The sequence below is a fragment of the Mesorhizobium sp. WSM3879 genome, assembly GCF_002294915.1.
Classification (GTDB): Bacteria; Pseudomonadota; Alphaproteobacteria; order Rhizobiales; family Rhizobiaceae; genus Mesorhizobium.
In genome coordinates, this window is sequence record NZ_NSFZ01000013.1 from 113,198 (window position 1) to 161,526 (window position 48,329).

41 protein-coding genes and 1 riboswitch (1 of these 42 cut by a window edge) are annotated in these 48,329 nt (G+C 64.2%); of the genes, 16 read left to right on the forward strand and 25 right to left on the reverse strand.

From position 1 onward, the window contains the following. Together CK218_RS24670 and CK218_RS24675 are read right to left on the reverse strand one after the other, a co-directional pair. A protein-coding gene (locus CK218_RS24670; RefSeq protein WP_095829220.1) for an ABC transporter substrate-binding protein crosses the window boundary here: on the reverse strand, window positions 1-573 show its 5' portion. Its footprint begins 195 nt before the window's first position; 573 of the gene's 768 nt are visible here — the first part of the coding sequence; it begins with the start codon at window positions 571-573; the stop codon falls past the left edge of the window. An 82-nt stretch (window positions 574-655) separates the two neighbouring features. After that, window positions 656-1,750, reverse strand: a complete 1,095-nt coding sequence (locus tag CK218_RS24675) for a 2'-deoxycytidine 5'-triphosphate deaminase (RefSeq protein ID WP_095829189.1) — start codon at window positions 1,748-1,750, stop codon at window positions 656-658. 135 nt (window positions 1,751-1,885) lie between these two features. Beyond that, a riboswitch (SAM riboswitch) is annotated at window positions 1,886-1,963 on the forward strand. Window positions 1,964-2,019: 56 nt separating this feature from the next. Between CK218_RS24675 and CK218_RS24680 the strand changes: the two genes are divergently transcribed. Then, window positions 2,020-3,210: an O-succinylhomoserine sulfhydrylase gene (locus tag CK218_RS24680; RefSeq protein WP_095829190.1), complete on the forward strand. Its 1,191-nt coding sequence runs from the start codon at window positions 2,020-2,022 to the stop codon at window positions 3,208-3,210. A gap of 41 nt (window positions 3,211-3,251) precedes the next feature. Here CK218_RS24680 and CK218_RS24685 read toward each other — a convergent pair whose 3' ends face one another. Further along, window positions 3,252-4,397 (reverse strand): ceramide glucosyltransferase, encoded by a 1,146-nt coding sequence (locus tag CK218_RS24685; RefSeq protein ID WP_095829191.1) that lies wholly within the window; start codon window positions 4,395-4,397, stop codon window positions 3,252-3,254. A gap of 218 nt (window positions 4,398-4,615) precedes the next feature. Between CK218_RS24685 and apaG the strand changes: the two genes are divergently transcribed. Next, window positions 4,616-5,008, forward strand: coding sequence for a Co2+/Mg2+ efflux protein ApaG (gene apaG / locus CK218_RS24690; RefSeq protein WP_066996767.1), 393 nt, complete (start codon window positions 4,616-4,618; stop codon window positions 5,006-5,008). Between the two features lie 52 nt (window positions 5,009-5,060). Here the strand turns inward: apaG and CK218_RS24695 are convergent, their stop codons facing one another. From CK218_RS24695 to CK218_RS24705, 3 genes are all read right to left on the reverse strand, one after another. Beyond that, window positions 5,061-6,092 (reverse strand): Hsp33 family molecular chaperone, encoded by a 1,032-nt coding sequence (locus CK218_RS24695; protein WP_095829192.1) that lies wholly within the window; start codon window positions 6,090-6,092, stop codon window positions 5,061-5,063. A 108-nt stretch (window positions 6,093-6,200) separates the two neighbouring features. Continuing rightward, window positions 6,201-7,112, reverse strand: coding sequence for an ornithine carbamoyltransferase (gene argF / locus CK218_RS24700; RefSeq protein ID WP_066996763.1), 912 nt, complete (start codon window positions 7,110-7,112; stop codon window positions 6,201-6,203). Window positions 7,113-7,127: 15 nt separating this feature from the next. Beyond that, window positions 7,128-8,327, reverse strand: coding sequence for an aspartate aminotransferase family protein (locus tag CK218_RS24705; protein ID WP_095829193.1), 1,200 nt, complete (start codon window positions 8,325-8,327; stop codon window positions 7,128-7,130). Between the two features lie 357 nt (window positions 8,328-8,684). Between CK218_RS24705 and CK218_RS24710 the strand changes: the two genes are divergently transcribed. Next, window positions 8,685-9,203, forward strand: coding sequence for a GcrA family cell cycle regulator (locus CK218_RS24710; RefSeq protein WP_066996757.1), 519 nt, complete (start codon window positions 8,685-8,687; stop codon window positions 9,201-9,203). A gap of 109 nt (window positions 9,204-9,312) precedes the next feature. On the opposite strand, the gene CK218_RS24715 is transcribed toward CK218_RS24710, so the two are convergent. From CK218_RS24715 to CK218_RS24725, 3 genes are all read right to left on the reverse strand, one after another. After that, a complete protein-coding gene (locus CK218_RS24715) occupies window positions 9,313-10,323 on the reverse strand; it encodes a magnesium and cobalt transport protein CorA (protein ID WP_066996754.1) in 1,011 nt (336 codons plus the stop codon). Between the two features lie 119 nt (window positions 10,324-10,442). Then, a complete protein-coding gene (gene phoU / locus CK218_RS24720; protein WP_095782918.1) occupies window positions 10,443-11,168 on the reverse strand; it encodes a phosphate signaling complex protein PhoU in 726 nt (241 codons plus the stop codon). A 108-nt stretch (window positions 11,169-11,276) separates the two neighbouring features. Next, window positions 11,277-12,542 (reverse strand): ATP-binding protein, encoded by a 1,266-nt coding sequence (locus CK218_RS24725; protein WP_095829194.1) that lies wholly within the window; start codon window positions 12,540-12,542, stop codon window positions 11,277-11,279. 185 nt (window positions 12,543-12,727) lie between these two features. On the opposite strand from CK218_RS24725, the gene ppk2 reads away from it, so the two are divergent. Next, window positions 12,728-13,633 carry a polyphosphate kinase 2 gene (gene ppk2, locus CK218_RS24730; RefSeq protein ID WP_095829195.1) on the forward strand — a complete coding sequence of 302 codons (906 nt, stop codon included), beginning with the start codon at window positions 12,728-12,730 and terminating at the stop codon, window positions 13,631-13,633. Between the two features lie 86 nt (window positions 13,634-13,719). On the opposite strand, the gene CK218_RS24735 is transcribed toward ppk2, so the two are convergent. The 3 genes from CK218_RS24735 to CK218_RS24745 form a co-directional block, all read right to left on the reverse strand. Continuing rightward, window positions 13,720-14,466 carry an enoyl-CoA hydratase-related protein gene (locus CK218_RS24735; protein ID WP_095829196.1) on the reverse strand — a complete coding sequence of 249 codons (747 nt, stop codon included), beginning with the start codon at window positions 14,464-14,466 and terminating at the stop codon, window positions 13,720-13,722. A gap of 10 nt (window positions 14,467-14,476) precedes the next feature. After that, window positions 14,477-15,115: an acyl-homoserine-lactone synthase gene (locus tag CK218_RS24740; protein ID WP_095829197.1), complete on the reverse strand. Its 639-nt coding sequence runs from the start codon at window positions 15,113-15,115 to the stop codon at window positions 14,477-14,479. 276 nt (window positions 15,116-15,391) lie between these two features. Continuing rightward, window positions 15,392-16,123 carry a LuxR family transcriptional regulator gene (locus tag CK218_RS24745; protein ID WP_066996863.1) on the reverse strand — a complete coding sequence of 244 codons (732 nt, stop codon included), beginning with the start codon at window positions 16,121-16,123 and terminating at the stop codon, window positions 15,392-15,394. Window positions 16,124-16,341: 218 nt separating this feature from the next. Here CK218_RS24745 and CK218_RS24750 point away from each other — a divergent pair, with 218 nt between their 5' ends. Next, window positions 16,342-17,214 (forward strand): transporter substrate-binding domain-containing protein, encoded by an 873-nt coding sequence (locus CK218_RS24750; protein ID WP_095799364.1) that lies wholly within the window; start codon window positions 16,342-16,344, stop codon window positions 17,212-17,214. Here the strand turns inward: CK218_RS24750 and CK218_RS24755 are convergent. Continuing rightward, the gene (locus CK218_RS24755; protein WP_095826065.1) at window positions 17,211-17,621 is read right to left on the reverse strand and encodes a tellurite resistance TerB family protein; all 411 of its coding nucleotides are present in this window, start codon (window positions 17,619-17,621) and stop codon (window positions 17,211-17,213) included. The genes CK218_RS24750 and CK218_RS24755 overlap by 4 nt on opposite strands. A 168-nt stretch (window positions 17,622-17,789) precedes the next feature. On the opposite strand from CK218_RS24755, the gene CK218_RS24760 reads away from it, so the two are divergent. Next, window positions 17,790-19,439, forward strand: coding sequence for a lysine--tRNA ligase (locus CK218_RS24760; RefSeq protein ID WP_095829198.1), 1,650 nt, complete (start codon window positions 17,790-17,792; stop codon window positions 19,437-19,439). On the opposite strand, the gene CK218_RS24765 is transcribed toward CK218_RS24760, so the two are convergent. After that, on the reverse strand, window positions 19,402-20,286 hold the full coding sequence (locus CK218_RS24765; protein WP_245435182.1) for a thermonuclease family protein: 885 nt from the start codon (window positions 20,284-20,286) through the stop codon (window positions 19,402-19,404). The two genes, CK218_RS24760 and CK218_RS24765, sit on opposite strands and share 38 nt — an antisense overlap. Before the next feature lie 10 nt (window positions 20,287-20,296). Next, a complete protein-coding gene (locus CK218_RS24770) occupies window positions 20,297-20,938 on the reverse strand; it encodes a helix-turn-helix transcriptional regulator (protein ID WP_095799361.1) in 642 nt (213 codons plus the stop codon). A 252-nt stretch (window positions 20,939-21,190) separates the two neighbouring features. Between CK218_RS24770 and CK218_RS24775 the strand changes: the two genes are divergently transcribed. Next, complete coding sequence (locus CK218_RS24775; protein ID WP_245435183.1) at window positions 21,191-21,784, forward strand: flavin reductase family protein; 594 nt, start codon at window positions 21,191-21,193, stop codon at window positions 21,782-21,784. A 12-nt stretch (window positions 21,785-21,796) separates the two neighbouring features. Here the strand turns inward: CK218_RS24775 and CK218_RS24780 are convergent, their stop codons facing one another. From CK218_RS24780 to CK218_RS24795, 4 genes are read right to left on the reverse strand one after another with little or no spacing between them, the layout of a single operon-like run. After that, window positions 21,797-22,339 carry a thioesterase family protein gene (locus CK218_RS24780; RefSeq protein ID WP_095829200.1) on the reverse strand — a complete coding sequence of 181 codons (543 nt, stop codon included), beginning with the start codon at window positions 22,337-22,339 and terminating at the stop codon, window positions 21,797-21,799. A gap of 9 nt (window positions 22,340-22,348) precedes the next feature. Continuing rightward, window positions 22,349-24,568, reverse strand: a complete 2,220-nt coding sequence (locus tag CK218_RS24785) for a 3-hydroxyacyl-CoA dehydrogenase NAD-binding domain-containing protein (RefSeq protein WP_095829201.1) — start codon at window positions 24,566-24,568, stop codon at window positions 22,349-22,351. A 14-nt stretch (window positions 24,569-24,582) separates the two neighbouring features. After that, window positions 24,583-25,791, reverse strand: a complete 1,209-nt coding sequence (locus tag CK218_RS24790; RefSeq protein ID WP_095829202.1) for an acetyl-CoA C-acetyltransferase — start codon at window positions 25,789-25,791, stop codon at window positions 24,583-24,585. Between the two features lie 33 nt (window positions 25,792-25,824). After that, on the reverse strand, window positions 25,825-26,994 hold the full coding sequence (locus CK218_RS24795) for an acyl-CoA dehydrogenase family protein (RefSeq protein ID WP_095829203.1): 1,170 nt from the start codon (window positions 26,992-26,994) through the stop codon (window positions 25,825-25,827). A gap of 130 nt (window positions 26,995-27,124) precedes the next feature. Between CK218_RS24795 and CK218_RS24800 the strand changes: the two genes are divergently transcribed. Beyond that, complete coding sequence (locus CK218_RS24800) at window positions 27,125-28,225, forward strand: ISAs1 family transposase (RefSeq protein WP_095829204.1); 1,101 nt, start codon at window positions 27,125-27,127, stop codon at window positions 28,223-28,225. Here CK218_RS24800 and CK218_RS24805 read toward each other — a convergent pair. From CK218_RS24805 to CK218_RS24815, 3 genes are all read right to left on the reverse strand, one after another. After that, window positions 28,213-28,638, reverse strand: coding sequence for an endonuclease domain-containing protein (locus tag CK218_RS24805; RefSeq protein ID WP_095829205.1), 426 nt, complete (start codon window positions 28,636-28,638; stop codon window positions 28,213-28,215). The genes CK218_RS24800 and CK218_RS24805 overlap by 13 nt on opposite strands. 117 nt (window positions 28,639-28,755) lie before the next feature. Further along, on the reverse strand, window positions 28,756-30,552 hold the full coding sequence (locus CK218_RS24810; protein ID WP_095826083.1) for an acyl-CoA dehydrogenase: 1,797 nt from the start codon (window positions 30,550-30,552) through the stop codon (window positions 28,756-28,758). 229 nt (window positions 30,553-30,781) lie between these two features. Beyond that, complete coding sequence (locus CK218_RS24815; RefSeq protein ID WP_082980529.1) at window positions 30,782-31,243, reverse strand: MerR family DNA-binding transcriptional regulator; 462 nt, start codon at window positions 31,241-31,243, stop codon at window positions 30,782-30,784. A 462-nt stretch (window positions 31,244-31,705) separates the two neighbouring features. Here CK218_RS24815 and CK218_RS24820 point away from each other — a divergent pair, with 462 nt between their 5' ends. The 4 genes from CK218_RS24820 to CK218_RS24835 all read left to right on the forward strand — a co-directional run bounded on the left by CK218_RS24820 (window position 31,706) and on the right by CK218_RS24835 (window position 39,027). Beyond that, window positions 31,706-35,881 carry a peptidoglycan-binding protein gene (locus CK218_RS24820; RefSeq protein WP_095829206.1) on the forward strand — a complete coding sequence of 1,392 codons (4,176 nt, stop codon included), beginning with the start codon at window positions 31,706-31,708 and terminating at the stop codon, window positions 35,879-35,881. An 81-nt stretch (window positions 35,882-35,962) separates the two neighbouring features. Next, entirely contained in the window at window positions 35,963-36,811 is an 849-nt protein-coding gene (locus CK218_RS24825) for a sulfite exporter TauE/SafE family protein (protein ID WP_278052572.1), read from the forward strand. Beyond that, window positions 36,811-37,599 (forward strand): TIGR02186 family protein, encoded by a 789-nt coding sequence (locus tag CK218_RS24830; protein WP_095829207.1) that lies wholly within the window; start codon window positions 36,811-36,813, stop codon window positions 37,597-37,599. The genes CK218_RS24825 and CK218_RS24830 overlap by 1 nt, the downstream gene beginning before the upstream one ends. A gap of 171 nt (window positions 37,600-37,770) precedes the next feature. Further along, window positions 37,771-39,027, forward strand: coding sequence for an Hsp70 family protein (locus CK218_RS24835; protein WP_095829208.1), 1,257 nt, complete (start codon window positions 37,771-37,773; stop codon window positions 39,025-39,027). A gap of 12 nt (window positions 39,028-39,039) precedes the next feature. Here the strand turns inward: CK218_RS24835 and CK218_RS24840 are convergent, their stop codons facing one another. Next, window positions 39,040-39,948 (reverse strand): LysR substrate-binding domain-containing protein, encoded by a 909-nt coding sequence (locus CK218_RS24840; RefSeq protein ID WP_095777474.1) that lies wholly within the window; start codon window positions 39,946-39,948, stop codon window positions 39,040-39,042. A 123-nt stretch (window positions 39,949-40,071) separates the two neighbouring features. On the opposite strand from CK218_RS24840, the gene CK218_RS30775 reads away from it, so the two are divergent. Genes CK218_RS30775 through CK218_RS24855 form a run of 4 tightly spaced genes read left to right on the forward strand, consistent with a single transcriptional unit; the run spans window position 40,072 to window position 44,836 of the window. Further along, window positions 40,072-40,227: a hypothetical protein gene (locus CK218_RS30775; RefSeq protein ID WP_179294591.1), complete on the forward strand. Its 156-nt coding sequence runs from the start codon at window positions 40,072-40,074 to the stop codon at window positions 40,225-40,227. Then, window positions 40,227-43,157 carry a molybdopterin oxidoreductase family protein gene (locus tag CK218_RS24845; RefSeq protein ID WP_095829209.1) on the forward strand — a complete coding sequence of 977 codons (2,931 nt, stop codon included), beginning with the start codon at window positions 40,227-40,229 and terminating at the stop codon, window positions 43,155-43,157. Before CK218_RS30775 ends, CK218_RS24845 begins: the two co-directional genes overlap by 1 nt. Beyond that, the gene (locus CK218_RS24850) at window positions 43,154-43,888 is read left to right on the forward strand and encodes a 4Fe-4S dicluster domain-containing protein (protein WP_095829210.1); all 735 of its coding nucleotides are present in this window, start codon (window positions 43,154-43,156) and stop codon (window positions 43,886-43,888) included. Before CK218_RS24845 ends, CK218_RS24850 begins: the two co-directional genes overlap by 4 nt. Before the next feature lie 12 nt (window positions 43,889-43,900). Beyond that, entirely contained in the window at window positions 43,901-44,836 is a 936-nt protein-coding gene (locus CK218_RS24855; protein WP_095829211.1) for a DmsC/YnfH family molybdoenzyme membrane anchor subunit, read from the forward strand. 7 nt (window positions 44,837-44,843) lie between these two features. Here the strand turns inward: CK218_RS24855 and pdeM are convergent, their stop codons facing one another. Both pdeM and CK218_RS24865 read right to left on the reverse strand, forming a co-directional pair. Further along, a complete protein-coding gene (pdeM, locus tag CK218_RS24860) occupies window positions 44,844-45,560 on the reverse strand; it encodes a ligase-associated DNA damage response endonuclease PdeM (protein ID WP_095782905.1) in 717 nt (238 codons plus the stop codon). Between the two features lie 16 nt (window positions 45,561-45,576). Then, complete coding sequence (locus tag CK218_RS24865; RefSeq protein ID WP_095829221.1) at window positions 45,577-48,108, reverse strand: ligase-associated DNA damage response DEXH box helicase; 2,532 nt, start codon at window positions 48,106-48,108, stop codon at window positions 45,577-45,579. Window positions 48,109-48,329 lie beyond the last annotated feature (221 nt).

Here is a 48,329-nt window from a genome sequence, read left to right on the forward strand (position 1 = left end):
GTCGACCAGCACGAACTTGTCCGAGATGACGGCGTCGAGACGGCCGTTGAGCAGATCGGTCACCGCCTCTTCCTGGGTCGGGTAGAGCTTCGCCTCGGCGCCGGCCTTGGCGTAGACGTCCTGGGCGTAGTTGGCCTGGGTGGTCGAGGCCTGGGCACCGACCGTCTTGCCGGCAAGCGAGGCCGGCTCGGTCGAGGCGATGTCGGCGTCCTTCAGGGCGACCAGCGCAAGCGGCGTCGTGTAGTATTTATGGGTGAAGGCGACCTGCTTCTTGCGTTCCTCGGTGATGCTCATCGAGGCGATGATGGCGTCGAATTTCTTGGCCTGCAGGGCCGGAATGATGCCATCCCAATCCTGGGTGACGATCTCGCATTCGACCTTCATCTGCGCGCAGAGCGCATTGGCGATGTCGATGTCGAAGCCTTCGACCTTGCCGTCCGGCGTGATGGTGTTGAAGGGCGGATAGGCGCCCTCGGTGCCGATCTTGATCTTTTCGGCCGCGTCTACCGAACCGACGCCGAGCGCCAGCATGGCGGCGGCCGCAGCCGACAGGATCCATCTGGATATCTGCATTTTCATCCCCTTGGGTTCAGTTGCTACATGGTCGGACGCAGCCAAGCACGGCGCGCCAGGCCGGGCAAGCACAGCTTGGCGATCAGCGCGCGGCGCGGAAATGCTTGGACAGTTTCAGGCCCTGCGCCTGGTAGTTCGAGCCGAGATCGGTGCCGTATAGCGCCAGCGGGCGCTTCAGCATATGCTCGTAGACGAGGCGACCGACGATCTGGCCGTGGTCGAGGATGAACGGCACCTCGTGGCTGCGCACTTCAAGCACCGCGCGACTGCCGCTGCCGCCGGCGGCGGAATGGCCGAAGCCCGGGTCGAAAAAGCCGGCATAGTGGACACGGAACTCGCCGACCAGCGGATCGAAAGGCGTCATCTCGGCGGCATAGAGCGGCGGCACGTGCACGGCTTCGCGAGAGACCAGGATGTAGAACTCGTCCGGGTCGAGCACGAGCTCGCCGGCCCCGCTCTTGTAGAGCGGTTCCCAGAAGTCGACCACATACTGAGCGGCGCGCTTGTCGACGTCGACGAGGCCGGTGTGGTGCTTGCCACGATAGCCGACCAGGCCGTCCTTGTCGCCGTCGAGATCGATAGAGAGCGCAATGCCGCCGCCGGAGATGTTGGGCGGCTCGGTCGCAACCAGCATCTCGGCGTGATGGAGGTCACGCAACTCATTCTCCGACAGCACGGCGTTGCCGGTGCGGAAGCGGATCTGCGACAGGCGCGAGCCGGCGCGCACGACGATCGGGAAGGTGCGCGGGCTGACCTCGAGGTAGAGCGGGCCATGATAGCCGGCGACGATCTTATCGAATTCATGGCCGCGGTCGGTCATGACACGCGTGAAAATGTCGAGCCGTCCGGTCGAGCTCTTCGGGTTGGCCGAAGCCGAGACTTCCGCCGGCAGCGCCAGGCTTTCCTGCAGCGGCACGATGTAGACGCAGCCCGTCTCCAGCACCGCACCCTCGGCGAGGTTGATCTCATGCAGCTTCAGCCGGTCCAGCTTGTCGGCCACCAGATGATCGGGACCGGGCAGGAAGGAAGCCCGCACGCGAAAGGCCTTGTCGCTAAGTCTGAGATCGAGGCTGGCCGGCTGGATCTGGTTGGTGTCGAGCGCGCGCGGCGACTTCAGCGCGCCCGACTGGAAGAGCGCCGCGATGTCCTGATCTGGAAGAATGCCTGTCTGCCGCAATGTCTGGCTCCGGGCGATGTCATTATCGTCGCAGTTTCCTGTCGCAAAACCGCAGGATACTTTTGCGGAAGCTGCCTGGTACAAACCTCTTAATCAAGCCGGCAATTGACGCAAGCGCGGTGCGGGTCTAAAGGGTCGTTATCCCGTGGTGATTTGGCCGGTCGGCTTGCAGCCACGTTAAACAAGTCGCTAAAGGACCGTCGGGCCGCAAGGCCGTATGGACCGGTTGCGACGTCGCGGCCGGTTTTTTTGTGTTTGGAAGTAGGGCAATGACCAAGACGCGTAACTGGAAACCTCAGACGGCACTCGTGCATGGCGGGACGCTGCGTTCCGGCTTCGGCGAGACCGCCGAAGCGATGTATCTCACCCAGGGCTATGTCTACGAGACGGCCCAGGCAGCGGAAGCCCGCTTCAAGGGGGAGGAACCCGGCTTCATCTATTCGCGCTACGCCAACCCGACCGTCGATATGTTCGAGAAGCGCATGTGCGCGCTGGAAGGCGCCGAAGACGCACGCGCCACCGCTTCCGGCATGGCCGCCGTGTCCGCCGCCCTGCTCTGCAGCGTCAAGGCCGGCGATCACATCGTTGCGGCGCGGGCGCTGTTCGGCTCCTGCCGCTGGGTGGTCGAGACGCTGGCGCCGCGCTATGGCATCGAGGCGACGCTGATCGACGGCACCGACATTGCCAATTGGGAAAAAGCGGTCAGGCCGAACACCAAGCTGTTCTTCCTGGAAAGCCCGACCAACCCGACGCTGGAAGTGGTCGATATCGCCGCTGTCGCCGCTTTAGCCAATTCGATCGGCGCGCGCGTGATCGTCGACAACGTCTTTGCCACGCCGCTGCAGCAGAAGCCGCTGCAGCTCGGCGCCCATATCGTGGTCTACTCGGCGACCAAGCATATCGACGGACAAGGCCGCTGCCTCGGCGGCGTCATCCTGTCGGACAAGAAGTGGATCGACGAGAACCTGCACGACTATTTCCGGCACACCGGCCCGAGCCTGTCCCCATTCAACGCATGGACGCTGCTGAAAGGCCTCGAGACGCTCCCGCTGCGCGTGCGCCAGCAGACCGAAAGCGCCGGCAAGATCGCGGACTTCCTGGCTGGCCGGCCGGAGATCGCCCGCGTCATCTATCCGGGCCGGGCCGACCATCCCCAGGCGGATATCGTCAGGAAGCAGATGTCGGGCGGCTCGACGCTGATCTGCCTTGACGTCAAGGGCGGCAAGCAGGCGGCCTTCGCCTTGCAGAACGCGCTCGACATCGTGCTGATCTCGAACAACCTCGGCGACGCAAAGAGCCTGATCACGCATCCGGCGACGACGACGCACAAAAACCTCACTGACGAGGCCCGCGCCGAGCTTGGCATCGGACCAGGCACGCTCAGGCTCTCCGTCGGGCTGGAGGATACCGACGACCTGCTCGCCGACATCGAACAGGCGCTCAAGGCGGCGAAGGAATGAACCGCCACGGCTGCAAAGAGCGCGCTTGAGCCGCAGCCGGCTCAAGCAATCTCTTCGAGTTCAGTCATCCCGTTGTTGCGGATTGTCATTGCGTTGCCACGCCATTCGACGGCTCCGCCAAGCCAGCCGCGCGCCCAGATGGCGGGAAGCATCGCGTCGCGCACGATCATCGCGGTGACGCTGCGCGGCGACAGATACCAGCCCTTGGACCAGGCGAGCATGCATTCGGGCACATAGGCGATCGCCAGCACGCAGAGCGCGGTCGTGGGCAGGCTGACACCGGCGCTTGCCGCCGCAATCAGCGCCATAAGCAGCGGCGCGACCACACCGGTCAGGATTTCCGGCGCGAAGAACAATGGGAAGGTGACGCGGCGCAGCCGCGCCCAGCGCGCCTGGCGCGACCAGATTTCGGCGAGCGTGCGCTGGCCGAGCGGTTGCTCGAAGGGCGCGGCTACGAGATTGACCCGAAGGCCAAGGCTGTTGACCAGCTTGGTCGCCGCCGCGTCCTCGGCGATCTCGGCGGCCAAAGCCTGGATGCCGCCATTTGCATCCAGCATCGGCTTGTTCCACAGCATGCTCTTGCCCTGGGCGAAGCCAAGGCCGAGCGCTTCGCCGGCATATTGCCAGCGCGCCTGCAGCGTGTTGAGGAAGGCGCATTCGACCTCGGCCCAGAAACCGTCCGGCCGCGAGCCGATCGGCGTCGAGCAGACGAGGCCGGTGTCCGGCCGCCAGGCCGCCATCAGATGCTGGACATAGTCCTTGGGCATCAGGACGTTGGAGTCGGCCAGGATCACCCAGTCGTGCCGCGCCGCCCGCCAGCCCTTGATGCAGTTGTTTAGCTTGGGATTGGCGCTGATCCTGTCATCGCCGACGAGGAGCCGCGCCGGAACATTCGGAAATCTCGCGATGGCGGCGTTGATCAGCTTGACCACGGGATCTTCGCCGTGCGCGACGCAGAAGATCAGTTCGTAGCGCGGCCAATCGAGCGAGAAGGCGCGGTCGAGCGTCTCCTGCGTGAACGGCTCCACACCGCGCGACGGCACGACGATCGAGACAGGCGGCTGTTTGCTGGAAGGCGGAGGAATGATCCGCCTGGGCTTCAGCCGCGACGATGCGAGCAGGATGCTGGCAAGGTTGCAAAAAAGAAGGGCCGAGGAGGCAAAGACGGCTGCGAGGGTCAGTTCCATCGAGATCTGGTCACTCCGGAAAGGCCGCCCGCGGCCGTTTCATCACTCGACAGAGCGCCCGAGTCGCCCGCACGGTTTGTGCACACCAACATTGTCATGTGTCACTTAAATGACATTGTTTGTCGGCAGGTGCGGTGGAAAAGCCGGCAGGCTGGCGACGCCGCGGAGGTAGAACCGCGAAGCGCGACAAAATGTTTCCTGCGGCACCGGAGTGGCTCATGTATCGCGCCGTGACGCGCAACATCGAAGTGCAGGTCAGGCCGTTCTATCTGGAGGACCGTTCCGATCCGTCCGAAAACCGCTATGTATGGGGCTACCAGGTGACGATCGACAACCGGTCGGACGAGTTCGTGCAGCTTCTGTCGCGCTACTGGCACATCACCGACGGGCGTGGCCGAGTCGAAGAGGTGCGCGGCGAGGGCGTGGTCGGCGACCAGCCGGAGCTCAACCCCGGCGACAGCTATCAGTACACGTCGGGATGCCCGCTCTCGACGCCATCCGGCATCATGGTCGGCCACTACACGATGCGCAACGGCCGCGGCGAAACGTTCGACGTCGCCATTCCGGCTTTCTCGCTCGATATGCCGGGGACGAAAAGGACGGTGAATTAAAGAACTCGAGTTCCCCGCCTCCGCAAAGCGGGGGCGAGGAACCGGAGCTTTCTCACTCCGCCGCAAACTCCGCCGGATCGAAGTCGTACTGCGTCGAGCAGAACTCGCAAGCGACATGGATGCCGCCGTCCTCGGTCGAGTCCTTGATCTCCTCGGCCGAGAAGCCTTCGAGAATGCCTCGGATTTTGTCGCGCGAGCAGGAGCACTGGTCGGCAACCGGCACACCGCGGAAGACGCGCACGCCGTGCTCGTGGAACAGGCGATAGAGCAGCCGCTCGGCGCCCACCGTCGGATCGATGAGCTCGGTCGGCTCGATGGTGCCGAGCAGCGCCAAGAGTTCCCGCCAGGAATTGTCGGCCGGTTCGTGCGTCACGTCTCGTGGATCGCCATCCCCGCCCGAAATGTCGGGCACGCGCATGCGTTCGGGCGCCTGCGGCAGGAACTGCGCCAGGATGCCGCCGGCGCGCCATTGCTCGCGAGCCCCGCCCGGGCCCGGGGTCACGAGCTTTGCAACCGACATCCTCAGATCGGTCGGGATCTGCTCCGACTGGCGGAAATAGATGCGCGCGGCTTCTTCCAGCGATGTGCCGTCGAGCTGGACGATGCCCTGATAGCGCTGCGTGTGCGCGCCCTGATCGATGGTCAGGGCCAGGACCCCGGTGCCGAGCAGCTTCTCCTGCGAGATCCCGCCCGAGGCAATCAGCGCCTGCAGCCGGTCGGCGTCGAAGCGCGCATAGGCGCGCAACGAATGCGGCGTGGTGAAGTCCGCCACCAGCATGTCGACCGGTCCGTCGGTGCGGGTCTGCAGGATGAACTTGCCCTCGAATTTCAGCGACGTGCCGAGCAGCACGGTGAGCACGCAGGCCTCCGCCAGCAGGCGCGCGACCGGCTCGGGATAATCGTGGCGGCTAAGAATGGCGTCGAGCATCGGCCCGAGCTGCACCGTGCGGCCGCGCACATCCAAGGGCGCTACTTCGTAAGGCACGACATGGTCGTCGCCGGCGAAGCCGAATTCGCCGAGTTTGGGTTGATGCTCAGCCAAGGAAAGCGTTTCCAGCATGACAAAACTCCGGGGCGCGTCCATCCCGCTTTCCAGGCGGCATGGGTCGAAGCGCGTTCGATTTCAGTGATGGCCCGCAAATAGGCATCACATATCCCCGGATCAAGTTGGCGCGGATCAAGTCGACCCCGGTCAAGCGCCCAGGCACCAGGCCAGCACCGCCTTCTGGGCGTGCAGCCGGTTCTCGGCCTCGTCGAAGACCACCGAATGCGGTCCGTCGATCACCTCGTCGGTGACCTCCTCGCCGCGATGCGCAGGCAGGCAGTGCATGAAAAGCGCGTCGGACTTCGCCCTGGCCATCAGCGCGGCGTTGACCTGGTAGGGCAGGAAGACGTTATGGCCGCGGGCGCGATGCTCCTGGCCCATCGACACCCAGCTGTCGGTGACGACGCAATCGGCCTGGTCGACGGCCTCTTCGGCCGAGCCGGCAAACCTCACCTTGCCGCCATTGGCCTTCGCCCAGTCGACATATTTCTCGAACGGCTCGCTGCCCTCCGGCACGGCGACATTGAGATTGAAGCGGAACCGCGCCGAGGCTTCCAGAAGCGAGTGCAACACATTGTTGCCGTCACCTGTCCAGGCAAAAGTCTTGCCTGCCACCGGACCGCGATGCTCCTCATAGGTCATGATGTCGGCCATCAGCTGGCAGGGATGGGTATCGTCGGTCAGCCCATTGATCACGGGCACGGTCGCGTTTTCGGTGAGTTCCAGCAACCGGTCATGCGAGGTGGTGCGGATCATAATGGCATCGACATAGCGCGACAGCACCTTGGCGGTGTCGGCGATGGTTTCTGAACGGCCGAGCTGCATCTCGGTGCCGGTCAGCATGATGGTCTCGCCGCCGAGCTGGCGCATGCCGACGTCGAAGGAAACGCGCGTGCGCGTCGAAGGCTTGTCGAAGATCATCGCCAGCACCTTGCCGTCGAGCGGCTTCGAACGCTCGCCGGCCTTGAGCCTGGTCTTTCGCGCCATCGCGTCGTCCAGCATGATGCGCAGATCGCCTGCGGAAACGGCGGACAGATCGGTGAAGTGACGAACGCTCATCGGCAGATTCCAAAACTACTTCGCGGCTTCGGCCGCGATCGCGTCGGTCAGGCCCTTGGCGCCCGACCGAATGCGCTTCAGCGCCTCGCCGATCTCCTCGTCGGTGACGGTGAGCGGCGGCAAAAGCCGAATGACGTTGTCGCCCGCCGGCACCGCAAGCAAGTGCTGGTCGCGCAGCGCCATGTTAACCTTGGCGTTGGGCATGGCACATTTCAGCCCAAGCATCAGGCCGGTTCCCCGGATGCCTTCGATGACCTCGGGAAATTCGTCGCCGACCGCCGCCAGTCCCTGCTTCAGCAGCAACGCCTTGCGCTGAACGTCCTCGAGGAAGCCGTCGGCCAGCACGACGTCGAGCACGGCATTGCCCACCGCCATCGCCAGCGGATTGCCGCCGAAAGTGGTGCCGTGCACGCCGGCCGTCATGCCGGCCGCCGCTTCGTCGGTTGCGAGGCAGGCACCCATCGGAAAACCGCCGCCGATACCCTTGGCGATCGCCATCAGGTCAGGCGTGACGCCCGCCCACTCATGCGCGAACAGCTTGCCGGTGCGCCCGATGCCGCACTGGACCTCGTCGAAGATCAGAAGCAGGCCGTGCCGGTCACAGAGCTGCCGAAGCCGCTTCAACGACTGCGTAGGCACCGGGCGGATGCCGCCCTCGCCCTGCACGGGTTCGATCAGGATAGCCGCGGTTTCCGGTGTGATCGCCTTCTCCGCGGCGTCGATATCGTCGAACGCGACCTGGTCGAAACCCTCGACCTTCGGACCGAAACCCTCGAGATATTTGTACTGACCGCCGGCTGCGATCGTCGCCAGCGTGCGGCCGTGGAAGGCACCCTCGAAAGTGATGATGCGGAAACGCTCCGGATGGCCTTTGACGAACTGATAGCGCCTGGCCGACTTGATGGCGCATTCCAGCGCCTCGGCGCCCGAATTGGTGAAGAACACCTTGTCGGCGAAGGTTGCATCGACCAGCCTTTCGCCCAGCCGGCGCTGCTCCGGGATCTCGTAGAGATTGGAGACGTGCCACAGCTTGGCCGCCTGCCCGGTGAGCGCCGCGACCAGATGCGGATGGCTGTGGCCCAGCGAGTTCACGGCGATGCCGCCGGCGAAGTCGAGATATCGCTCGCCCTTGTCGGTGACCAGCCAGGTCCCCTCCCCGCGGTCGAAGGCCAGGGGTGCGCGAGCAAAAGTCTCGTAAAGCGCCGAACCGCTCATTATATGCGTCTCCGGAACCGGAAATCAAAAAAGCCGCCAATGCGGCGGCCTTTGCGGCTTATCATGTTTTTCGGCCATGAAGTCAACGAAAAGGTCGCGCAGAAGCGCGCGGCAAGGCTCCAGCGCCACGCCGGCCCATCAGCGGTTGGGCAAGTTGGGGAAAACCGTAAAAACCGAATCGGTGTTGCCCTGGGGACTCTTGTCACCGAGTCAGCGCATAAGGTAATTGTAGTCGAGAAATAACTAGATTTCGTGCGGCGGATCTAATCACCCGGTACATGTGGTGTCGTTTGCCCGGCGAGAGCCGGCTCGGGAAAGGATTCTGACCGCCGCACGCCTCAGCAGGAGCGCGGTCTCATGAACTGGACTGACGAGCGGGTCGAACTTCTCAGGAAATTGTGGTCGGAGGGTCTCAGCGCCAGCCAGATCGCCGCGCAGCTCGGCGGTGTGAGCCGCAATGCCGTCATCGGCAAGGTGCATCGCCTGAAACTGTCGGGCCGCGGCCGCGCGACCGCGGCGCCGGCACGGCAGAAGAAGGCCACGCAGGGCGCCTCTATGCAGAAGTCCGTGGCTCGTGCCGCTAGCGCTGCCCGTCATGTGACGGCTTCCATCGGCGCCACCGCTCTGCAGGTGCAGTTCGAGGCAGAGCCGGTGGCGCGCCACTATATCCGCCCGGTCGAGAACGTTGTCGTGCCAATCTCGCGCAACCTGCAGCTCGTCGAGCTGACCGAGCGCACCTGCAAATGGCCCAACGGCGATCCGCTGTCGGAAGACTTCAGCTTCTGCGGCAACGACGCTGGCGAAACCGGGCCGTACTGCAAATACCATGCAAGGGTGGCGTTCCAGCCGGCGGCGGAAAGGCGCAGAAGCCGCTAAGCGAATAGCGAATAGCGAATAGCGAATAGCGAATAGCGAACGAAATAGGAATAACATCGGTATTCGCGTCCGGCACAAGCTTCTTTATCGCCATTCGCTATTCGCTATTTCACAGCCACCCATTCTTCCTGAACCGCCAATACAGAAACGCGCAGATCAGCGCGATGGCGGCCAGGACGGTCGGGTAGCCGTATTCCATCTTCAGTTCAGGCATGTCGTCGAAATTCATGCCGTAAATGCCGGCGAAGGCCGTCGGCACCGCCAGGATGGCCGCCCATGAGGCCAGCTTCTTGGAGATCGCCGTTTCCTGGCTCTGTCCGACCAGAAGGCTTGCCTCGAAGGCGAAGGCGAGCACCTCGCGCAGGCTGTCGATCTTTTCCTGCACGGTGCGGATGTGGTCGGTGACGTCACGGAACAGCGGATGCATGGCGGCATGGATCTGCGGCAGCTCGGCGCTGGTCAGCCGGCGGCAGACCTCGACCAGCGGCAGCGCCGCGTTGCGCAGCCTGAGCAGATCGCGGCGCAGCATGTAGAGCCGCTCGATATCGCCACCGCTCATCGGCTTCAGCAGCACCTTGTCCTCGATCTGCTCGACCTCGTCCTCGATCTGCTCGAGCACAGGCATGTAGTTGTCGACGATGAAGTCGAGAATGGCATAGAGGACGAAATCCTCGCCCTTGGCGAGCGAGGACGGGCAGCTTTCCCAGTGCTGGCGCACCGCGGCGTAGGAGGTGGACGGGCCATGCCTGACGCTGACGATATAGCCGGTGCCGACGAAGAGATGCGTCTCGCCGAAGGTGACCCGGCCATCGATCAGTTGCGCTGTGCGGGCGACGATGAACAAGGCATCGCCATACTGTTCGATTTTCGGCCGCTGATGCGGATGTTCGGCGTCTTCGATCGCCAGATCATGCAGGTGGAACTGCGCCTGCACCCTAAGCAGCAGGTTGCGGTCCGGCTCGAGCAGGCCGATCCAGACGACGTGGCCGGGCTTTGCCGCCCATATGCCGGCCTCTTCGATCGTAATGTCAGCGACGCGCTTGCCGGCGGAATAGACGCTGGACGCAACAATGCCGGATGTCGGCTGCAGGGCCGGGGTCAGGTTTCGAACTTGCTCCATCGCAAACCTCCCGAGACGCGACTGACAAAATCGCTGCACCTGGAGGAGCTTAGCCTAAATTGGGGAGCCATTCGAGTGGCCGCCCTTCACTTGCTCGATCTTGGGTCGCCGATACCGCGTCACCCGGCCGATAGTGGGCCAGGCAACACCACCTGGTCGGTCTTGTCGCCCTTCGGCCGCTCGGCCGGCATCTGGTCGCCGGTGACGATGTAATAGATGGTTTCGGCGATGTTGGTGGCGTGGTCGCCGATCCGCTCGATGTTCTTGGCGCAGAACAGCAAGTGGGTGCAGGGCGTGATGTTGCGCGGATCTTCCATCATATAGGTCAGAAGTTCGCGGAACAGCGAAGTGTACATGGCGTCGATCTGGTCGTCGCGGTCGCGCACGAAGCCGATCTTCTCGACCGAGCGCGAGGCATAGACGTCGAGCACTTCCTTAAGCTGCGTCAGCGCCAGATCGGCTAGCGCCTTCAAGCCGCGGAAGAGGCTGCTCGGCTGGCGGCCGTCAATGACCGCCGCGACGCGCTTGGCGACGTTCTTGCCGAGATCGCCGACGCGCTCGATGTCGGCCGAGATGCGGATGGCGCCGACGATCTCGCGCAGGTCCGTCGCCATCGGCTGACGCCTGGCGATGATGACGATCGCCTTGTCGTCGATCTCGCGCTGCCCCTCGTCGAGGACGAGATCGTCCTGGATGACTTTCTGTGCCAAGCCCGGATCGGCGTTCACGAGGGCGGCGACAGCCTGCTCGACCATGCGCTCGGCATGCCCGCCCATGGCGGCGATGCGCTTCGACAGGAATTTCAGTTCTTCGTCATAGGCACTGACAATGTGGACGGACTGCATCGATATGCCTTCCCGGTTTCTGCCGGCTGGTGCGTTCCCTCAATCTGCCGCTGATACGCGAGCCGGATGACAGAAAAAAGAAAATGCCGGTTGCCAACCAATATAGGATCATTGAGCCGGCAAATGAACCGTGAACGCCGCGCCCTTGCCGACTTCCGACTTGATCGACAGCCTTGCGTTATGACGTGTCAATATATGCTTGACGATCGAAAGGCCAAGGCCGGTGCCTTTCTGGGTCCGGCTGTTTTCCACGTCGACGCGGTAGAAGCGCTCCGTGATGCGGGGGATGTGTTCCTCGGCAATGCCTGGACCATAGTCCCTTATGGTCACGTCGATGCCTGGGTCGTGGCCGTCCTCGGCGTGTGCTATCGACACGGTGACACGCCCGCCCGACTGGCCGTATTTGCAGGCATTCTCCAGCAGGTTCTCGAAAACCTGGAAGAGCTCGTCGCGGTCGCCCGGCACGGAAATCGGCCCATCGATGAAGTCCCGCTCGATGGCGATGCCGTTCTCGTTGGCCAGCGGCGCGAGCGAGTCGATGACGCTGTCGATGGTCTGTCGAAGGTCGACTTCGGTTCCCGGCCGCAGATAGGGCTTCATCTCCAGCCGCGACAGCGACAACAGGTCGTCGATCAGGCGCGCCATGCGGCCCGTCTGGTTCTGCATGATCTGCAGGAACTGGTCGCGCGCCGCCGCGTCGTTGCGGGCAGGCCCGCGCAACGTCTCGATGAAGCCGGCGATCGAGGCGAGCGGGGTGCGCAGCTCATGGCTGGCATTGGCGATGAAGTCGGCGCGCATGCGGTCGATGCGGCGCGCCTCGCTCTGATCCTTGAACACCAGCACGTAAAGATCGGTGCCATGGCCGACCGAGGACGCGCTCACCCGGTATGTGCGCTCGACCGGCAGCTTTTCCGTGTAGTCGACGACATCGGACGCCATAGTTCCCGAGACGATCCCGTCAAGCAAAGCCTGCATTTCCGGCGCGCGGAATTTGAGCGACAGCGACATGCCGGGGGCCAGCCCACCGAAGGCGGCAAAGGCGGCCGCGTTGGCGTGGACGATAGTGGCGGTCCGGTCGAAGATGATCAGCGGATCGGCAACGGCGGCGGCCAGATATTCGCCGGACAGCCGCTGCAACCCGCCGACTTCGATGGCGGCAGTCCCGCCGGCTGACTGGCGCTCGGCGGCGGTCGGCAGCATTGCGGCCGCGACCAGCAACGCCACGGCCAGGAGAGGCACAAAGATCGAAAGGCCGCCGAAACCATAGACGCCGAGGACCGCGACCAGGGCCGCGGCCAGCGACCAGCGGCTGCGCCGCAGCCGGGCTATGGCTGCCTGCGTTGCGCCTTTCTGGTCTGCGCCCTTATCGACCATGCGCTGCCTCGTATCTCCCGTCGGTGAAAGATCAGCCGACTGGACCCGCGCATGACCCCCAAAAATCGGAATCGATTTTCTCGAACGTTCATGCGCAAAATCAAAGTGCTACCGAGCGTCCGGTCGGACGCAACGCCTCAGAGGCTCCCATAGCACGAGTCCGCAAGCTGAAAAGGTTCGTCCCGATGAAAAAAGCCGAGGGAAATGCCGACGCGGCGCCTGCCGCAGGACCGATCAAGATGAGGATAGGCGGTAAGGAACGCGAGTTCGACATCGACAACCCGGTGCTGCCGGACTGGATCGAGGACAACAAGCTGACCGCCAGCGGCTATCCCTACGACAAGAAGATGAAGGGTGAAGAGTACGACGAGGAACTCGAGCGGCTGCAGATCGAATTGGTCAAGGCGCAGGCCTGGCTGCAGGCGACCGGCAAACGGGTGTTGGCGCTGTTCGAGGGGCGCGACGCGGCCGGCAAGGGCGGCACGATCTTCGTCCTGCGGCAGTACATGAACCCGCGCACGGCGCGCAACGTGGCGCTGACCAAGCCGACGCCGACGGAGCATGGCCAATGGTACTATCAGCGCTATGTCGACCATTTCCCGACCTCCGGCGAGTTCGTCACCTTCGACCGCTCCTGGTACAACCGCGCCGGCGTCGAGCCGGTGATGGGATTCTGCACCCCGGAGCAGCACGAGACATTCCTCGACGAGACGCCGCATTTCGAGCGCATGATCTGCAACGAGGGTATCCACTTCTTCAAATTCTGGCTGAACATCGGCCGCGAGACGCAGCTCGAACGGTTCCATGACCGCCGCTGGTCGCCATTGAAGAACTGGAAATTCTCGCCGATCGACATCGCCGGCATCAGCAAATGGGACGACTACACCAAGGCGCGCGACCTGATGTTCGAGCGCACTCACAAGGAGTTCGCGCCCTGGATCATCGTGCGCGCCAACGACAAGCGCCGTGCGCGGCTTGCGGTGATCCAGCGTATCCTTCTGTCCTTACCCTATGATGGCCGCGACCTCGACGCCGTCGGCAAGCCCGACAAGAAGATCATCGGCGAAGGCCCGTCGTTCCTGGAGAAATAGCTTGCACCGTGCCCGCGGCCGGCGGCCAACATTACAGCGCCGCGCACCTTCTCGGGTACGCGGCGCTGAGACTTTCCACCAAGGTGTCACGCCGCGAGGCGGGCGATCCGCTGCAAACGCTTCAGCGTGGCGTCGTCCTGCAGCGCTTGCTGGAACAGCGATATCTCATGGTCGATGCGGTCGCACAGAACGTCCGTATCCCCCTTGAGCAGGCCGCGGGTCTGCAACAGCGCGGCAACCGGCTTCTTGGCGAGCTGCCTTGCCCGCGCCAAGGCCATTTCCTCGGCGCTGCCTTCCACAATCTCGCCGACAAGGCCGAGCGCCTTGGCGTCGTCGACGCCCAGCGTGTCGCCCAGGCAGAAGAAGCGGAAGGCGCCGGCATAGCCGAGCTTCTGGGGCGCCAGGATGCTGGTCGCCGCGTCCGGCACCAGGCCGAAATCGACGAACGGCACCCTGAACGTGCTGCCCCTGGAAGCAATCACCATGTCGCAGTGGAACAGGATGGTGCAGCCGACGCCGACGGCGTCCCCGTCCACGCAGGCAAGGACCGGCTTGGGAAAGGTCGCAAGCCTGCGAAACATATCGGTGACGGCGGCAATCAGCTGCTGGTGCTTGGCGGCGTCGAGGAACTCCGAGAAATCGCCGCCGAGGCAAAAGCAGCCGGCGAGGCCGCGCAGCACGACCACGCGAATCTCGTCGTTGACGGCGGCCTCGTGGAAGGTCCTGGCGAGGCTCGCATAGGCGTGCCTGTCCAGCACCGGCCGGCCGTCATGCGAGGACACGGTGACGACCAGCGTGTGGCCGCGCAGCTCAGGTTCGGGGTGGAAGCTCATGACAACCTCCTCACGAAGCCTGTCTGAGGCCGAGCTGGCCGGGATAGCCTCTCATCAGCACCGGCGGGAAGTGGTTGCGGCGCTGGCGCACCACCTCCAGCGTATGCTCGGAAAAGGTGAGCAGCGTCGCCACCACCTGCTGGTTGCCATAGGTGCGCTGGTAACCGAGCGGCGTCGCCAGGAAGTGCAGCTGCAGCGCGCGCAGCACCCACATCGGTTCGAACTCGATGATGACCTGGTTGACGTTGCGCTTGAGGCCCCATTCGACGAAACCTGCGATCAGTTCGGTGCCGACCGTAGAGACGCCGCGCTTGCCGTCACGGAAGCCCGCCGCCACCGCATAGCGGGTCAGCTCCCAGACTCGCGGCCCCGAGGGGGGCGTCCCCTCATAGAGGTCCGTTAGCACATCGGTCAGTAGATGCGGCCGCGTCGTCGGCAGCATACGCTGATAGCCGGCTAGCTCGCCGTTGCGGATGACGAGGTGATGCTCGGCCTCGTCATGATCGAATTGGTCGATCTCGAGGCCGTCCGGGCGGTCGAGATCGGTCCAGCCCATCTCCTCGACGAAGATCTTGTAGCGCAGGCGGTGAACCGCTTCCCACAGATCGGGGCGCTCCATCAATTCCTGAGTTGTGAGGGAAAAAAGCATTAGCCGTCTCCTGGGCTTGAGAGGAAGATACGGCCGGGCTCTCCGGAAAATATTACGCGATCGCGTAGGCAATAATTTTTAGGTCGGCACCGACCGACCCCGCCAATATAGCCGCGCCTAACTGCCTCCGCGACCGCCTGCACGCGGTTGGCGACGCCCAGTTTGCTTTGGCGTTAAGAAAGTATTAGCCCTCTCTTAAGACAAGGACACCGCTCGCCCTTGCTTAAAATATTACGCGAATGCGCATGGGACCGTTTCTGGGCCAGCACGGCCGATTTAGCTAATATAGCCACGCCTGATCGCCTCGGCGACTGCCTGCACACGGTTAGCGGCGCCCAGTTTGCTCTTCGCGTTGAGAAGGTGTTTCTCGGAGGTATGCTCCGAAATGCCGAGAATCTGCGAAATTTCCCACTCGGACTTTCCGACAGCTGCCCATTGCAGGCATTCGCGCTCACGCGGTGTGAGTTCGATGTGGTCGACGACCTTGCCGGCCATCGTGTGAAGCTGCATGGCGCGGCCGATGGCGTAGGTGGACACCAGCGAGACCATTCCGAATTCGACGTCCGACAGTTCAACGGACTCGCCACCCAGCGAGACCATGACGATCTGGCCGTCGAGCGTGACCAGCGGGAAGGCGAGGCCGTCGCGCAGCTTGAACTCGCGGGCGTCGCCCATGACCTCGTCGCTGCTCTTGTCGATGACGATGGCCTGGGAAGCCTCCCGCCACTGGAACGGGGCCTGCAATTGCTTCATGTGGCTGACGACCGGATCATGGTCGACATAGTTGCGCGCCACATAGCGCTCCAGCCACTCGCCCGGCCAGTCGCAGAGCAGCACATGGTCCTTCTGCTGGCCGCGCGGCGTGCCGGGTTGCGGGACCGTTCCGGCCATCAGCGCCGTCAGCCCGAAACTCGAGGTGACGCCGAGCAGCCGCTCGCACACTGCCGCAGCAGTGTTGGCGTGCTGTAATTGGTCGATGTATTCCAGAGTTCTATCGAACATGCTCATCGCAACATCTACCCCATGTTGCTTCTGCTTTTCGTACCGATAGTAGATGCCCGAACCACCCTTCGCCATCAACCCCGGACCACAAGTTTCTTCGCGACACCTGCCCCTGTTGCGGGCGCGCGCTGAAACTTGCAAACGCACTAAACCATACGCCGAATTCGCCCGTTTGAAATCAAAAACATTGTGCCTGCACTGTTTTCGTACGAAAAGCCAAGGACATGATTGGGCGGAGCGTTATCGTGCCATTCCGATGGATATTTCTGGCCCTCCTGTCGGCGCTGATCGGAGCGTTGCCATTTGCCGACGCGACTCGCGCGGCGGAGCCGCAGGTTCCGGTGCTGTGGGATGCCAAGGAGCGGCTGCCGAAGCCTGATCTTTCGGCGTTGCCGAGGCTGAGGTTCCTCACCACCACCGATTTTCCGCCTTTCAACTTCCTCGACGGCTCCGGCCGGCTGTCGGGTTTCCACATCGACCTGGCGCGGGCGATCTGCGCCGAACTCGGCATCGTCGAGAAATGCCAGATCCAGGCGCTGCCCTGGAACGATCTCGACGACGCGCTGCGGAAAGGCGAAGGCGAGGCGATCATCGCCGGCATCGCGGCGACGCCGGAAAGCCGCGAGAAATACGCCTTCTCGCGTTCCTATCTGCAGTTCCCGGCGCGCTTCATCATGCCGAAGGCCAAGGCGTTTACCGAGCCGATCCTCGACAAGCTGCGCAGCAAGCGCGTGGGCGTCATCGCCGGCTCGGCGCATGAGAAGATGCTGCGCGACTATTTCAGCACGGTGCAGGTCGTGCCCTTCGACAAGCCCGAGGACCTCTACGCGGACCTCAAGGCCGGCAGGATCGACGCCGCCTTCGGCGACGGCATGCGCTTCGCCTTCTGGCTCGGCGGCTCGGAAGCCGCCGGGTGCTGCCGCTTCGCCGGCGGCCCTTATCTGGCGCCCGAATATCTGGGCTCGGGCATGGCGATCGCCACCAGGGCGGGCGACCCGGCGCTGGCCGCCGCCTTCGACTACGCGCTGCAGGAAATCTCGATCAAGGGAACCTTCGCCGAGTTCTACCTGCGCTATTTTCCGGTGAGCTTTTTCTAAGTCAGTGTGCGCAGGCGGGCCTTCGCCGCACGGGCGATCGCCGCCACGGTGAGCGTGTCGAGATCGAGCTTCCGTCGGATGAGCTGCAGCACCCTCAACTCCTCCATGCGCATTTCGAGATCGACTGCCGCGACCTCGAAAGCGGCGGCATAGGCGGTGTCACGCAACCGCTCCGGCAGCGCATCGGCGACGCGCGCGAGGACGCCCTCCAGCCCGTCCTTGTCGTGCAGAGCCTGCTGGCACGCTTGAGCCACGCCGACCAGGCTGTCGCTGTTGAAATCGACAAACACGGGCCAAGAACGGACGACGTCCCCGATCCGCGCCAGTTCGACATCGGTCATGTCGCGGTCGGATGCCGAAGTGATGACCATGAGATAGATCAGGGCTTCGTGCGGCGTCAAAGGCATTCAAAACTCCTTGATGGTGAGGCTTCAACGTAGGATTGGCAGTGAGGCGCCGCAAGGAAAAGCGCCGCAAATCGTTGACGCTCCGGCCCGTCGCGCCTAGAGACCGGGTGAAAATCTTTGCGCGCCCAAGCCGACACATCTGGCCGGCAGATTACCCTGGAAAGTGACATGACGGGATCAAACATCATCGATCTCAATGCCGAGATGCTTGCGGCCGCCGCCGAAAGCAAGGCATGGCCGTTCGAAGAAGCCAAGAAGATCATTGCCCGCTACAAGAACAAGGACTTTCCCGATACCGTCCTGTTCGAGACCGGCTACGGCCCGTCCGGCCTGCCGCATATCGGCACCTTCGGCGAGGTGGCGCGCACCACGATGGTGCGGCACGCCTTCCGCGTGCTGACGCGGGACAAGGTCAAGACCAAGCTTTTGTGCTTCTCCGACGATATGGACGGCATGCGCAAGATTCCCGACAACGTGCCGGATCGCGCGGCGCTCGAGCCCTACCTGCACAAGCCGCTCACATCGGTGCCCAATCCGTTCGGCGGCGACTATGCGAGCTTCGCCGATCATAACAACGCAATGCTCTGCCGCTTCCTCGACACGTTCGGCTTCGACTATGAGTTCGCCAGCGCGACCGAATACTACAAGTCCGGGCGCTTCGACGAAGTGCTGCTGCGCGCCGCCGAGCGCTATGACGAGATCATGGCGGTGATGCTGCCGACGCTCGGCGAAGAGCGCCAGGCGACCTACAGCCCATTCCTGCCGATCTCGCCGAAAAGCGGCCGCGTGCTCTACGTGCCGATGAAGCATGTCGACGCCAAGGCCGGCACCATCACCTTCGACGATGAAGGCAGCGAGACCACGCTGCCGGTCACCGGCGGTCATGTGAAGCTGCAGTGGAAGCCGGATTTCGGCATGCGCTGGGCAGCGCTCGGCGTCGATTTCGAAATGTTCGGCAAGGACCACCAGACCAACGCGGCGATCTACGACCGCATCTGCAACATCCTCGGCGGCCGCGCGCCGGAACATTTCGTCTACGAGCTGTTCCTCGACGAGAACGGCCAGAAGATCTCGAAGTCGAAGGGCAATGGGCTCACCATCGACGAATGGCTGACCTATGCGCCCACCGAGAGCCTCGGCCTCTACATGTACCAGCGGCCGCGGCAGGCCAAGAAGCTCTATTTCGACGTTATCCCGAAGGCGGTCGACGAATATTACGCCTTCCTGTCCGCCTATCCGCGCCAGGAGTGGAAGGAGCGGCTCGGCAACCCGGTCTGGCACATGCATGACGGCAATCCGCCGGCCATCGACCTGCCGGTCCCCTTCGCGCTGCTGCTCAATCTGGTCAGCGCCTCAAACGCGCATGACAAGGCGGTGCTGTGGGGTTTCATCTCGCGCCATGCGTCCGGGGTGACGCCGCAGACGCACCCCGAGCTCGACCGGCTGACCGGGTATGCCATCCGCTATTTCGACGACTTCGTGAAGCCGACCAAGGTCTATCGCGCCGCCGACGAGGTGGAGCGCGAGGCGCTGGCGAAGCTTTCGGAAGCGCTTGGCGCGCTGCCGCAGGGCGCGGACGGCGAGGCGATCCAGAACGCGGCGCTCAACGTCGCGCGGCGGATCGAGCGCTATCAGGACCATTCCAAGCAGAGCCCGGAAGGCGGACCGGGCGTGTCGGTCGCCTTCTTCCAGATGATCTATCAGGTGCTGATCGGACAGGAACGGGGGCCGCGTTTCGGCTCTTTCGCGGCGCTCTACGGCATTACGGAGACGCGCGCGCTCATTGAGCGGGCTCTGGCTGGTCAGCTGGCTGCGTAACGTCGCCATCTTCCGCCGGCAGGATGGAACTCGGCGCGGCGGGCGCCGGGCCGGTGGCGGCCGGCAATGCCGGCAGGCCGCCGAGATTCGGAGCGGCGCCGAAAATGCCTTTCCTCGCCGCGCGCGCCTTGTCGCCCGCCTCGACATAGGGGCCGCCTGGCGCCGCGCGGGCCCAGCCGTTGTCCACCAGCCACAGACCGACATCCTTGTTGCCGACCCAGCACTTGACCGCTATGGCCTTCTGCCCGCCTTGCGGCGGCACGGAGCAGACCAGGGTCCGGCCACGCAGGAAAGCGCGGAATGCCGTCCTGGCGCGAACCCCGCAGTCCCATGACTTGCCTTCGTCGCTGCAGGTCTCGTCCTCTTTGACGATGTCGATGCCCGACACGGCGATGGAGTAATCCTTGGCCTTGATCAGGCCGGCGGCGGTGGCGACGGGCTGGAGCAACTTGGTGCCCTCCTCGCCATCCGGCAGTTTCGTTTTCCGCGGCTTGGGCGGACCGGCCAGCGCCAGATCGCTGAGCGGCGCGCGCGGCTCGACCCGTTCCAGTTCCTCGGCAGGCAGTTCGGGTGGCGCCACCACGTCGGGATCGATTGCCCGCGAATGCGCCACCGGCTTCGGCGGCTGCGGCGCGGCAGGCGCCAGAATGGCGGACGTCGCCGGTTCCGCAGTTATCGGTTCCCGAGGCGCCACATCGGCGTCTTGCCCCGGAAGTGCACTGGCCGGATCGATCTGATCGACCGCGACGACGCTTTCGCTGCCCTTCAGCGAGTGGCCTCCGGCGACGACCAGCGCCGCCATTGCCGGAACCGCCGCAAGCGCCAGGGCAAGATGGAGGACCCGCACCAGCCCGGACCTACTGGCTTGCCCAGACGATCCGCGCCACCCACTCGACCTCGCTCATCGAGATGTCGCGGTCCGGGTGAGCGGGGTTAAGCGAGACCAGCACGACCGACTTCGCGGTCTGCCGGTCGAGCACCTTGGCCATCACCTCGCCGGCGGTGGTCTTGACGACGACGCGGTCGCCCTTGCGCGTCGGCGCGCCCGGCTCGACGATCAGCACGTCGCCATTGCGGTAGAGCGGCAGCATGGAATCGCCCTGGACCTTCAGCGCATAGGAGGTTTCCGCCGCCCGCGCCGGAAGCTCGACCAGATCCCAGCCCTGCCCTGAGGGATAGCCGGCATCGTCGAAGAAACCGCCGGCACCGGCCTGGGCGAAGCCAAGCAGCGGCACGGCCATACGCGGCGGCGGCGCGGCGGAGGCACCGTGACCCTCAACCAGCACGGTGAATTCTTCCAGCGAGGCGCCGGTGGCCTCGATGATCTTGGCCAGCGATTCGGTCGAAGGCCAGCGCGGCCGGCCGTCGGAGGACAGGCGCTTGGATTTGTTGAAGGCGGTCGAATCGAGGCCCGCGCGGCGGGCGAGACCGGAAGCCGAGAGCGAATAGCGTTCGGCAAGAGCATCGATTGCGGCCCAGACGCGATCGTGTGAGAGCAAGTCCGCTCTCCTTCGAAAAACAGGAAAAAATGCCTCACTGCTGTCTAACGCGCGACCATTCAATTGTCCACCGGCGCGAACAGCGGATTGCAGAGAAAGTCGCCGCTTCCGCAAGATTGACGGGCTCGATCCTGAGCCGGGCGCCGGCACCGACCATGTCGCCGCGTGCGCGATGCAACGTTCGACTCCGGCCGAAACGTCTCGGTGCGCAAGCTTGGTAGGGTGCGGTCCTCGAATTACGAAGGACTGCTCATGTTGCCGAACCACCAATCCATCGCCCCATCCGTTCTGTATTTTGGGACGCCTGTCGTCCTGATGGTTACCCGAAATGATGACGGCCGCGTGGGCCTTGGGTTCATGCGTGGTCCTCGGCTTGAGTTCGGCGACCCAGGGCGCCATCAATCTTCTGCGGGATGGCGAATGCACCCTCAATTTTCCCGCGGCCAGCCTCTGGGCGAATGTCGAACGGATCGCGCGCACCACGGGTGCGAATCCGTTCCACCCCATAAGGCCGAATTGGGGTTCGTTCATGAGGCCGACAAGTTCGCTTTAGGCGGTTTTGCGATCCAGCCCAGCGAATTGATCCTGACGCCGCGCATCGCAGAATGTCCCCTGCAGTTCGAAACACGCCTGCTGACCTGCCATCGCAGCGCGAAGCAGCAAGGCGCATCCTCGACGCACCTCATCATGGAGGTAGACGTGCAGCGAGTACATGCGCACAGCAGCATCGTCTTGCCGGGAACGAACCACATCGACACTGCGCGATGGAATCCGCTGTTCTATGTGTTCCGGCACTATTTTGGCGACGCGGTCGATCTGGGCAAAACCTTCCGGGCCGAACATTGAACGCTTGCTCGATCAGGCCCGCTTGGCCTCTTCGCGCAGGTTCCGGTGCGAGATCATGAATGCCCGCTCGGGCTCGGTCGGCGGGCGCGGTTCCGCCGAATGGCCGAGCGCCGCGACGACCTCCTCAATTTCGAGAAAGCGGCCACCGCGCCGGTCATAGACGCCGCCGGTGGTCAGGATCAGCGCCGCCGTCTCCCCATTGTCGAGGACGAAGCGGTGCTTGCCGATCACCGAAGTGCCTTCCCAGGTCTCGATCGACGACACCACCTCGAAGCGGCTCCACAGCCTGATCTCGCGCACATAGGCCGATTGCAGCCCGCCGATCATCGGCGCCCAGCCGTTCCGCCGCGCGAGCGCGACAAGACCGACGCGAAGAAAAACATCGATACGGCCAAGATCGGCCAGCATCATGTAACGGGCATTGTTGAGATGGCTGTTGAAATCGATGTCGGTCGGCAGGCAGCGAAAGGCCAGCCGGCTCTGATCGCCGATTTGATAAGGGCCACGGCTACGCGCCGTGGCCATCATGCGCGCGAGGCGCCCCCAGACATACATCGGAGTTCGTCAGGCGGCCTTCTTGACCTCGCCCTTCTGGTAAGGGTCGAAGCGCTGGTAGAAAGTCTCGCCCTTCTCGGCCATGTCGAGCAAAAGCTTGGGCGCCTTGAACTCGGCCCCGTATTTCTTCTGCAGGCCCTTGGCGATGTTGACGAAACGCTTGGCGCCGATGCCGTCGATGTAGGAGAGCGCGCCGCCGGTGAACGGCGCGAAGCCGAAGGCGAGGATCGAGCCGACGTCCGCCTCGCGCGGATCGGTGACGATGCCCTCCTCCATGACGCGCACCGCCTCCAGGGCGATGGTGACCAGCAGGCGCTCTTTGAGCTCCTCGTAGTCGACCTTCTCGGGCTTCAGCTGCGGATAGAGATCCTTGAGACCCGGCCACAGCTTCTTCTTCGCCGGCTTGGCAGGATAGTCGTAGAAGCCCTTGCCGTTCTTGCGGCCGAAGCGGCCATGCGTGTCGACCATGGTGTTGATCAGCGCCATCTGCTTCGGGTCGACGGCTTTCTCGCCTAGATCCTTGATGGTCTGCTTCATGATCTTCTGGGCAAGGTCGATCGCCGTCTCGTCGGTCAGCGCCAGCGGGCCGACCGGCATGCCGGCGGCCTTGGCGGCGTTCTCGATCATCGCCGCAGGGACGCCTTCGATAAGCATCTTGTAGGCTTCCGACATATAGCGCAGCACGCAGCGATTGACGTAGAAGCCGCGCGTGTCGTTAACGACGATCGGCGTCTTCTTGATGGCGCGTACGAAGTCGATCGCGACCGCGAGCGCCTTGTCGCCGGTCTTCTTGCCGAGGATGATCTCGACCAGCATCATCTTGTCGACGGGCGAGAAGAAGTGGATGCCGATGAAGTTTTTCGGCCGCGCCGAGTTCTTCGCCAGCGAGGTGATCGGAATGGTGGAAGTGTTCGAGGCAAAGATCGCCGAGGACTTCAGCGCCGCTTCCGCTTTCTCGGTGGCGAGCTTCTTCACGCCTGAATCCTCAAACACCGCCTCGACGACAAGGTCGCAGCCGGCAAGATCGGCATAGTCGGCCGTCGGCGTGATCAGCGACAGCAACCTGTCTTTCTCTTCGGGCTTGGCGCGGCCCTTCTTCACCTGGTCCGAAATCAGGCTGTCGGAATGCGCCTTGCCCTTCTCGGCCGACTCCATGTCGCGGTCGAGCAGCACGACCGGAATGCCGGCCCTGGCCGTGACATAGGCAATGCCGGCGCCCATGAAGCCGGCGCCGAGTATGCCGATCTTCTTGAACTTGCTGTCCGGCACGCCGGTCGGGCGGCGCGCGCCCTTGTTCAGTTCCTGCAGCGACACGAAAAGCGAGCGGATCATCGCCGCCGCTTCCTTGGTCTGCATGATCTCGGTGAAGTAGCGCTGCTCGATCCGGAGCCCGGTGTCGAAGGGCACCAGCAGGCCCTCATAGACGCATTTGAGGATCGCGGCGGCCGCCGGATAGTTGCCATAGGTCTCGCGGCGCAGGATGGCGATGGCCGGCGGCCAGAGATTGGCGCCGGCTGCCGAATAGATCGGACCGCCGGGCAGCTTGAAACCCTTTTCGTCCCATGGCGCCACCGGCTTCAGGCCGTTTTTGATCATCGCCTTGGCGGTCTCGAGAAGCTTCTTCGGCTCGGCGATCTCGTGGATCAAGCCCATCGACTTCGCCTTTTGCGGCGTCAGATTCTGGCCGGTCGTCAGCATCTGCAGCGCCTGCTGCTGATCCGTCAGCCGCGGCACGCGCTGGGTGCCGCCGGCGCCCGGGAAGATGCCGATCTTCACCTCGGGGAGCGCCATCTTCACCTTGTCGGAATCGGCCGCGACGCGGCCATGGCAGGCGAGCGACATCTCGAAGGCGCCGCCCATGCAGGTGCCGTTGATCGCCGATACCCACGGCTTGCCGCAGGTCTCGATCTTGCGGAACAGGCCGGTCATATAGCCGGCATTGTCGAACAGCGCCTTGGTCGCCTTTTCGAGGTCCTTCTCCTTTTCGACGGCGAAGGTGGCGAGCATCTTCTGCAGCATGGTGATGTCGGCACCGCCGGAGAAGCTGTCCTTGCCGGAGGTGATGACCGCGCCTTTGATGGCGGCGTCGTCGGCCACACGATCGACGATGGCGTTGAGCTCGCGCATCGCCTCTTCGGTGAAGACGTTCATCGAGCGGCCCGGCATGTCCCAGGTGACCAGCGCGATCCCGTCGGCGTCCACGTCGAGGGTGAAATTGGTGTAGCTCATCTTTTCTCTCCCCGTCAGACGCGTTCGATGATCGTGGCGGTGCCCATGCCGGCGCCGATGCAGAGCGTGACCAGCGCGGTGTTCAGGTCCCGGCGCTCCAGCTCGTCCAGCACCGTGCCGAAGATCATCGCGCCGGTGGCGCCGAGCGGATGGCCCATGGCGATCGCGCCGCCATTGACGTTGATCTGGTCATGCGGGATGTCGAAGGCCTGCATATAGCGCAGCACAACGGAAGCGAAGGCCTCGTTGAGCTCGAACAGGTCGATGTCCGACAGCTTCATCTTGGCACGCTTCAAGAGCTTTTCGGTGACGTCGACCGGGCCGGTCAGCATCAGCACCGGCTCGGAACCGATATTGGCGAACGAGCGGATGCGCGCGCGGGGCTTCAAGCCCATGGCCTTGCCGGCCTTCTTGGAGCCGAGCAGTACAGCAGCGGCGCCGTCGACGATGCCGGATGAGTTGCCGGCATGGTGGACGTGGTTCACTTCCTCGACTTCCGGATGCTTCTGCACGGCCACCGCATCGAAGCCGCCCATCTCGCCCGGCATGACGAAGGACGGATTGAGCGAGGCGAGCGACTGCATGTCGGTCGAAGGCCGCATGTGCTCGTCACGGTCGAGGATGGTGAGGCCGTTCTGGTCCTTGATCGGGACCACCGAATTCTTGAAGCGGCCGTCCTCCCACGCCTTGGCGGCGCGCTTCTGGCTCTCGACGGCGTAAGCGTCGACGTCGTCGCGGCTGAACCCGTATTTCGTCGCGATCAGGTCGGCCGAGATGCCCTGCGGCACGAACCAGCCGGGAAGCCCGACGGAGGGGTCCATGAACCAGGCGCCGCCGGACATGCCCATGCCGACACGCGACATGGATTCTACGCCCCCGGCAATGACGATCTCGTCCGCGCCTTGCGCGATCTTGGCGGCGCCGAAATTGATGGCATCGAGTCCGGAAGCGCAGAAGCGCGATATCTGCATGCCGGGCGCCTTGGTGTCGTAGCCGGCCTCGAAGGCGGCGGCGCGCGGAATGACCGAGCCCGCTTCGCCGACCGGATCGACGCAGCCGAAGATGATGTCGTCGACCGTGCCGGTGTCGAGCGCGTTGCGGTCACGCAGCGCCTCAAGCGTCTTTGCCGCGAGCCGCACCGCCGGCACCTCGTGCAGCGAGCCATCCTTCTTGCCTCTGCCGCGCGGCGTGCGCACGGCGTCATAGACGTAAGCTTCGGCCATTTTCGTGCTCCTTGGATTTGCCGGTCGCTGCGCTCAGAGAGAGCGCCCGATCAGCAATTTCATGATCTCGTTGGTGCCGCCGTAGATGCGCTGGACGCGGGCGTCGCGGAACATGCGGGCGATCGGATATTCGTTCATGTAGCCATAGCCGCCATGCAGTTGAAGGCATTCGTCGACGACTTTGCCCTGCAGGTCGGACAGCCAGTATTTGGCCATAGAGGCGGTGACCGGGTCGAGGCCGCCGTCGATGTGGCGGGCGACGCAGTCGTTGTAGAAGACGCGGCCGATCGTGGCCTCGGTCTTCAGCTCGGCCAGCTTGAACTGGGTGTTCTGGAAATCGATGATCGCCTTGCCGAAGGCCTTGCGCTCCTTGACGTAGTCGATGGTCAGCGCCAGCGCCCGCTCGATCATGGCGATCGCGCCGGTGCCGATCTGCAGCCGCTCCTGCGGCAATTGCTGCATCAGCTGGACGAAGCCCTTGCCTTCCTCATGGCCGAGCAGGTTGGAGGTCGGCACGCGCACGTCGTTGAAGAACAGCTCGGAGGTGTCGTTGGCCTTGAGCCCTATTTTGTCGAGGTTGCGACCGCGTTCGAAGCCCTCGACCTCGTCGGTCTCGACGACGATCAGCGAGGTGCCCTTGGCGCCCTTGTCCGGATCGGTCTTGGTGACGACGATGATCAGGTTGGCAAGCTGGCCGTTGGTGATGAAGGTCTTGGAGCCGTTGAGCTTGTAGTGATTGCCGTCCTTCTCGGCACGGGTCTTGACGCCCTGAAGGTCGGAGCCGGCGCCGGGCTCGGTCATAGCGATGGCGCCGATCAGCTCCCCGGTCGCCAGTTTCGGCAGCCATTTTTCTTTCTGCTCCTCGGAGCCGTAATGCAGGATGTATGGCGCGACGATCGAGTTGTGCAGGCCGATGCCGAAGCCGTCGACCCCGACGTGGCCGATAGCCTCGATGATGGCGCTCTCATGCGCGAAGGTGCCGCCGGAGCCGCCATATTTCTCCGGCATAGAGGCGCAGAGCAGGCCGGCGGCGCCCGCCTTCAGCCAGCTCTCGCGGTCGAAAATCTCGTTCTTCTCGAACTCATCGTAGCGCGGCGCGATCTCCTCCGACATGAAGCGGCTCGCCATCTCGTAGAGCATGCCGACTTCGTCCGCCGCCCAGGCGGGCTTCGGCAGGCCAAGAACTTCGGCTGGATTTGTCATGCTGTTTCCTCCACTGCGCCGGCGTCCCCCTCCCCCTTGAGGCAGGGGAATCGCAGATAAGTTGATTGGCTATTGCCAAGCCGCAAAAGAAGGATTCTTGAGAGGCTTTCTCGTAGCAGAGGAGGCCCGAGTGCGGCTTGTTTTGTCGATCCTGCAAGCAGTTCGCGATCCGCGCGACATCAACGCGCGGCATGATCTTGCTGAACTTCTGTTTCTGGCGTTGGCGGCGACGCTGTGCGGGGCCAAAAGCTGTGTGGATATTGCGGAGTTCGCAGAGGGGCGCGAGGAGGAGCTGAAAGAGTTCATCGAGCTGAAGCATGGGTGCCCGAGCCACGACACCTTCAGCCGGGTGTTTCGGCTTCTTGATCCGCAGGAGTTGTCGGATGCGCTGAGCGCCTTCATGGCGGCATTGCGGCGTGAGCTTGGGCTCGGCCCACCGCGTGGCGTGGTGGCCGTCGACGGCAAGGCGCTGAGGCGCGGTTATGAGAAGGGCCGCGCCTTCATGCCGCCGCTGATGGTCAGTGCCTGGGATGCCGAGACGCGGCTGGCGATTGCGGCAACGCGGGCGCCGGCCTCCGACGAGGTTGCGGCGACGCTGGCGCTGCTGAAGAGCCTGGATCTCAAGGGCTGCACGGTGACGGCCGACGCCTTGCATTGTCGCCCCGAGACGGCCAAGGCGCTGCTGGCGCAGAAGGCGCATTATGCCCTTGGGCTGAAGGCCAACCGGGGTCGTCTGTTTGCCGCGGCCGAGAAAAGCTTCGCCGCGGCGGGCGAGATCGCCGGCTTCGAAACGCGCGACAGCGGCCATGGCCGCACCGAAGTGCGCCGCGCCAGCGTGCTGCCGCTTGCCAGGCTCAAGGACGCGCCCGCCTTCCCCGGCCTCAAGGCCATTGGCCGCATCGAGGCCCTGCGCACCACTGCCGACGGCAAGACGACCACATCGGTCCGCTATATCGCCCTCTCCAAGGTGCTGACGCCCAACAAATTGGCTGAGACGGTTCGTGCCCACTGGACGATCGAGAACCAGTTGCACTGGAGCCTTGATGTTGTCTTCCACGAGGATGACGCCCGCACCCGAAAGGACAACGCGCCACAAAACCTGGCCGTCATCCGCAGGCTCGCCCAAAACATCTTGGCTGCCCATCCCCTCGACAAACCAATCGCCAGCAAGATGCGCAGGGCCAACTGGAGCAAAGACTTCTTCTATGAACTCTTTACTCATATGCGATAGCCCTGCCCCTTGAGGGGAGGGTGGCCGCGAAGCGGCCGGGAGGGGTCGCCGATGAGGTGCTCGGCCTTGTCCTTAACAAACTGCGCCACATGCCATGCACTGTTAATGACATCAGGCTCATCAATCCTGACAACGACATACCCGAGTGACGGCAAACAGGCGTCGCGGTTCACATCATGACGTCTGCCAGCTTCGGTTTCGTGCAGGTCGCCGTCGACCTCGACGATCAGTTTGACCTTCGGGCAGACGAAATCGACAATGTACGGGCCGATCGGCGATTGCCGCCTGAACTTCAGGCCATCAGCCGTCAGCTCGCGCAATTCGTACCACAGCAGGGACTCGGCCTTCGCCGTGTGCAGACGAAGCGAGCACGCTTTCTGTCGCATCTCGAAACTGACCCGCGTGCGGGGCATTGTGTTAGTCCTTCTCCCAGGGTGCGTCGCCAGAATTGGCGTCGAGTTCGTCGCGGGCGACCCCTCCCGGCCCTTCGGGCCACCCTCCCCTCAAGGGGAGGGGGACGCCGAGCATTTCTAGAACGCTTCCGCCGGCAGCGCCATTAGCGTATCCGCGCCACTGGAAATGCGGGCGAGGCGCGTCGCGCTCTCCGGCATGATCCGCTCCATGAAGAAGCGCGCCGTCACCAGCTTGTTGTCGTAGAACGACGCGGCCCCATTGGCACCTTCGGCGAGCTTCGTTTGGGCGGCCTTGGCCATCTGGCCCCACATGTAGCCCAATGCCACCAGGCCGAAGAGATGCATGTAGTCGGTCGAGGCGGCGCCCGCATTGTCGGGCTTGGCCATGGCATTCTGCACCAGCCACATGGTCGCCGCCTGCAGGTCGTTGAGGCCCTTCTTCAGCGCCTTGGTGAAGGGCGCCATCTTGTCGTCAGCGCGGTTTTCCTCGCAGAATTCGCCGACCTCCTTGAAGAAGGCCTGCACGGCGCGGCCGCCATTCTGCGCCAGCTTGCGGCCGACCAGATCAAGCGCCTGAATGCCGTTGGCGCCTTCATAGATCATGGCGATGCGGGCATCGCGGACGAACTGGCTCATGCCGTGTTCTTCGATGTAGCCGTGGCCGCCGAACACCTGCTGCGCCATCACGGCGTGATCGAAGCCCTTGTCAGTCAGCACGCCCTTGACCACCGGCGTCAGCAGACCGGTGTAGTCGTCGGCCGACTGGCGGTCCCTTTCGTCACCGGAGCGGTGCGCGACGTCCGACTTGATCGCCGTCCACAGCGCCAGCGCTCGGCCGCCCTCGTTGAACGCCTTCATGGTCATCAGCGAGCGGCGGATATCGGGATGGACGATGATCGGGTCGGCCTTCTTGTCCAGTGCCTTGATGCCCGACAGCGAGCGCCCCTGGAGGCGGTCCTTGGCGTAAGACACCGCGTTCTGATAGGCGATCTCCGAGACCGAGAGCCCTTGCAGACCAACGCCCAGGCGGGCCTCGTTCATCATCGTGAACATGGCCTTCAGGCCACCGTTCAACTCGCCGAGCAAAGTGCCTTCGGCCTCGTCATAGTTCATGACGCAGGTCGAGTTGCCGTGGATGCCCATCTTCTCCTCGATCGAGCCGCAGGAGAGCGCGTTGCGCGCGCTGACATTGCCCGAGTCGTCGAGCTTGAACTTCGGCACGATGAACAGCGAGATGCCTTTGACGCCTTCCGGCGCCCCTTCGACGCGGGCCAGCACCAGATGGACGATGTTGTCGGCCATGTCGTGCTCGCCGGCGGAGATGAATATCTTCTGGCCGGAAATCCTGTAGGTGCCGTCGCCATTGGGCACCGCCTTGGTGCGCAGCAGGCCGAGATCGGTGCCGCAATGCGGCTCGGTGAGATTCATGGTGCCGGTCCAGGCGCCCTCGATCAGCCTGGGCAACCAGGTGGCCTTCTGCTCGTCCGTGCCATGGGTGACAATGGCCGCGATCGCGCCCTGCGTGAGGCCGGGATACATCATCAGCGCCATATTGGCGGACACCATGTATTCGGAGACCGCGGTGTGGACTGTATAGGGCAGACCCTGGCCACCGAACTCGGCCGGTGCCGCTAGGCCCATCCAGCCGCCCTCGCGATACTGGCTGAAAGCGTCCTTGAATCCCTTGGGCGTGGTCACGCTACCGTCTTCATGGCGCACGCAGCCTTCCATATCGCCGACCCGGTTCAGCGGATGCATGACGTTTTCGGCTAGCTTGGCGCCTTCGGCAAGAATCGCCTCGACGACGTCCGGCGTAGCGTCCGAGAAGCCCGGAAGATTAGAATAGCGCTGGTAGCCGAGCACGTCGTTGAGCACGAACAGCGTGTCCTGGACGGGCGCCCTGTAGATCGTCATGCCTTCCTCCACCCTTGCGGTCCCGGCCGGCCAGCAAGTTTCCGATCCGATGTGGATGGGAGGCCGAGCCAATGTCGATGCCCCCGATAGCAAATATTGACGTTTGCGTAAACGTCAACTTCGTCGCAGCCCGAAATTTTTGATTAGCGCTCGCTCCAAGGCAACAAAAAAGCCGCGCGGCTGCAGCCACGCGGCTTTCTCTATCCTAGGCTATGCCGTTAGCGTGAGATCAGCCGGCGGCGCTTGCCTGCGGCGCGGCCCGCTCGGCCAGCATCTGGCGAACGATCGCCATCGAATTGCTCAGGTCGCTGATAGCCTCATCGATCAGCGCGCGCTGCTTCTGCAAGCGGGCAAGCTGCTTCTCGGACTTGTCGAGCGCCAGCCGCAACTGCTTGGTGTTGGATCCGGTCGGATCGTAAAGATCCATCATCTGCTTGACGTCCCGCAGCGAGAAACCGACCTTGCGGCCGAGCAGGATCAGCTTCAGCCGGGCCTTGTCGCGGCGCGTGTAGAGACGGGTCGAGCCGTCGCGCTTCGGATTGAGCAGGCCCTTGTCCTCGTAGAATCGCAGCGTGCGCAAGGTCACGCCGTACTTCTTGGCCATCTCGCCGATACGGACGAATTCTTCGTCGGTCTCGACCGATATGTGATTGCTATTGGCCGCGGCTTCGCCGGGCGAAACAAGTTTCATGGTCACTGGCTTTCCCCTGATGGCGTCGCGGTCACGGACCAAAACGTCGCCTGAGTGGAAGCGGGGGCGTGCTTCCAATCGTGGTTTCGACAATTCAATCGCAAGAGGCACGGCTTCGCACCTTTTACGTTTACGTCAATTCTATACCGACAGCCGGCACCTGACGCAAGGGCGTTGTCGGAAACACAGCTTTATGCCGCACTCGGAAGCCATCGGGCCGGCGGGTCAGGATTATGCGCCATTTCTTAAGGTTGGTTAACGCCTTGTTTACCACGTTGGGCGAAATGTGCGCATGTCGGTCACCCGTGTTTATCCTGTAGCGAATTTTTCACGGTTTTCGAAGCGTGGGTGAGAAACCCGGGAAGCCCGTCTTCCTCCGCAGCAAAACCGCGCGGACGCCTTCGTTCCCGGCAGACTCTGGGAAACCGGTCTCAGCCGGTCATTCTGAACACGGGCGCATCGATGAACAGCAAGCGGTCCTATCTCGATACACTCAACGCCGGTAGGCAGCGCCGGTCGCAGACCTCGCTGGAGGATCTGAGCCGCTCGCTCGAAACGCTGGAGCAGCGGCTGGAGCGGACGCGCAGCGACACGCCTGAGCGCCCCGATCCGCGGCGGCCGGCCCCCGAGCCGCGCTATGCGGCCGCGCAACCTTATGGTTCGCCCCGCTGGTACGAGGAAGCCTACACGACGCAGAGGGACCAAAATCGGGGACCGCAAAACCGCGGGCCGCAGAACCCGGCGGCCGCAGCTTCCGACTTCGGCCCCAATTATCAGGCCATTGCCCGCGACATCGACCGGGTGCGCGGACAGGAAGACGGCGTCGCGATGGTTGGCAAGATCGCGGTCGAATTGCGCGGACTGCGCGAGGAGTTGCGCCATCAGATGACCGCCGGCCTGCAGCGCGAATTCGACGCGCTGCGTCAGGATATCGATCGCGCCATGCAGGCGGCGAGCCAGCATGGTGCCCCCGCCGACAAGAACAGCGCCGAGCTCAGCCTCGAGTTCGAACGGCTTTCCGGCGCCATCCACACGCTTGCCGAAAAAAGCGACGATCGCAGCGTCAACCTGCTGCGGCTGGAGTTGGAGCAGGTCAAGGCGGCGCTCGACACGCTGGCGCGCGAGGAAAGCGTGCGGGCCGTCGACCAAAGCGTGCAGGCCGTCGACCGCCGCTGGGACGATTTCGATCGCCGCTGGAGCGCCTTCGAGGATCGCGTCGACGCCGACCAGCGCCAGCGCGCCGAGGGTCCCAATCTTTCGGCGCTGACCGACCGCCTCGAACAGATCAGCAGCGCGGTCAACAACCTGCCGCAATCGCTGTCGCTCGCCTCGCTGGAGGAAAAGGTGCGCACCCTCGCCGGCGCGGTCGACCGTTTCGCCAGCCAGCAGACGATGCGCGGCGGCGAGACGCTTGCCATGATCGACGAGCGGCTGGACGAGATCTCGCGCGCCATCGTCGCCTCGACCGTGGCCGCGCAGGCCAATGCCTTCGATCCGGAAACCTTCGGGCGAATCGAGAAACGGATCGCCTCGCTGGCGGAGCAGATCGAGGAGGTCGCGCAGTCACGTCCCGGCGCCGAGGTCATCGACCGCCTCAACCTTCTGTCCAGCCGTGTGGACGAGCTCGCCGGGCGCGCCAACCTGCCGGAGCAGGCGATGGAGCGTCTCGGCAAGCAAATTGCTTTGATCACCGACAAGATAGACCGCGCGCCGGCGATGCCCGACGCCGACCACATCTTCCAGGGCCTGGAGCAGCGCTTCGACGCGCTGTCCACGCTGCTCGAGCGCCGCCAGGGCGATGCCATCGAGCAGAGCAACCTGCTGTTCCGCGACCTCGAGCGGCGGCTGGACGAAGTCGCCGACAGGCTCGACCAGCGCATGCGACAGGACGACGCCACCGATATCATGGAGGCGATCGACGCCCGCTTCACCGCGCTTGCCAAGCGCATCGAGACGCGCGCGCCCGATCCCGCCAACGAGATGGCGATCCGTGGCCTGGAAAGCCGGCTCGAGGACATTTCCAGCCGGCTGGAATCCTCCGCCGCGCAGGTCGCCGGCATTGATCCGGCACTGATCCGCAGCCTTGAGTCGCAGGTGACCGCCCTTTCGGCGCATCTTTCGAAGCCGAGCGCACCGCTGCCCGACTTCGAGGACATCAGCCCGCGCCTCGACGAGATCGAGAAGTCGCTGGCCGGCACGCGCGATTCCATCCTCACCGTCGCGCGCGAGGCTGCGGAGAACGCTGTGCGGTCGCTGGGCGAATCGAGTTCCGGCACGGCTGCTTCCAACGCAGCCGCCGTGAGCGGGCTCGCGCAGGACCTGAAGACGCTCGAAGCGCTCACCCGCCGTTCCGACGAGCGCAATTCGCGCACGTTCGAGGCGATCCACGACACGCTGCTCAAGATCGTCGACCGGCTCGGCTCGCTCGAGGCCGAAGGTCCCAGTGAAGCGGTCAGCGAACTGATCGACCCGCAGCCGGGCGGCAAGCGGGCCGCCCGCACCGGCAAGATCGCCGTCCAGGACGCGCCGTCGATGGATATCGACCAGCCGCTGCCACTGACCGGAGACATCGCCGATCTCGATGCGCGCGCCGCCTCCATCCTGCGCCACAATCCGGTTTCGCGAAACGAGCCGGCTGCACCGGGCGAACCTGTTACGCGTGGCGAACCTGTTACGCGTGGCGAATCTGTTACGCGTGGCGAACCTGTAATGCGCGGCGAAGCTGCCGCTCGCACGCCCGCCGAGGCCGCGGCCGCCGCCGCAATGGCTGCGCTCGGATCGGACGAAATCGGCGAGAGGGCCGAGACGACCGGCCGCAAGAAGTCGATGTTCAGCGGACTGGCGCGCGCCTTCAGGGGCAAGAAGAACGAGGACACGCCGCCGCTTGCCGGCTCGGCACCGGCCGGCGACGTTCCGACCGTCGACATCGACGAACCGCTCGATCCCAGAGCCGCCAACCGGCCGCTCGAACCTGGATCCGGCGCGCCGGACCTCAACGCCATCATGAAGCGCGTGCGCGACGAGCGCGGCGGTCAGCCGGCCAAGCGCAGCGAGACAGATGCCGCCAAATCCGATTTCATCGCGGCCGCCCGCCGCGCGGCGCAGGCCGCCGCCGCGGAAGCCGACGCGCTGAAGCGGCAGTCGACGATGACCGGCCCGGTGAAGGCGCTCAGAATCGGCGATCTGCTCAAGGCGCGGCGCAAGCCGATCCTGATGGCGGCGGCCGCGATCATGATGGCACTGGCCGGCCTGCAGCTCGGCAAGGCGTTCTTCTCCGACCCCGCGCCGGTCGCCAGCAACGACGTCGCGCCGATGGTCTCCACCCAACCGGTCGAAACCGCCTCGCTCGATGTCAGCACGCCCAAGCCCGACACGGGCACTGCGAAGCCCGAGAGCGCGCCGGCGCGTGCCGTCAGGCAGGCCGAGCCGTCGAAGGACGATCCAACGCCACAGGCCGCCTTTCAGCCATCCGCACTCGAAATACCCGCGGCCGCGGCGCCAGCCGAACCGGCGCCTGCTCCGGCGACTCCGTCCGCGCCAGCCCGGCCCGCGCCGATGGCTTCGGCGACACCGTCGGAGCCAGTCTCTCCGGCTGCGAACGGGCCTGCCATGGACACGGACGGCGACGCGCAGCCCACCATCGGCCCGCCGCCGGCGAGCACAGCAGTGCCCGGTGCCGCCGCAGCCGGCGCTTCCTCGGCCGGCACGCCGGCAAGCACGTCCGCCGACACCACGGGCACCGTCCCGCCGGGCGGCGGCCAGACGGCAGTATCGGCCGCCAAGATCGATGTCCCGGCCGATATCGGTCCGGTGGCGCTGCACGACGCGGCCGCAGGCGGTGACGCCAAGGCGCTGTTCGAGATCGGCTCGCGCTACGCGGAATCGCGCGGCGTCAAGGAAGACATGGCGGCGGCCGCCAAATGGTATGAGAAATCCGCCGAACTGGGCTTCGCACCGGCCGAATACCGCATCGGCAATTTTTACGAGAAGGGCATCGGCGTCGCGCGGGACATCAAGAAAGCCAAGACCTATTACCAACTCGCGGCGGAACAGGGCAACGCCAGCGCCATGCACAATCTGGCGGTTCTGTTCGCCATGGCGGCGGACGGCGTGACCGACAATGAGTCGGCGGCGCACTGGTTCCAGGAGGCGGCTGACCTCGGTGTCAAGGACAGCCAGTTCAATCTCGGCATCCTTTCGGCCAAGGGCGTCGGCATGAAGCAGAACCTGGAGGAATCCTACAAATGGTTCGCTCTCGTCGCCAAGACCGGCGACAAGGACGCCGCGGCCAAACGCGACGAGATCGCCAATGCGCTCAGGCCCGAGCAGCTCGAGCGGGCGCGCGCCGCCACGGACCTGTGGAAGGCAAAGCCGCTCAACGCGGCCAGCAACTCGGCCGACATTCCGGAATCCTGGCAGGACAGCACGCCGCAGACCACCGCCGGCATCGACATGAAGAAGGCGGTGAAGAACATCCAGCTGATCCTCAATAAGAACGGCTATGATGCCGGCGGCGCCGACGGCGTGATGGGCGACAAGACCAAGAACGCGATCATGGCCTTTCAGACCGACAACAAGATGAAGCCAACCGGCGAGATCGATGCGCCGCTCGTCAAGGCGCTGCTTGCGCACAAATAACGGCAGGCGCGTCGCTTCCGCGACGGCTTGCCACAGATTTGCCTGTTAACTGATTGAGACGGTTTTCGTTTCGGCGCGGCGGTGGGTTTCCTGTCGGGCATGTTCGGGGTCGGCGGCGGCTTCCTGATCACGCCGCTCCTGATTTTCTACAACATCCCGCCGGCGATCGCGGTGGCCACGGGGGCCAACCAGGTCATAGCCTCCTCCTTCTCCGGCGCGCTGTCGCACTTCAAGCGCGGCACGCTCGACTTCAAGCTCGGCGGAGTGCTTCTCGCCGGCGGCATCGTCGGCTCGACCGCCGGCATCTATGTCTTTGCGCTGCTGCGCCGGCTCGGCCAGTTGGACCTCTTCATTTCGCTGCTCTACGTCGCGCTGCTCGGCACCGTTGGCGGGCTGATGCTGGTCGAGAGCGTCAACGCGCTGCGCGCCTCGCGCAGCGGCGCGGCGCCCGTGCTGAAGAAATCCGGCCAGCACAACTGGATCCACCGGCTGCCGTTCAAGATGCGCTTCCGCGCCTCGAAGCTGTTCGTCAGCATCATCCCGGTGCTCGGCCTCGGCGCGGCAATCGGCTTCCTGTCGTCGATCATGGGCGTCGGCGGCGGCTTCATCATGGTGCCGGCGCTGATCTACCTGCTCAAGGTGCCGACCAACGTCGTTATCGGCACCTCACTGTTCCAGATCATCTTCACCTCGGCCTACACCACGCTGGTGCATGCCACGACGAACCAGACGGTCGACGTGATCCTGGCCTTCCTGCTGATGGCGGGCGGCGTTGCCGGCGCGCAATATGGCGCCAAGGCGGGCCAGCGGCTGCGCGGCGAGCAGTTGCGGGCGCTTCTGGCGCTGTTGGTTCTGGCCGTCGCCATCCGCCTGGCCATCGACCTTTTCGTGACGCCTCCCAATCGCTATTCGCTCGCGGGCCTGACCTGATGGGGCCGTTGAGAGCGTTCGCAGCCGCCATCCTGTCGCTCGCTGCTGCAGCACTGCCGGCGGCGGCACAGACGCCGGCGATGGAAAGCATCCAGATCGGCCTGTCGACCGACGCCATTTCTATCACCGCCGGGTTTTCCGGCGCTGACCTCACCATTTTCGGCTCGCTGGAAAATCCCGATCCGCTGATCGCGCGCCAGGGACGCTACGATGTCATCGTCGTGCTGGAGGGTCCCGCCCGCCCCGTCGTCGTGCGCCGCAAGGACAGGGTGCTCGGCGTCTGGATCAATCTGGAATCGGAGACTTTCGAGAACGTGCCGGTATCCTACTCGGTGGCGACGACCCGCCCGCTGCAGGACATCACCGAGCCGAACAGCTACAAGCAGCTGTCGCTCGGCGCTTCGAACCTCTACATGCAACCGGCCGAGCCCAGCGACAGCCCGATCACGATCGAGGAATTCACCTCGGCACTTCGCGAGCGCAAGACGGCGACCGGCCTTTACAGCGAGAATGTCGGGGGCGTCCAGTTCCTGTCGCAGAACCTGTTCCGCGCCACCGTCCGGCTCGCGCCCAACATCCCGGTCGGCACCCATAAGGCACGCGCCTTCCTGTTCAAGAGCGGCATGTTCGTGAAGGAGAGCTCGGCCCAGCTCGAAATCCGCAAGTCCGGTTTCGAACAGTCGATTTTCCGCGTCGCGCACGACTATTCCTTCTTCTACGGCGTGTTCGCCGTGTCGCTTGCCATGCTCACCGGCTGGCTCGGACGCATCGTTTTCCGCAAGGATTGACGTTTTTCGCGGAATGAGGGTTCCCCTTTTCCCGGATTTGGGATAAGTCGCCGCCTCCCAACTCGGGGACAAGCACACATTCAATTCGGCAGAGCGGTCCGGCGACCGGGTGACGGCGCGTTTTTCGACGCCGGCGATGCGCTGCGACGAAACCAATGACAGGAGGCTGCTATGCATCCAGCATTCGGCGGCATCGATTTCGGCACGTCCAATTCCACAGTGGGCGTGATCCGCCACGGCCGGGCGCAACTGGTAGCACTGGAGGGCGAACAGCCCACCTTGCCGAGCGCCGTCTTCTTCAACTTCGAGGACGGCCACACCTATTTCGGCCGCCGCGCGATCGCCGACTACACCGACAGCGTCGAGGGCCGGCTGATGCGCTCGCTGAAAAGCGTTCTCGGCAGCTCGCTCGCCAACGAGAAGACGCGCATCAAGGCGCGCCTGATCGGCTTCACCGACATCATCGGCTTATTCATCAGCCATTTGAAGAGGCGGCTGGAAGAGGATGCCGGCGGCCCGGTCGAACGCGTCGTGCTCGGCCGCCCCGTGCAGTTCGTCGATGACGATGCCGACGCCGACGCCAAGGCGCAAAGCGAGCTCGAAAAGGCGGCGCGCGCACAAGGGTTCAAGCACATCGCCTTCCAGTTCGAGCCGATCGCGGCCGCACTCGACTACGAACAGAATGTCGCCCGCGAAGAGCTGGCGCTGATCGTCGACATGGGCGGCGGCACCTCCGACTTCTCGATCGTGCGCGTCTCGCCGGAGCGCGCCCGCTCGGACGACCGCAAGGGCGACATATTGGCCAATCGCGGCATCCATATCGGCGGCACGGATTTCGACCGGCTGCTCAGCATCGCCCATATCATGCCCGAGCTCGGCTATCTGACCCCGACCAAGGACGGCAAGCGCAATCTGCCGGCAAGTTATTTCATCGACCTCGCCACCTGGCAGCGCATCAATCTCATTTACACCGCGAAGGCGATGTCGGATTTGAAGCAGATCCGCTTCGAAGCCGAGCGCGCCGATCTCGTCGACCGCTTCATCCACATTGTCGAGCATCGTTACGGGCATGCGATGGCCGGCCTGGTCGAACGGGCCAAGATCACGCTGACAGAACATTCCTGGGCCGAGGTGAAGGTGTCGCTGCCCGGCGTACGCTTCGCGGCCGGGATCACGCGCGCCGGCCTGGAAGAGACGATCGGCGGTGACATCGAACGGGTGGCCGCGACGGTCAGGCAAACGATTGCCGACGCAGGCGTTCCCGCTTCGGCCATCACCGCCGTGTTCCTCACCGGCGGTTCGACGGCGATCCCGCTGGCAAAGCGGCGGATCCTTTCGCTGGTGCCGCAGGCCTCGGTCATCGAAGGCGATATGTTCGGCTCGGTCGGGCTTGGGCTCGCGCTTGATGCGCGGCGCAAATTCGCCTGACGCTTCCTTGCTCTAGCCCCTCCCCGTTGACGACGCGTCCTGCTTGCCGGTGAGATGCGCCTTGAGCGCCATTTGCGCGAGGCTCGCCTGCCGGTCGCGATGGGTAATCATGGCGAAATCGCGTTTCGGCAGAACGACCGGCACGGATCGCAAGCTGCCTTCCGCCAGCGAGCGCGCAATGACGAGCTCGGAAATTATGGTCGCGCCGGCACCAGCCTCCACCGCCTGACGCACAGCCTCGTTGCTGGGCAGGACAAGAAAGATCTGCAACTCCGCCGGCGGAACCCCTTCACTGCGCGCAAAATCCTCCAGCGCCTCGCGCGTGCCCGACCCGCCCTCCCTGATGATCCAGCGCAACGACCTGATGTCGAGGTTTCCCGCCGGCGTCATCGGAAGCTCGGGATGTGAGCCCGCAACGACCAGCATCGGGCGATCCTCATCGACCGTGGCGCGCCGCAATATGTCGGACTCGGTTCGGCCTTCGACTAGCCCGAAATCGGCCCGGCCGTCCAGCACATTGGTTTCCACTTGCCGCGTGTTGCCGATGGTGACGCTCAGGCGCACCGCCGGATAGGCCTCGTGGAAGGACGCCAGGCGCCTCGGCAGCCAGTAGCTGGCGATGGTCTGACTGGCCGATATCGACAGGCTGCCGGTGATGGTCTGGGAAACATGCTCCAGCACGTTGTGGGCAGCCGCTGCCCGTTCCAGAACAGCCTTGGCTTCGGGCAGGAAGCGGTGGCCGGTCTGCGCGAGCTCGATGTTGCGGCCGACCCGGTTGAACAGCCGCACGCCATGATGGCTTTCAAGCGCGCGGATGGCGGCAGAGGCGGCCGATTGCGAGATGCCGAGCAGGTCGGCCGCCTTGGTCATGTGGCCATGCTCGGCGACGGCGACGAAGATGCGAAGCTGATCGAGGGTCATGGCCAACTAAGAAGCAAAATCGATCGGAATTACAAGAGCGGCTTGTTAGACAGATCAATCGCTTTGTTCTAACTTTTTAGCCGAGCTTGGAAAAAATTGGCCGTTCTGCCGCCAAGGTTGGAAATGATCGGGCGCTTCAAATCCCTTTTCGCGCATTGGAGCCGCCAGCTGAAGCGGCAGCTCGCCGGCGACCGCTACCATCCTGAGCTGCACTATATGCGCGGGCCCGGCCCGAAGACCAAGGCCAAGATGGCAAGCGACAAGAGCGTTCGCGGATAATGAGCCTAGCTGAACCACGCGGCGCAAACTCCGCGCCCTCCCAGCGGCCGTTGGCCGACAGCCAGGCGCCTGACGAAGGCGACGGCGTCGAGACCTCGCCGAGCGTGTCCGACCGCATCGCCAAAACCACCTGCTACATGTGCGCCTGCCGCTGCGGCATCGACGTCCACATCAAGGACGGCAAGGTGCGCTACATCAACGGCAACAAGGACCACCCGGTGAACCGCGGCGTGATCTGCGGCAAGGGCAGCGCCGGCATCATGCAGCATTACAGCCCGGCGCGGCTGAGGAAGCCGCTGCTGCGCACAGGGCCTCGCGGCTCCGGCGAGTTTCGCGAGATCGAATGGGACGAAGCGCTCACGATCGCCACCGAGCGGCTGTCGGCGATCCGCCGCACCGATCCGAGAAAGCTTGCCTTTTTCACCGGGCGCGACCAGTCGCAGTCGCTGACCGGCTGGTGGGCGAGCCAGTTCGGTACGCCCAACTTCGCCGCCCATGGCGGCTTCTGCTCGGTCAACATGGCGGCCGGTGGGCTCTACACGATCGGCGGCTCGTTCTGGGAGTTCGGCGAGCCCGACTGGGACAACACGAAATACTTCATGCTGTTCGGCGTCGCCGAGGATCACGATTCGAACCCGATCAAGATCGGCCTCGGCAAGCTCAAGGCGCGCGGCGCCAAGGTGGTGTCGATCAACCCTTGCCGCACCGGCTACAACGCGGTTGCCGATGACTGGATCGGCATACGACCCGGCACGGACGGACTGTTCGTGCTGGCGCTCGTCCATGAGTTGCTCAAGGCCGGCCGCATAGATCTCGACTATCTGCTACGCTACACCAACGCGCCGGTGCTTGTCGTGCAGGAGCCCGGTTCCGCCGATGACGGATTGTTCATGCGCGATGATGACGGCAACCTGTTGGCTTGGGACAGGGTGGCGAAGGCGCCCGTCAATGCCGCCGACCCGGATGCGAAACCAGCACTGACCGGCAACTACACCGTCAATGGCCGCCGCTGCGCACCGGTATTTCAGCTGATCGCCGACCGATACCTGGACGAAAGCCATTCGCCGGAGGCGGTATCGGAGCGCTGCGGGGTCGGCGCCGACACCATCCGACGGATCGCGGCTGAGCTGGCGCATGTCGCCTTCGAGCAGGCGATCGAGCTGCCGGTCGCCTGGACCGATCGGGCGGGCCGCCGGCACGAGACGATGAAGGGCCGGCCGGTCTCAATGCATGCCATGCGCGGCATCTCGGCCCACTCCAACGGCTTTCATACTTGCCGCGCCATCCACCTGCTGCAGGTTCTGCTCGGCACGGTGGACGTGCCCGGCGGCTTCCGCTTCAAGCCGCCCTATCCGCGTTGCGCGCCGCCGGGGCCAAAGCCCGCAGGCAAGAACGTCCGCCCGATGACGCCGCTGGAGGGCATGCCGCTCGGCTTCGTCTCAGGGCCCGACGATCTGCTCGTCGACGAGGTCGGCACACCGATCCGCATCGACAAGGCCTATTCCTGGGAAGCGCCCTTGGCCGCCCACGGCCTGATGCACAGCGTCATCCGCAATGCCTGGGCCGGCGACCCTTATCCGATCGACACGCTGATGATGTACATGTCGAACATGGCCTGGAACTCCTCGATGAATACCGTCGAGACGGTTCGTATGCTCACCGACAGGGACGAGGCGGGCGACTACAAGATCCCCTTCATCATTTATTCCGACGCCTATTATTCCGAGACGGTGCCGTTCGCCGACCTGGTGCTGCCCGACACGACCTATCTCGAGCGGCACGACTGCATCAGCCTGCTCGACCGGCCGATCAGCCATGCCGACGGGCCGGGCGATGCCATCCGTCACCCGGTGGTGCAGCCGGACCGGGATGTCCGGCCGTTCCAGTCGGTGCTGATCGAGCTCGGCGCGCGGCTCGGCCTGCCTGGTTTCGCCAACGAAGACGGTTCGGCGAAATACCGCGACTATGCCGACTACATCGTCAACCACGAGCGCACGCCCGGCATCGGCCCGCTTGCCGGCTGGCGCGGTAAGAACGGCGACGCGATCGGCAAAGGCGAGGTGAACCCGGACCAGTTGCAGCGCTACATCGACAATGGCGGTTTCTGGCACCACGGGTTCGCCGACGACCAGCGCTATTACAAGATGGGCAACCGCGCCTATCTCGACTTTGCCGTGCAGATGGGATTCATCTCCAAGGCCGATCCGATCATCTTTCAGCTCTATTCGGAGCCGATGCAGCGCTTTCGCCTCGCCGCGCGCGGTCATGGCAAGGTGCAGCCGCCGGAGGCCGAGCGCGACCGGATCGAAGCCTATATGGACCCGCTGCCGTTCTGGTACGCGCCCTTCGAAGACGACACCGTCGATCTCCAAAAATATCCGCTGCATGCGCTGACGCAGCGGCCGATGCACATGTACCATTCCTGGGGCTCGCAGAATGCGTGGCTGAGACAAATCACCAGCCAGAACCGGCTGTTCGTGCACCGGGAGACGGCAGCGAGGCTTGGGCTGGCCGACGACGACTGGGTGTGGATCGAAAGCATCAACGGCCGCGTGAAGGGTCAGATCAAGCTGATCGACGGCGTCAACCCGGACACGGTCTGGACCTGGAACGCGATCGGCAAGCGGCGCGGCAGCTGGGGGCTGAAGGACGACGCCGCAGAGAGCAATCGCGGCTTCCTGCTCAATCACATCATCGGCGACCAGACCGCAGCCACCGTCAACGGCAAGCGCTATTCGAACTCCGACCCCGTCACCGGACAGGCGGCATGGTTCGACGTGCGCGTGCGTATCGCCAAATGCGCCGCGGGAGAGGCCGGCTTCACCGAGCCGCAATTCGAGCGCTTGCGGCAGCCGCCAAATTTCGAGCCGTCACCGGATGTGCTTCGCTTCGGCGATGGATTCCGCATAAAAAGGGAAGCCGCCGAATGACCTGCCTTCCCGCCCAAACCGAGAAGAAGCTCGGCCTCGTCATCGACCTCGACACCTGCGTCGGCTGCCAGGCCTGCGTTACCGCTTGCAAGGAATGGAACACCGGCGGACACATGGCGCCGCTGACCGACATCGATCCGTATGGCGGGCGTGTCGACGGCGTCTGGTTCAACCGCGTGCACAGCTATGAGCACACGACCGAACAAGGCGGCCGCACGGTGAACTTCCCGCGCTCCTGCCTGCATTGCGAGCAGCCAGCCTGCGTCACCGTCTGTCCGACCGGCGCCTCCTACAAGCGCGCCTCCGACGGCATCGTGCTGGTCGACGAGGACAAGTGCATCGGCTGCAAGCTGTGCAGCTGGGCCTGTCCCTATGGCGCGCGCGAATTCGATACGGATGTCGGCGTGATGAAGAAATGCACGCTGTGCGTCGACCGCATCTACAACGATAATCTGGCGACAGAGGACCGCGTGCCGGCCTGCGTCGCCGCCTGCCCGACCAGCGCCCGCCATTTCGGCGATCTGGGCGATCCCGCCTCGGCAATCTCGCACCTGGTGGAAGAGCGTGGCGGCGTCGAGCTGATGCCCGAGCTTGGCTACAAGCCGACCAACAAATACCTGCCCCCGCGTGCCCGCTCCGAGCGCGCGGCGAAGGTGGACGCGCCGGCGCTGGAACCGATCCGGACCGACGGGGGCTTCCTCGGCTGGATCGACCGCATGCTTTCGAACTGAATTCGCCCAGCCATGCATCCCGCCTATTCCGTCGTCTTCTTCACCACCGCCACCGGGGCCGGCTACGGCCTGCTGGCGCTGCTCGGCGTCCTTGGCGGGCTGGGATTGATCGCGCCCGAGTTCTGGCTCGGGCTCGTCGGCATGGCGCTTTCGCTTGGCTTGATCGCGGCCGGCCTGCTCTCCTCGACCGGCCATCTCGGCCGCCCTGAACGCGCCTGGCGCGCCTTCTCTCAATGGCGAAGCTCCTGGCTGTCGCGCGAAGGGGTCGCCTCGGTTGCGACCTTCATCCCGGCCGGGCTGTTCGGCATTGGCTGGGTGCTGATGGGCAAAAGCGGCGGTTGGGTGGCCATCGTTGGCCTGCTGGCTGCCGCCGGCGGCGTCGTGACAGTCTGTACGACCGGAATGATCTATGCCTCGCTGAAGCCGATCGCGCAGTGGCACAGCCGATATACTTTGCCGGCTTATCTTATTTTCTCGGCAATGACGGGTAGCTTGCTACTCAACGGCCTGCTGCGAAGCTTCGGGGCCGGATCAACCTTGGTTCTGGCCGGCGCGCTGCTTGCCACGCTCGCCGGGTGGGGCTGGAAGCTTGCGACCTGGCATTACAACGACAGGCTGGAAATCCCGACCACGGCCAACACGGCGACCGGCCTGGCCGGCGGCACGGTGCGGTCCATCGAATGGCCGCACACCGAAGAAAACTACCTGCTCAAGGAGATGGGTTTTCGCATTGCGCGCAAGCATAGCGCGAAGCTGAGGCGCATCACGCAGGTGCTGGCCTTCGCCGTGCCGGCCATCTTGCTCGTGATCGCCTTCGCCTTGCCATGGCCTTTCGCAGCAGCCGCATCACTGCTTGCAGCGCTTATGCAATTCGCGGGCATGCTGGTCGAACGCTGGCTGTTCTTCGCCGAGGCAAAGCACACCGTCACGCTCTATTACGGCAGATGAAGCCGCTTCAGCCCGGCCGGAGCATCGAGCCGGAGATGGCGAAGATGCGCTCGGCGCCCAGCATGTAGGCAACAAGCGTTTCCAGGCGGAACAGTCCGGCATAGGCGCGGTCGAGCACGTTGAGCGAGCCGGTATAGGCGCCGAAGGCCGGCATGATCATGCGGCCGCCGTCACCGGCGAAGCAGCGCCGCCTGACCGAGCGGCCGCGCTGGACGATGCGGGCGCAGGGGTGCAGATGGCCGGCGATCTCGCCCTCCACCCGCAGCTTGGATGGTTCATGGCGGAAGACAAGCGAACCGATCGCGAGTTCCCTCACCGTCTCGCCAGGCAGGTCGGCGGGAGCATCCGGATCATGGTTGCCGGCAACCCAGAACCAGTCGCGGCCGGCCATCATCGCCTCCAGCCGCTCGCGGAAGCTTAGATGCATGCGCTCGGCGCCGCCGCCGTCGTGGAAGGAGTCGCCAAGGCTGACGACGATCCGCGGACCGTAGTCGGCGATCACGGCCTGCAGCCGCAGCAAGGTCGCACCTGTATCATAAGGCGGGATCAGCGCGCCGCGCCTGGCGAAGGACGAGCCCTTTTCGAGATGCAGGTCGGAGACCGCAAGCAGCCGCAGATCGGGGAAATAGAGCACGCCGCGCCGGTCGCAAACCGCTCGTTCGCCAGCGATGCCGACGAAGTCGGCCTCGGCGACCAGCGTTGCGCGCGACAGCGAAAAATTCATCCCCTCTTGCCTTCTCTCAGTCGGCCATCTCCGGCCCCATGGCCTCTTCAACGAGGGTGGCGGCATCCATCAACAGCGTTTCATCCGCCTCGCCATGCACCGGCATCTTGCCGATTTCGAGCATGATCGGCACGGCTAGCGGCGATATCTGTTCCAGGTCCTTATGCACGATTCGACCGCGGATGCGCGAGAGCATCTCGGCAAGTCTGCTGACATCGAGCAACCCGGTCGCTGCATCGGCACGGGTCGCCTGGAGCAGGATGTGGTCGGGCTCGTGGCTGCGCAGCACGTCATAAATCAGGTCTGTCGAGACAGTAACCTGGCGGCCGCTTTTCTCCTTGCCGGGATGACGTTTCTCGATCAGTCCGGAGATCAGCGCGCAGTTGCGGAAGGTGCGCTTGAGCAGCCAGCTGTCGGCAAACCATGCCTCGAGATCGTCGCCGAGCATGTCCTGATCGAAGAGCGCAGCCAGCGATGGTTTTTTGTTTTTGAACATCCAGCCCATGTCGGCCAGCGACCAAATCGCCAACGCATAGTCGGTGGCAACGAAGCCGACCGGTTTGGCGCCCGCTCGATCCAGGCGGCGCGTCAGCAGCATGCCCAGCGTCTGATGCGCAAGCCTGCCTTCGAACGGATAGGCTACGAGATAGTGCCGGTTTCCGCGTGGAAAGGTCTCGATCAGCAGATCGTCCCGTTTCGGCAGGACGGATTTATCCGCCTGAAACCGCAGCCAATCGGCCACCTGCTCGGGCAGCTTCTTCCAGCGCTGCGGATCGTCGAGCATGGCGCGCACCTGCTCGGCGAGATAAGTCGAAAGCGGGAATTTGCCGCCGCCGTAGTAGGGCACCTTTGCTTCGCTTCCGGGAGCATTCGACACGAAGCACTCATTGTCGCGGATACCCTCGAAGCGCAGAACCCTTCCGGCGAACATGAAAGTGTCGCCATAGGTCAAGGTCTCGAGAAACGCTTCCTCGATCTTTCCCAAGACTCTGCCGCCGCGCGAGGCCGCGCCCTTGCTTCCAGCCTGGACGTAACGAACGTTGAGGGCCGGCACTTCGATGATGGTCCCGACATTGAGCCGGTACTGTTGCGCCACGCGGGGATTGGATACTCGCCACAAGCCTTCCTTGGTTTGGCGAATGCGGGCGTAGCGCTCGTAGTTTCTCAGCGCGTATCCGCCGGTGGCGACGAAGTCGATGACCCGGTCGAATGTCGGGCGGTCTAGGCTGACATAGGGCGCAGCCGACCTCACCTCGTCAAACAGCGCGTCGGCGTGGAACGGGGCACCGCAGGCGCAGCCGAGCACATGCTGCGCCAGCACGTCGAGCCCGCCATTGACCAAAGGCGGCGTGTCCTGCGCGCCGAGATAGTTGGCGTCGAGCGCGGCACGGCATTCAAGCACCTCAAACCGGTTGGCCGGGATCAGGATTGCCTTCGATGGCTCATCCATGCGGTGGTTGGCGCGGCCGATGCGCTGCGCCAGGCGGCTGGCCCCCTTCGGCGCGCCGACATGCACGACCAGATCGACATCGCCCCAGTCGATGCCCAGGTCCAATGTCGAGGTGGCGACGATAGCGCGCAAGGCGTTTTCGCCCATCGCCTTCTCGACTCGCCGCCGCTGGGCGACGTCGAGCGAGCCGTGATGCAAGGCGATCGGCAACGTGTCGTCGTTGACGCGCCACAGCTCCTGAAACAGCAGCTCGGCCTGGCTGCGCGTGTTGACAAAGAGCAGCGTCGTCTTGTGCCGCTTGACCTCGCGATAGATCTCCGGAGTGGCGTAGCGGGCGGAATGGCCAGCCCATGGCACCCGCTCTTCGGAATCGAGAATGGAGATGTCGGGCTTGGCGCCGCCTGTCACGACGATCAACTCGGACATGGCCTCAGGGGAAGCCTGGCTGACCAGCCAGCGCCGCAATTCATCCGGCTCGGCGACCGTAGCCGACAGGCCGATGGTCTGCAGCTCAGGGACAAACGCGCGCAGCCGCGCCAGGCCTAGCGCCAAAAGATGCCCGCGCTTCGAGGTGACGAGCGAATGCAATTCGTCGAGGACGACATAACGCAAATCCTCGAAGAAGCGCCTGGCGTCGGCCGAGGCAATCAGAAGCGCGAGCTGTTCGGGGGTGGTGAGCAGGATGTCGGGCGGCGCGAGCTTCTGCCGCTGGCGCTTGTGCGAGGGCGTGTCGCCGGTGCGGGTTTCGATGGTCACCGGCAGTCCGATCTCCTCGACCGGCTTGCCGAGATTGCGCTCGATGTCGACGGCCAGCGCCTTGAGCGGCGAGATGTAGAGCGTGTGGATGCCGCGATGCGCCCCACCGGGCTTGCGCCGCGGACGTCTGGCGAGCTCGGTAAGCGAGGGCAGGAATCCGGCCAGCGTCTTGCCGGCCCCGGTCGGCGCGATCAGCAGCGCCGATTGGCCGGCTTGAGCCTTCGCCAGCAGTTCGAGCTGGTGCGCGCGCGGCGACCAGCCTTTTGCAGCGAACCATTTTACGAATGGCTCGGGGAGAACGACGGCGACATTCTGTTCGGCAAGGCGCGGCTGCTCTGTCACGCGCAAAGAGGTAGCGCGCTGGCAAGCGATCGCCAAGGAAAATCGGAACAAAAGGGGATCATTCTTCCCCTCTCCCCATGTGGGAGAAGGTGGCCCGGCGCGCAGCGCCGAGACTAATGAGGGTGATCCAGCTTGGCGCTACTTACCCCTTGTATCTGCGCGGAGGAGACTTTGTGCGAGAAGAGCGACTGAGCCTCGAACCGGACGGCCATCCGATTCGA

Coding starts and splice junctions, on each gene's coding strand:
- CK218_RS24680 (WP_095829190.1), top strand. CDS start 2,020: ATGACCAAGACGCGTAACTGGAAACCTCAGACGGCACTCGTGCATGGC.
- CK218_RS24685 (WP_095829191.1), bottom strand. CDS start 4,397: ATGGAACTGACCCTCGCAGCCGTCTTTGCCTCCTCGGCCCTTCTTTTT.
- apaG (WP_066996767.1), top strand. CDS start 4,616: ATGTATCGCGCCGTGACGCGCAACATCGAAGTGCAGGTCAGGCCGTTC.
- CK218_RS24695 (WP_095829192.1), bottom strand. CDS start 6,092: ATGGACGCGCCCCGGAGTTTTGTCATGCTGGAAACGCTTTCCTTGGCT.
- argF (WP_066996763.1), bottom strand. CDS start 7,112: ATGAGCGTTCGTCACTTCACCGATCTGTCCGCCGTTTCCGCAGGCGAT.
- CK218_RS24705 (WP_095829193.1), bottom strand. CDS start 8,327: ATGAGCGGTTCGGCGCTTTACGAGACTTTTGCTCGCGCACCCCTGGCC.
- CK218_RS24710 (WP_066996757.1), top strand. CDS start 8,685: ATGAACTGGACTGACGAGCGGGTCGAACTTCTCAGGAAATTGTGGTCG.
- CK218_RS24715 (WP_066996754.1), bottom strand. CDS start 10,323: ATGGAGCAAGTTCGAAACCTGACCCCGGCCCTGCAGCCGACATCCGGC.
- phoU (WP_095782918.1), bottom strand. CDS start 11,168: ATGCAGTCCGTCCACATTGTCAGTGCCTATGACGAAGAACTGAAATTC.
- CK218_RS24725 (WP_095829194.1), bottom strand. CDS start 12,542: ATGGTCGATAAGGGCGCAGACCAGAAAGGCGCAACGCAGGCAGCCATA.
- ppk2 (WP_095829195.1), top strand. CDS start 12,728: ATGAAAAAAGCCGAGGGAAATGCCGACGCGGCGCCTGCCGCAGGACCG.
- CK218_RS24735 (WP_095829196.1), bottom strand. CDS start 14,466: ATGAGCTTCCACCCCGAACCTGAGCTGCGCGGCCACACGCTGGTCGTC.
- CK218_RS24740 (WP_095829197.1), bottom strand. CDS start 15,115: ATGCTTTTTTCCCTCACAACTCAGGAATTGATGGAGCGCCCCGATCTG.
- CK218_RS24745 (WP_066996863.1), bottom strand. CDS start 16,123: ATGAGCATGTTCGATAGAACTCTGGAATACATCGACCAATTACAGCAC.
- CK218_RS24750 (WP_095799364.1), top strand. CDS start 16,342: ATGATTGGGCGGAGCGTTATCGTGCCATTCCGATGGATATTTCTGGCC.
- CK218_RS24755 (WP_095826065.1), bottom strand. CDS start 17,621: ATGCCTTTGACGCCGCACGAAGCCCTGATCTATCTCATGGTCATCACT.
- CK218_RS24760 (WP_095829198.1), top strand. CDS start 17,790: ATGACGGGATCAAACATCATCGATCTCAATGCCGAGATGCTTGCGGCC.
- CK218_RS24775 (WP_245435183.1), top strand. CDS start 21,191: ATGTTGCCGAACCACCAATCCATCGCCCCATCCGTTCTGTATTTTGGG.
- CK218_RS24780 (WP_095829200.1), bottom strand. CDS start 22,339: ATGTATGTCTGGGGGCGCCTCGCGCGCATGATGGCCACGGCGCGTAGC.
- CK218_RS24785 (WP_095829201.1), bottom strand. CDS start 24,568: ATGAGCTACACCAATTTCACCCTCGACGTGGACGCCGACGGGATCGCG.
- CK218_RS24790 (WP_095829202.1), bottom strand. CDS start 25,791: ATGGCCGAAGCTTACGTCTATGACGCCGTGCGCACGCCGCGCGGCAGA.
- CK218_RS24795 (WP_095829203.1), bottom strand. CDS start 26,994: ATGACAAATCCAGCCGAAGTTCTTGGCCTGCCGAAGCCCGCCTGGGCG.
- CK218_RS24805 (WP_095829205.1), bottom strand. CDS start 28,638: ATGCCCCGCACGCGGGTCAGTTTCGAGATGCGACAGAAAGCGTGCTCG.
- CK218_RS24810 (WP_095826083.1), bottom strand. CDS start 30,552: ATGACGATCTACAGGGCGCCCGTCCAGGACACGCTGTTCGTGCTCAAC.
- CK218_RS24815 (WP_082980529.1), bottom strand. CDS start 31,243: ATGAAACTTGTTTCGCCCGGCGAAGCCGCGGCCAATAGCAATCACATA.
- CK218_RS24820 (WP_095829206.1), top strand. CDS start 31,706: ATGAACAGCAAGCGGTCCTATCTCGATACACTCAACGCCGGTAGGCAG.
- CK218_RS24830 (WP_095829207.1), top strand. CDS start 36,811: ATGGGGCCGTTGAGAGCGTTCGCAGCCGCCATCCTGTCGCTCGCTGCT.
- CK218_RS24835 (WP_095829208.1), top strand. CDS start 37,771: ATGCATCCAGCATTCGGCGGCATCGATTTCGGCACGTCCAATTCCACA.
- CK218_RS24840 (WP_095777474.1), bottom strand. CDS start 39,948: ATGACCCTCGATCAGCTTCGCATCTTCGTCGCCGTCGCCGAGCATGGC.
- CK218_RS30775 (WP_179294591.1), top strand. CDS start 40,072: ATGATCGGGCGCTTCAAATCCCTTTTCGCGCATTGGAGCCGCCAGCTG.
- CK218_RS24845 (WP_095829209.1), top strand. CDS start 40,227: ATGAGCCTAGCTGAACCACGCGGCGCAAACTCCGCGCCCTCCCAGCGG.
- CK218_RS24850 (WP_095829210.1), top strand. CDS start 43,154: ATGACCTGCCTTCCCGCCCAAACCGAGAAGAAGCTCGGCCTCGTCATC.
- CK218_RS24855 (WP_095829211.1), top strand. CDS start 43,901: ATGCATCCCGCCTATTCCGTCGTCTTCTTCACCACCGCCACCGGGGCC.
- pdeM (WP_095782905.1), bottom strand. CDS start 45,560: ATGAATTTTTCGCTGTCGCGCGCAACGCTGGTCGCCGAGGCCGACTTC.